Source organism: Streptomyces phaeochromogenes, assembly GCF_001418655.1.
Taxonomy (GTDB): Bacteria; Actinomycetota; Actinomycetes; order Streptomycetales; family Streptomycetaceae; genus Streptomyces; species Streptomyces phaeochromogenes.
In genome coordinates, this window is sequence record NZ_LIQZ01000406.1 from 1 (window position 1) to 49,005 (window position 49,005).

Annotated in this window: 42 protein-coding genes and 1 pseudogene; 15 read left to right on the top strand and 28 right to left on the bottom strand. The window is 68.9% G+C overall.

Annotated features, from left to right (window positions below; all coding sequences use genetic code 11):
- Positions 1-34 precede the first annotated feature (34 nt).
- From AOK17_RS40650 to AOK17_RS40660, 3 genes are all read left to right on the top strand, one after another.
- Entirely contained in the window at positions 35-760 is a 726-nt protein-coding gene (locus AOK17_RS40650) for a TetR/AcrR family transcriptional regulator (protein ID WP_055617665.1), read from the top strand.
- Positions 761-770: 10 nt separating this feature from the next.
- Positions 771-1,109 carry a hypothetical protein gene (locus AOK17_RS40655; RefSeq protein ID WP_055617666.1) on the top strand — a complete coding sequence of 113 codons (339 nt, stop codon included), beginning with the start codon at positions 771-773 and terminating at the stop codon, positions 1,107-1,109.
- Positions 1,110-1,217: 108 nt separating this feature from the next.
- On the top strand, positions 1,218-2,447 hold the full coding sequence (locus AOK17_RS40660) for a C40 family peptidase (RefSeq protein WP_055617667.1): 1,230 nt from the start codon (positions 1,218-1,220) through the stop codon (positions 2,445-2,447).
- Between the two features lie 4 nt (positions 2,448-2,451).
- Here AOK17_RS40660 and AOK17_RS40665 read toward each other — a convergent pair whose 3' ends face one another.
- Positions 2,452-3,075 carry a TetR/AcrR family transcriptional regulator gene (locus AOK17_RS40665; RefSeq protein WP_055617668.1) on the bottom strand — a complete coding sequence of 208 codons (624 nt, stop codon included), beginning with the start codon at positions 3,073-3,075 and terminating at the stop codon, positions 2,452-2,454.
- Between the two features lie 118 nt (positions 3,076-3,193).
- Here AOK17_RS40665 and AOK17_RS40670 point away from each other — a divergent pair, with 118 nt between their 5' ends.
- Together AOK17_RS40670 and AOK17_RS40675 are read left to right on the top strand one after the other, a co-directional pair.
- The gene (locus AOK17_RS40670; protein WP_055617669.1) at positions 3,194-3,586 is read left to right on the top strand and encodes an ester cyclase; all 393 of its coding nucleotides are present in this window, start codon (positions 3,194-3,196) and stop codon (positions 3,584-3,586) included.
- A 90-nt stretch (positions 3,587-3,676) separates the two neighbouring features.
- Positions 3,677-4,363 carry an SDR family NAD(P)-dependent oxidoreductase gene (locus AOK17_RS40675; protein WP_055617670.1) on the top strand — a complete coding sequence of 229 codons (687 nt, stop codon included), beginning with the start codon at positions 3,677-3,679 and terminating at the stop codon, positions 4,361-4,363.
- Positions 4,364-4,551: 188 nt separating this feature from the next.
- On the opposite strand, the gene AOK17_RS40680 is transcribed toward AOK17_RS40675, so the two are convergent.
- The 5 genes from AOK17_RS40680 to AOK17_RS40700 form a co-directional block, all read right to left on the bottom strand.
- A complete protein-coding gene (locus AOK17_RS40680) occupies positions 4,552-5,793 on the bottom strand; it encodes a tyrosine-type recombinase/integrase (protein ID WP_055617671.1) in 1,242 nt (413 codons plus the stop codon).
- A 79-nt stretch (positions 5,794-5,872) separates the two neighbouring features.
- Positions 5,873-6,115, bottom strand: coding sequence for a helix-turn-helix domain-containing protein (locus AOK17_RS40685; protein WP_055617672.1), 243 nt, complete (start codon positions 6,113-6,115; stop codon positions 5,873-5,875).
- A gap of 431 nt (positions 6,116-6,546) precedes the next feature.
- Complete coding sequence (locus tag AOK17_RS40690) at positions 6,547-8,019, bottom strand: hypothetical protein (protein WP_055617673.1); 1,473 nt, start codon at positions 8,017-8,019, stop codon at positions 6,547-6,549.
- Positions 8,020-8,021: 2 nt separating this feature from the next.
- Positions 8,022-8,870 (bottom strand): bifunctional DNA primase/polymerase, encoded by an 849-nt coding sequence (locus AOK17_RS40695; protein WP_055617674.1) that lies wholly within the window; start codon positions 8,868-8,870, stop codon positions 8,022-8,024.
- Positions 8,867-9,595, bottom strand: a complete 729-nt coding sequence (locus AOK17_RS40700) for a DNA cytosine methyltransferase (protein WP_055617675.1) — start codon at positions 9,593-9,595, stop codon at positions 8,867-8,869. The genes AOK17_RS40695 and AOK17_RS40700 overlap by 4 nt, the downstream gene beginning before the upstream one ends.
- A 488-nt stretch (positions 9,596-10,083) precedes the next feature.
- Here AOK17_RS40700 and AOK17_RS40705 point away from each other — a divergent pair, with 488 nt between their 5' ends.
- Positions 10,084-10,332: a hypothetical protein gene (locus AOK17_RS40705; protein ID WP_055617676.1), complete on the top strand. Its 249-nt coding sequence runs from the start codon at positions 10,084-10,086 to the stop codon at positions 10,330-10,332.
- Here AOK17_RS40705 and AOK17_RS40710 read toward each other — a convergent pair whose 3' ends face one another.
- The 8 genes from AOK17_RS40710 to AOK17_RS40745 all read right to left on the bottom strand — a co-directional run bounded on the left by AOK17_RS40710 (position 10,333) and on the right by AOK17_RS40745 (position 15,743).
- On the bottom strand, positions 10,333-10,791 hold the full coding sequence (locus AOK17_RS40710) for a hypothetical protein (RefSeq protein ID WP_055617677.1): 459 nt from the start codon (positions 10,789-10,791) through the stop codon (positions 10,333-10,335). It abuts the gene before it with no gap.
- 203 nt (positions 10,792-10,994) lie between these two features.
- Positions 10,995-13,112 carry a P-loop NTPase family protein gene (locus AOK17_RS40715; protein WP_055617678.1) on the bottom strand — a complete coding sequence of 706 codons (2,118 nt, stop codon included), beginning with the start codon at positions 13,110-13,112 and terminating at the stop codon, positions 10,995-10,997.
- Positions 13,113-13,264: 152 nt separating this feature from the next.
- Entirely contained in the window at positions 13,265-13,444 is a 180-nt protein-coding gene (locus AOK17_RS40720; protein WP_425424679.1) for a pRL2-8, read from the bottom strand.
- Positions 13,438-13,755 (bottom strand): hypothetical protein, encoded by a 318-nt coding sequence (locus AOK17_RS40725; protein ID WP_055617679.1) that lies wholly within the window; start codon positions 13,753-13,755, stop codon positions 13,438-13,440. Before AOK17_RS40725 ends, AOK17_RS40720 begins: the two co-directional genes overlap by 7 nt.
- Entirely contained in the window at positions 13,755-14,147 is a 393-nt protein-coding gene (locus tag AOK17_RS40730) for an RRQRL motif-containing zinc-binding protein (protein WP_055617680.1), read from the bottom strand. Before AOK17_RS40730 ends, AOK17_RS40725 begins: the two co-directional genes overlap by 1 nt.
- Complete coding sequence (locus AOK17_RS40735; RefSeq protein ID WP_055617681.1) at positions 14,144-15,040, bottom strand: DUF2637 domain-containing protein; 897 nt, start codon at positions 15,038-15,040, stop codon at positions 14,144-14,146. The genes AOK17_RS40730 and AOK17_RS40735 overlap by 4 nt, the downstream gene beginning before the upstream one ends.
- Positions 15,037-15,480 (bottom strand): Pycsar system effector family protein, encoded by a 444-nt coding sequence (locus tag AOK17_RS40740; protein ID WP_055617682.1) that lies wholly within the window; start codon positions 15,478-15,480, stop codon positions 15,037-15,039. Before AOK17_RS40740 ends, AOK17_RS40735 begins: the two co-directional genes overlap by 4 nt.
- Positions 15,477-15,743 carry a DUF6284 family protein gene (locus AOK17_RS40745; protein ID WP_055617683.1) on the bottom strand — a complete coding sequence of 89 codons (267 nt, stop codon included), beginning with the start codon at positions 15,741-15,743 and terminating at the stop codon, positions 15,477-15,479. The genes AOK17_RS40740 and AOK17_RS40745 overlap by 4 nt, the downstream gene beginning before the upstream one ends.
- A gap of 457 nt (positions 15,744-16,200) precedes the next feature.
- Here AOK17_RS40745 and AOK17_RS40750 point away from each other — a divergent pair, with 457 nt between their 5' ends.
- Both AOK17_RS40750 and AOK17_RS40755 read left to right on the top strand, forming a co-directional pair.
- Positions 16,201-16,995 carry a GntR family transcriptional regulator gene (locus AOK17_RS40750; protein WP_055617684.1) on the top strand — a complete coding sequence of 265 codons (795 nt, stop codon included), beginning with the start codon at positions 16,201-16,203 and terminating at the stop codon, positions 16,993-16,995.
- On the top strand, positions 16,992-17,657 hold the full coding sequence (locus tag AOK17_RS40755; RefSeq protein WP_055617685.1) for a YdcF family protein: 666 nt from the start codon (positions 16,992-16,994) through the stop codon (positions 17,655-17,657). The genes AOK17_RS40750 and AOK17_RS40755 overlap by 4 nt, the downstream gene beginning before the upstream one ends.
- Positions 17,658-17,744: 87 nt before the next feature.
- Here AOK17_RS40755 and AOK17_RS51040 read toward each other — a convergent pair whose 3' ends face one another.
- The 7 genes from AOK17_RS51040 to AOK17_RS40780 form a co-directional block, all read right to left on the bottom strand.
- Entirely contained in the window at positions 17,745-19,781 is a 2,037-nt protein-coding gene (locus AOK17_RS51040) for a hypothetical protein (RefSeq protein WP_157881497.1), read from the bottom strand.
- Positions 19,782-20,358: 577 nt separating this feature from the next.
- Positions 20,359-21,219, bottom strand: a complete 861-nt coding sequence (locus AOK17_RS51045; protein ID WP_157881498.1) for a hypothetical protein — start codon at positions 21,217-21,219, stop codon at positions 20,359-20,361.
- Between the two features lie 355 nt (positions 21,220-21,574).
- Positions 21,575-22,828, bottom strand: coding sequence for a styrene monooxygenase/indole monooxygenase family protein (locus tag AOK17_RS40760; protein WP_055617686.1), 1,254 nt, complete (start codon positions 22,826-22,828; stop codon positions 21,575-21,577).
- A 58-nt stretch (positions 22,829-22,886) separates the two neighbouring features.
- Complete coding sequence (locus AOK17_RS40765) at positions 22,887-23,549, bottom strand: GTP-binding protein (protein WP_055617687.1); 663 nt, start codon at positions 23,547-23,549, stop codon at positions 22,887-22,889.
- Complete coding sequence (locus AOK17_RS40770) at positions 23,530-23,931, bottom strand: DUF742 domain-containing protein (RefSeq protein WP_055617701.1); 402 nt, start codon at positions 23,929-23,931, stop codon at positions 23,530-23,532. The genes AOK17_RS40765 and AOK17_RS40770 overlap by 20 nt, the downstream gene beginning before the upstream one ends.
- 5 nt (positions 23,932-23,936) lie before the next feature.
- Positions 23,937-24,437 (bottom strand): roadblock/LC7 domain-containing protein, encoded by a 501-nt coding sequence (locus tag AOK17_RS40775; RefSeq protein ID WP_055617688.1) that lies wholly within the window; start codon positions 24,435-24,437, stop codon positions 23,937-23,939.
- Positions 24,434-27,364 (bottom strand): sensor histidine kinase, encoded by a 2,931-nt coding sequence (locus AOK17_RS40780; protein WP_079053571.1) that lies wholly within the window; start codon positions 27,362-27,364, stop codon positions 24,434-24,436. The genes AOK17_RS40775 and AOK17_RS40780 overlap by 4 nt, the downstream gene beginning before the upstream one ends.
- A 356-nt stretch (positions 27,365-27,720) precedes the next feature.
- Here AOK17_RS40780 and AOK17_RS40785 point away from each other — a divergent pair, with 356 nt between their 5' ends.
- Entirely contained in the window at positions 27,721-28,506 is a 786-nt protein-coding gene (locus tag AOK17_RS40785) for a protein phosphatase 2C domain-containing protein (RefSeq protein WP_055617689.1), read from the top strand.
- 276 nt (positions 28,507-28,782) lie between these two features.
- On the opposite strand, the gene AOK17_RS40790 is transcribed toward AOK17_RS40785, so the two are convergent.
- Positions 28,783-29,289 carry a MarR family winged helix-turn-helix transcriptional regulator gene (locus tag AOK17_RS40790; protein ID WP_055617703.1) on the bottom strand — a complete coding sequence of 169 codons (507 nt, stop codon included), beginning with the start codon at positions 29,287-29,289 and terminating at the stop codon, positions 28,783-28,785.
- A gap of 309 nt (positions 29,290-29,598) precedes the next feature.
- On the opposite strand from AOK17_RS40790, the gene AOK17_RS40795 reads away from it, so the two are divergent.
- Positions 29,599-30,408 (top strand): lysozyme, encoded by an 810-nt coding sequence (locus AOK17_RS40795; protein ID WP_055617690.1) that lies wholly within the window; start codon positions 29,599-29,601, stop codon positions 30,406-30,408.
- Between the two features lie 96 nt (positions 30,409-30,504).
- On the opposite strand, the gene lon is transcribed toward AOK17_RS40795, so the two are convergent.
- Positions 30,505-32,922 (bottom strand): endopeptidase La, encoded by a 2,418-nt coding sequence (gene lon / locus AOK17_RS40800; RefSeq protein WP_055617691.1) that lies wholly within the window; start codon positions 32,920-32,922, stop codon positions 30,505-30,507.
- Positions 32,923-33,111: 189 nt separating this feature from the next.
- Between lon and AOK17_RS40805 the strand changes: the two genes are divergently transcribed.
- Entirely contained in the window at positions 33,112-34,014 is a 903-nt protein-coding gene (locus tag AOK17_RS40805) for a hypothetical protein (protein ID WP_055617692.1), read from the top strand.
- Here AOK17_RS40805 and AOK17_RS40810 read toward each other — a convergent pair.
- The gene (locus AOK17_RS40810) at positions 33,953-34,873 is read right to left on the bottom strand and encodes a rhomboid-like protein (RefSeq protein ID WP_245697686.1); all 921 of its coding nucleotides are present in this window, start codon (positions 34,871-34,873) and stop codon (positions 33,953-33,955) included. The genes AOK17_RS40805 and AOK17_RS40810 overlap by 62 nt on opposite strands.
- A 160-nt stretch (positions 34,874-35,033) precedes the next feature.
- On the opposite strand from AOK17_RS40810, the gene AOK17_RS40815 reads away from it, so the two are divergent.
- The 4 genes from AOK17_RS40815 (at position 35,034) to AOK17_RS40835 (ending at position 42,176) form a co-directional block, all read left to right on the top strand.
- On the top strand, positions 35,034-35,747 hold the full coding sequence (locus AOK17_RS40815) for a spermine/spermidine synthase domain-containing protein (protein ID WP_055617693.1): 714 nt from the start codon (positions 35,034-35,036) through the stop codon (positions 35,745-35,747).
- Between the two features lie 112 nt (positions 35,748-35,859).
- A complete protein-coding gene (locus AOK17_RS40820; RefSeq protein ID WP_055617694.1) occupies positions 35,860-36,597 on the top strand; it encodes a response regulator transcription factor in 738 nt (245 codons plus the stop codon).
- A gap of 399 nt (positions 36,598-36,996) precedes the next feature.
- A complete protein-coding gene (locus tag AOK17_RS40830) occupies positions 36,997-38,061 on the top strand; it encodes a HAMP domain-containing sensor histidine kinase (RefSeq protein WP_055617705.1) in 1,065 nt (354 codons plus the stop codon).
- A 296-nt stretch (positions 38,062-38,357) separates the two neighbouring features.
- The gene (locus tag AOK17_RS40835; protein ID WP_055617706.1) at positions 38,358-42,176 is read left to right on the top strand and encodes a multifunctional oxoglutarate decarboxylase/oxoglutarate dehydrogenase thiamine pyrophosphate-binding subunit/dihydrolipoyllysine-residue succinyltransferase subunit; all 3,819 of its coding nucleotides are present in this window, start codon (positions 38,358-38,360) and stop codon (positions 42,174-42,176) included.
- Positions 42,177-42,253: 77 nt separating this feature from the next.
- Here the strand turns inward: AOK17_RS40835 and fxsT are convergent, their stop codons facing one another.
- The 4 genes and pseudogenes from fxsT to AOK17_RS40855 form a co-directional block, all read right to left on the bottom strand.
- Complete coding sequence (gene fxsT, locus AOK17_RS40840) at positions 42,254-45,256, bottom strand: FxSxx-COOH system tetratricopeptide repeat protein (protein ID WP_055617696.1); 3,003 nt, start codon at positions 45,254-45,256, stop codon at positions 42,254-42,256.
- 95 nt (positions 45,257-45,351) lie between these two features.
- Entirely contained in the window at positions 45,352-46,644 is a 1,293-nt protein-coding gene (locus AOK17_RS40845; RefSeq protein ID WP_055617697.1) for an aKG-HExxH-type peptide beta-hydroxylase, read from the bottom strand.
- Positions 46,641-46,835, bottom strand: coding sequence for a hypothetical protein (locus tag AOK17_RS40850; RefSeq protein ID WP_157881499.1), 195 nt, complete (start codon positions 46,833-46,835; stop codon positions 46,641-46,643). Before AOK17_RS40850 ends, AOK17_RS40845 begins: the two co-directional genes overlap by 4 nt.
- A 144-nt stretch (positions 46,836-46,979) precedes the next feature.
- Positions 46,980-49,005: pseudogene (locus tag AOK17_RS40855) on the bottom strand (SAV_2336 N-terminal domain-related protein); the annotation flags it as partial.

Genomic DNA, 49,005 nt, shown 5'->3' on the forward strand with positions numbered 1-49,005 from the left:
GGCGGCGGGGGCGAGAAAGGTTACGCTGCAGGACATGGCCTCGGAGGTTCCCACACGCGCGTACCGGCGACTCGGCGTCGAGGAGCGGCGGAGCCAATTGCTCGACGCGGCCCTGTCGTTGTTCGCGGCCCGGGCCCCCGAGGACGTCTCCCTGGACGACGTGGCGGAGGCGGCCGGCGTCTCACGCCCTCTGGTGTACCGGTACTTCCCCGGCGGCAAGCAGCAGCTGTACGAGGCCGCGCTCAGGTCCGCCGCGGAAGAGCTGACGCACTGCTTCGCCGAACCCCCGGAGGGCCCGCTCACCCGACGACTCTCCAACGCCCTCGACCGCTACCTCGCCTTCGTGGACGAACACGACGCCGGCTTCAGCGCGCTGCTCCAGGGCGGAAGCGTCGTCGAGACGTCCCGCACCACGGCCATCGTGGACGGCGTGCGACGGGCCGCCGCCGAGCACATCCTGGTTCATCTGGAGGTCGAGGAACCGGCACCCCGGCTGCGTATGACCGTCCGGATGTGGATCACGGCGGTCGAGGCCGCCTCCCTGATCTGGCTGGACGAGGAGAAGGAACCGCCGCTGGACGAGCTGCGGGACTGGCTCGTCGAGCAGTTCGTCGCGTGCCTCGTGGCGACGGCGGGGCGCGACGCCCAGACGGCCGGTGCCGTACGGGCCGCGCTGGCGATGGAGCCCGCGGACGGCCCGATGGGCACGTTCGCCCGGGCGGTGCTGCCCGTGGTGAGCGACGCGGGCCACCTGCTGTGACACTGGCTGCGTGAAGAGCGAAGACACCCCCTTCGAAGGCGGCCCCCTGGACGGCCGGGTGCTGCCGGTCCTGCTCGGTGCGACCGGACACCCGCCGAAGGTGTACCGGGTCCCGGTCCCGGACAACGCCGGTGGCCCGCCGACCGTGCTCGTCTACCGGCGCGTACAGGCGGGGACCAGCAGGCGGCTCGCGCTGCACCAGGGGTGGAAGTACCAGTACGACCCCGACGACACGAGCGGCGGCAGGCTCAGGTGGCCGTGGTCCAAGCCGGAGCCGAAGCCCGACATCGCGGCGCGCATCAAGCCAGACGCCACGCCGGACGGCAAGTCGGACGACACCGACGAGTGACCTCGTTGGGCCGGATCGCCCACGCTCGCCGCGCGGGGTTCGCGTGCGCGTCTGACGCTCGTGGTGCGGAGGAGCGGAAGGGCCGCGCCCCGCACCGGAGGTGATGACGTGTCAGGAAGGCTTCTGCGGCTGGTCTGTACGGCGGCGATCGCGGCCGGCGCCGTCCTCGCACCCGGCCCCGCGGCGGCGGTGCCCGAGCCCGGCGAGAGTCCGGTGGCCGAGCCCGGCGAGAGCTCGGCACCGGGTTCCGTACCGGAGGGCGAGCCGTCCGTCGCCGAGTTGCTGACCGACCTCCAGCGGCTGTACCGGGAGGCCGAGGAGGCGACCGAGACGTACAACGCGACCGAGGAGAAGCTGAAGCGGCAGCGGGCCGAGGTCGCCAGGCTCAACGGGCGCCTCTCCGCGGCCCGGCTCTCGCTCCAGGGCAGCCGCGGCGCGGCGGGACGGCTCGCCCGGCAGCAGTACCAGGGCACGAGCGAAATCTCCTCGTACGTACGGCTGTTGCTCGCCCGCGATCCTCAACACGCGCTCGACCAGGGCCAGGTGATCCGGCAGGTCTCGCTGGAGCGCGCCGGAACGGTCGACCGGCTGGCGGTGGACGAGCGGAGGTCCGACGGGCTGGCGCGGGAGGCCCGCCGCGCGCTCGACGAGCAACTCACCCTCGCCGAACGGCAGAAGAAGGACCGCGACCTCGTCGGCAAGCGGCTGAAGGACGTCGAGGAGCTGCTCGTCTCACTGAGCGCCGAACAGCTCGCCCGGGTGGCCGAGTTGGAGAAGTCGGGAGTGGCCGAGGCGCAGGACGAGTTGGTGACCTCGGGCGCGCTGAGCAGTGCGCGGCCTCCCTCCCGTGAGGGGGACCGGGCGCTGCGCCACGCCGTGGACCAGATCGGCAAGCCGTACGAGTGGGGTGCCGAGGGGCCGGACACGTACGACTGCTCCGGTCTCACCTCGGAGGCCTGGGGCAGCGCGGGCCGCGCCATCCCCCGTACCAGCCAGGAGCAGTGGGCCCAGTTGCCGCACGTCGAACTGAGCGAGCTGCGCCCGGGAGACCTGGTCGTCTACTTCCCCGAGGCCACTCATGTCGCCATGTACTTGGGTGATGGCATGGTCGTCCAGGCCCCGAGGCCGGGGGCGACGGTCAAGGTGTCCCCCATCGCCGCCAACCCGATCCTGGGCGCGGTCCGCCCGGACACCGACGAGGAGTCACTGCCGAGCTATACCCCGCCGGAGCTCCCCGAGGGCGCGACGGACGGTTCGGACGAGGGTTACAGCACCCCCGCCGACCCAGGGGCACGGGGGACCGAGGGGCCGGCCACGACCGACCCGCTTCCGAGGTAGGAGCTCAGGAGAGCGGCCAGTTGCGCAGCGCGGCGTCGGCCATCTCCTGGAGTTCGTCGCGGCCCACACCGCTCGCGGCCTGCACGGCGATGCCGTATCCCAGGGCGGTGAGGTAGCGGGCCAGTAGCCGCGGATCGGTCTCCGGAGGCAGGTCGCCGTCGTCGACGGCCCGCTGGAACCGCTCACGGATGAGGGAGTAGCCGTTGTCGCGCCAGGCGACGAGCAGGTCGCGGACCTCCTTGCCGGCGTCGCTGACGGTCAGGGCGCTCTGGACACCCAGGCAGCCGTTGGGCTGGGCCGGGCGGGTGGTGGTCCGAACGGTGCCGGCCAGGATCGCCGTGGCGACGCCGAGGGCGGTCGGCTCCTCCAGGGCCCGGGGCAGATAGGCGCTCGGGCCTTCGGTGTAGCGCTCCAGGGCCTTGCGGAACAGCGCCTCCTTGTTGCCGAAGGCGGCGTACATGCTGGTGGTGGAGATGCCCATCGCATTCGTCAGACGGGCCAGGCTGGCCCCCTCGTAGCCGTGCTCCCAGAAGACCAGCATGGCTCGTTCGAGTGCCTCGTCGGCATCGAACCCTCGCGGCCGGCCGATGAGGCCGCCCTGTCCGGGACCGCTCTGTTTCGTCTCCACCCCCGCAGTCTACCTCTTCCGCATCGATCGCTACGGAAGTGCTATCGTCGACTTCTGCGGCGATCGATACAGAAGTCGGGGGAGGTCGCGCGCCGCCGCCACACAGAGAGGCCATCCGATGTCCGACAGTGATCTGCGCGCGTTCTACATGCGCTATGTCGAGCAGCTCAACGCCCACAAGTTCGACGGCATGGACGAGTTCATCGACGACCGGACCACGCTGAACGGCGAGCCCGCCACCCGGGACGACCTTCTCGCGGTACAGAAGCGGGACGTGGACGCGGTTCCCGACCTCCACTGGGAGCTCAAGGAACTGCTCTTCGACGGCGACCGGCTGGCCGCGCGCCTGATCAACACGGGTACGCCGGTGAAGGAGTGGCTCGGCGTGGCCCCCACCGGCGCCTCGTTCGAGATCGTCGAGTACGCCATCTACCAGGTCCGCGACGGGCGGTTCGTGCATATGACCGCCCTGCACGACGCCGCCGAAATGCGCCGCCAGCTGACCGGCTGACCGGCCCGATCAGCACCAGCACCAGCACGCGAGGAACAGTCCGGACGTCGGCGACAGCCCACTCCGGCCACTTGATTCTGGAGGAAAGGCATGACCGTCACACTGATCACCGGGGCCAACAAGGGCATCGGCTTCGAGACAGCCAGACAGCTTCTGGAGTTGGGCCACGTCGTCTACATAGGCGCGCGTGACGTCGAGCGTGGGGAAAAGGCCGCGGCCACGCTCGGCGCGCGATTCGTGCAGCTCGACGTGACCGACGACGCGTCGGTGAGCAGCGCGCTGGCGACGATCGATTCGGCCGAGGGCAGGCTCGACGTCCTCGTGAACAACGCCGGCATCCTCGGGAGCGAAGTCACCAACGGCCCCGAGGCGGTGCGGGTGTTCGACACCAACACGGTGGGAGTCGTGCGCGTCACGGAGGCGGCACTTCCCCTGCTGCGCAAGTCCTCGAACCCCACCGTGGTCAACGTTTCGAGCAGCCTCGGGTCGTTCTGGGCGGTGAACAACCCCGACCGGCCGGAGTTCAACGTGCCGTTGGCGCTCTACTCCGCGTCCAAGTCGGCCGCGACCATGCTCACGGTCCAGTACGCCAAGTCCCAGCCGGGCATCAAGTTCAACGCCCTTGAGCCCGGCACCACCGCCACGGACATGACCGCGGCCCTCGGAATCGGAAGGCCGGTGGAAGAGAGCGCCAGAACCGTGGTGCGCCTGGCAACCCTCGACGCGGACGGTCCCACGGGAACTCTCCAGGACGAGAACGGGGAGTTGCGCTGGTAGCCGCCGTACACAGGGACGAGCGCGTCGAGGGGCGGTTCGACCGTCCCGTCAGGCTCCGGCGACCGAGGCCAGGTACGCGCCCGTCTTCTCCGGCTCAGAGAAGCCAACTCACGGCCCTACAGGCGTCCTAGCTGCGGATTCACCCCAACTGACGGTCCTGTAGGGGGCCGTGGGCCGTCTGTGGGCCGTCAGACCGGGCGTTGCGCCTTGTCGTAGACGGTTGCGATCGCCGTGCGCGTACGTTCCTGGCTGCTCGGCATGAGATGAGCGTAGATGCGAAGCGTCAGCGCCGCATTGCTGTGCCCCAGGTACTCGCTGACGGCCTTGATGTTCTCCCCTCCGTCCAGCAACGCCGACGCGTAGAAGTGCCTCAGGGCGTGCATACCGTGCTCGCGTGCTGCGGCGTACCCCTCTCCCTCTGTCTCCGGCTCGGGAATGACTCCGGCCGCGACAAGCGCGGGCTTCCACGCTTCCTCATTCAGGGAGGTGCGCCACACATGATTGCCGCGCGGTGCCAGGAAGATGAGCCGCTGGGTCACCTTCGGTCCGTCGGCCGTCCTCCAGGGCAGAGTGATCTCAACGGGCGGGAACTGCTTCATGTGGGCCCTGAGCGCATCGGCTACGGGCCCGGGAAGCGGTACGTGCCGCGTCTTGCCACCCTTGGGCAGGGCGAACACGGGCTTGCTCCGGCTGAGCTTGAGTTGCTGCACCACGTGCAGGGTGTCGGAGTCGAAGTCGAGCGCGTCCGCGGCTACTCCGAGGATCTCACCTTGTCGCATTCCGCAACCGGCCCCCAGATCGACCATCGCCCGGTATCGCTCCGGCATCGCAGCCTGTACGGCGAACACGCGCTCAGCCGACCACGGCACCACGCGCTTGGGGTCAAGCGCCGGCGGTTTGACGGAACCTGCGGAGCACGGGTTGCGGCTCAGGTGACCGTCGTCGACAGCGGCACTCAGAGCGGCACGCACGTTCGCATAGATGGCCCTGCCGTACGAGCCTGGCAGACCGTTCTGTTCGAGCATCGCCACCCACTCACGGATGTGCCCCGGCTGAAACGATCCGAGAGGGCGAGAGCCGATGTACGGGAAAGCGTGGAGCCTGAGTTGGGAGTTCATGGATTCGAGAGTGTTCGGGTCTGACCCGAGTGTCTTGAGCCACTTCTCGGTGAACTGCTGGAACGTGGTTTTTGCTGCGCGCGGGTCGACGTACTGACCGCGCGACATATCGGCCTCGATGTGGACAAGCCACTGTTCGGCTTGACGCTTCTGACGGTCGGGAAAGCTCTTGGACTTCTCGGTGCCGTCGGGGCCGACGTACCGGGCCCGGTAGCGCATGCCCGCTCCGTGGCGGTCGGTCTTGACCTTGACGGTCTTGCCGTCGGGGGTGGTTTCGGTCTTGTACCAGCGGTCTTGGATGTGGCCTGCCATGTGGCGGCGGTCCTCTCGACACGTAGCAGGGAGAGCCGCTGAATGGCGGCTCTCCCTGCTGTCTGTGGTGGGTGTTGGGTCAGGCGGCGTCTTGGTCGGTGCTCTTGCGTTCGGCTACGTGGGCGAGCACGTCGGCGGGGTCGTAGCGGATGTACTTGCCGATGCGGAATCCGGGCGGACCAATGCGCTTCTTGCGCCACTGGTAGACGGTCTCTTTGGGTACCTCGAAGATCTCGGCGATGTCGTCGGCGGTGAGGTACCGGTCCGGCAACCCGGCGCGGAGCGTGGCGCGCGGGTCCGGCTGTTCACCTGCGGTGCTCATGGCGGTCCTCCGTGCGCGGGCGGGTCCGTGTGTGTCCGAGGTGGGGATTTCTGCGTCACCCGCGTCATCTGCGTCATACACGCTTCTGACCTGCGGGTTTGAGGTGACGCAGAAGGCTGGGCGTGCGTCACCGGTGACGCAGACTGTCCGTCATCGGTGACGCAGGTGACGCACGATGACGCAGACAAAGGCCGTCTGCGTCACCCGTGTCTGCGCAGGTCACCGGCCGTTTTCCGGGGTCGGGTGACGCAGGTGACGCAGCCTCCCCCTACTTAGGAAAAAAGAGGGGCTGTCTGTGGTGCTTTGGTGCATCTCAGAGAGTGAAGAAGGGGCCGCTTCGCGGCACGTCCTTGGGGCGCCGCGCGGCGGCGAACAGCAAGAGGAGCACGCCGCGCCCGGGGTGCTCCTCTTGCTTGTTCGCGGTGGCGCGGTCAGAACGCCCGTTCCTGCTCGTGTGAGGGCGGGGCGAGTCGGGTGATTTCGATGTAGCGGCCCTCTTTGGTGCGGCCGGAGTCGATGATCACGCCCCGGGCGGCGAGGGTGGGCTGAAGACGCTTGAGACGGTCGGAGAGGACTTTGCCCGTGGTCGGCCACCCCTTGGGCAGGGCCCGCAGTTCCTCGCCCGCGTAGAGGCGGCTGAGGCAGTGCAGCCACTGCGTGGACGTCATCCGCTCTTCCGCGCCCGCCTCCATGCCCGCCGCGTACTCAATGACGGTCTGCGCCAACAGGTCGCCCTCGATCACGTCGTCGTTGAGGTCATCGAGACTGGCCCGGTAGGCGTTGAGCGCTCCCAGACCGGTGGCCGCGTCAAGTTGCGCACACAGGTGGGCAAAGTCCGCCATCCGCAGATCCGTGGGCGTCACCGTATCCACGGCCCGCACCTTGACCGTGAGGTCCAGCAGCGAGCCGAGCACCACGGGCAGCACTTCCGCGTAGTCCGTCCACAGCTCATCCTCGGTGCGCCGTACCCGGGGCCGCTCCAACCGCAGCGGCAGGAGCCGTTCGGCGAGGTCGGGCCGGATGACGCCCACGTCGATACCGGTCAGGAGTAGCGGCCGGCGGTAGCTGACGCGGAACACGTCCCCGTCGGTGAACAGGGCCCGCTTCACATCCTCGGCGCCGGTGACGATGCGGCACATGGCGTCGGACAGGTCCGGCGTCATGTGGGACAGGTTGTCCAGCGCGGTCACCCATCCCGCCGCCACGGCCGCGATCAGGTTCTCTTCGTCCTTGGGTGCCCGGCGTAGGTCGCCGGTCATGCCTTCGACGATCCGCACGAGCATCCGCCCGCCGGTGGACTTGCCCGCGCCCTGCGGGCCGGTGAGGAACGGGGCAGGGACGGGCACGGACGGTCCGAGGCAGCCGATCAGCCACGCGATGGCCAGGCACTCGGTCTCGGCGGTGGCGAAGTTGCACAGCCTCAGCAGCAGGTCGATGCCCTTGCCGTCGGTGTCCTTGGCGGGCAGGGGGAGTTCGCCGGTGAGCTGGGTGCGTCGCCAGCACACTTCCTGCGGGTCGGGGGTGAGGATGTCCCAGCCGGTGGGGTGGATGCGGACGGACTGTCCGTCGTCGCGGCCCAGGTCCAGCCACGTGGCCCCGTCGAATCCGGGGGCTACGCGGATGTGGACGGGCTGTACGTCCTCGGTCAGGGCGAGTGCTTCGATCAGGTCCAACGCCTCCTTGAGCGCGGTCCCGTTGAACACGCCGATCCCGTCGCGGAAGAGGCCGACCATGAGTTCCTGGCGGTGGCTGCCCGTGGTGCCCTGGGAGCGGATGGGGCGGGCGACGGGGTGGGCGTTCTTCTGTGCGTAGACGGTTCCGTCGGCGGTGCGGAAGTACCGGAAGTGTGCTTGTGCGTAGTCGGTGATGACCTTGCGAGCCGGGTCCTTCTCGTCCTCAGACATGGCTACAGCCCCAATGCGGTGCGGGCGTTGGTCCACGCGTCGGTGCAGTGCCGGACGGTTTCGCCCTTGGTCTGCGCGGCGGTGAACAGCCGGGCGGTGTGGGTGTCGGTGAGGCAGCCGCACCGGCCGTGCGTGGACAGCACCGCCAGGAACGTCCGGTAGACGGTCGCGTGCACCGTGCTGGAAGCGTCGGTGATGCGCTGTTCCGCCATGGCGATGCCACGTTCAAGATAGGTGGGCGTGCGGTGCGGGCATGCTCCGCTTTGCCCCCTTATGGGCACTGCGGGGGCCTGTGGCACCCTGTGGGGGGTCGACGGCTCCTTTACTGCCAGTGCGCGGACAACGGCCGGGAGAGCGGCCGTGGTGCCCGTGCCGGGTCCGAGCCAACGGGCGTACGCCATAAGGGACTTGATGTCGACGCCGGGCCTTACCGCGTTCACGGACTGCATGACGCCGTGGTAGATCCAGTGCTCTCCCCGCGTCGTCGCCACCGTGCGCGTTGCGGGCAGGGTGGCGCGGGCCCATGCGATGGCCGCCGCGTTGTCCAGGTCGACCACGGTCACCCCTGCCCCGCCGGGGTGGTAGGCGACCGCAGCGGCCGTACGCCACGCGGTCGCCCACTGCGGGGAGTTGAGGGTCTGCGGGTCGGTGGTGGCGGCGGCCCACGCGTGGCACGGGTGCGGGCAGGCGCAGGGACCGGGGGTCCTCATGTTCGGCCGGCCGCCGCACGCGTTCCGGGCGCAGGTACGGCAGTTGCCGAAGGGTCCTTTCCCCGCCCGGAGAGGCAGCGGCGGGACGCCGGCCGTCGCGAGGCTCAGCGCGGTCCGCAGGTGATCGGGCAGCGCGGTCATGCGGCCACCCCCAGCGCCGTACGGGCGAGGAACGCGCGGCCGATGAACTCGCCGTAGGCGGGCGGGATGGCCTCGGTCAGTTCCTCGCGGACGTCGGTCCACGTGATGCCCATGGCCGCTTGCAGCTCCGGGACGGTCGGCTTGCCGCCGCCGCTGCCGTACGCGGCGACGTACGGGCCGTCGAAGTACTCGCCGTGCCGCCACCCGCGTACGCGGCCTCGGTGCGGGACGTGCGCCGGCCGGGCGACGGTCCAGCCGCCCAACTCGAAGTTGCGGTGGCGGATGACCCCGAGACCGAACATCTCGCCGCACAGGGTGAGGTCTTTGCGGATCTCCGCGCGGCCGTTGGGCTGCTCGATGATGTACGGCAGACCGGTCCTGTCGAGCAGGTCCCGGGTCGGTGCCACGAGGTCCTCGTGGGTGCCGCCCCATCCCTGGGACTGGTTCGTGCCCACGGTCAACGTGCACTTGTCCTGGCAGGGCGGGGAGGCGTGGACGAACGAGTACCGGCGGATCTCACCCGTGACGATGAGGCGGTCGAGGTAGGCGAGGGCGTCGCCCCGGTGGTACGGAAACGGGTAGTTGGGTCGGTCGGCGATGTCGACGCCGTCCACGGCGAAACCGGCCCGGTGGTAGCCGGTACCGGCACCGCCGGCGCACGAGAACACGTCCAGCACACGCGGCCGTAGGGCGCGTACTCGCTGGATGTCGGTGGGTTGGCTCATGCTGGATGTCTCCAGTTCCTTGGATGGGTCTGGTTGGCCAGGGCGGCCCCGGTCTTTGGCGAGAGGGGGCCGCCCTTGGCATAGCTGAATCCTCGGGCTGCACAGTGCGGAATTCCGTGAGACATTGGCCTTATCGCCCGGATTGACGGTCCGGCCTCCCGTAAGCAGCCCAAGAGAGTGAGAGGCGATAAAAGTGGCCACTGTTAATTGCTTCAATTACACATTCGTCTCCACGGTCCAGCCAGCAAACCAGAAGATCTTTGGATGGGGCCCCCCGGTCCGGGACAGAGTTCTCGCGGCCACTGCGGTGGTTTTGACTGGAGGGGGCCACAATCCCGGGTTTGTTTTTGAGTACGCCCGGACGATTCTGGACGAAAGCAGCGGCAACTACAATTACTACCTCTACGCGCTCAACGATGGCACCAAACCGATCACGTCATTTTCCGCCACTCTCGCAGTCATTAACGCGTGAGCGAAAGGAGCGAGAAATGCGTCTCTTCGTCGTGTACGACGGCCAAGGGGAAATTACCACCGTGGCTACACAACCCGATGGCGCGCCGGAACTAACGATGAAGCTGGAGGACGGGGAGCGCTCGGGATTCGTCGACGCGCCGGAAGTGTCATTCGATGCCAGCGGTGAAGAGCTAGTGGAGCAGTTGCGCGAGGTGCAACGACGCAATCGAATTGCGGACGACTCCGGAGAGATCCGCCTTGCTGTTCGCGGCGAAGCCGGGTAACTAGCCGTTGAAGTGGTTGCGCTTGATCACGGCCTTGCGGATGTGGAAGATGTTGCCGCCGCTGTGGCCGCTCGCGCCGAAGATCTGCACGGCGACCCATCCGCCGAAGATGACGGCGGCCAGGGTGATCAGTTGGGTGATGAGCGCGGTCAGGGCTGCGATGAACGACGTGAGCAACAGCAACCCGCCGCACACGGCGAGGAACCCGACGCCCCCGAGGGCGACGTTCACCGCCGTACGGGACACGGGCGGTTTGGCCGTGAGGGGCTCGGGCTGCACGGGGCTGATCGCGTAGCCGGTGACGACCCGCCCGTCGGGCAGGACGACGCTCGCCACCGCCGGGACGCTGCCCGGCTGCACGGGCACGAGCGGCGCGGCCTGCGGGTGGGTGATGGGGGTGGGCTGGTGGACGGTCACGGCCCGTTCGGCGGGCAGGTAATCGGAGTGTTCGGGGTACATGCGGAATCCCTTCCGGCAGTGGGTCAGGGAGGCTCAGGCACCCCCTTGGGGGTGCACTGTGGAGGGGTTTCAGGGGGCTGACCTGCGGCGCCTCCCTGCCTCCCTGAACGATCATTTGTGCAGGTCAGGGCGAGGGAGGCGGGGCAGGGAGGGGGTCAGGGAGTTCTCCCTGCCTCCCTGCCCCGCCACCGGTCGGCTCCCTGTCACTCAGCAGCGGAAGCGGAACCCGTGTCGTCACGGTTGGCGAGCGCACGAGTGAGCCGGTCACGGCCGACGACCATGACCCCGTCGGACTTGTACGGCTCGGACCCGGTGCCGTCCAGGACGCGCTTGAGGTCGATGAACGACCAGCCGCCGTAGGCGTCGGCGTTGAGCGTGCCGAGCCGGGACAGCACGTCCTTCGTGCGGACCCGCTCCGCCGTGCCGACCACGGACGCGATGTCCGCGAGCGGGTCACGGTCGGAGTCGCGGTCGACGGCATGCAGGGTGGTGACGCCGTCGCGCAGGGCCTTGGCCCGCTCGATGATGGCCTTGGCCGCGTCGTCGTCGATGTAGTGCGTGCGCACCGTGATGGCCGCCTGCCCGGCGGGAATGTCGATGCCGGAAGACGCCACGACCAAAGTTCCCTGGTCAAGGCCGGGGCGCAGCATGTTGGGCGCGGCGCCCCCGTCGACGGCCTTGTCGCCCAGCGCCATGCGTGCCTGCGACTCGGTACCGAGGGCGAGGGAGGCGCGGGTGTGTGCGCCCTCGCGGACCAGCTTGGGGAGATTCTGGTCGGTGGGGTCCTGGGTGCCCTGCCACATCAGGACGTTGACCGCACGCCCCTGGTTGTGGATCTTGCGGACCGCCATGAAGTAGCGGGAGTTGGCCTTGGAGCCGCCGTAGGGCCGCTTGTCCTCGTCCTTGGCCGGGCACATGAACGCCATCTGCGCTTCGTCGACCAGCACGATCAGCGCGGGGAAGACGGTGCCGGGCGGGGCCTGGATCCGGCGGTTCATCTCTTCCACCGCGCCCTCGACCATCTCGGTCACCTGGATCACGTGCTCATCCGTGGGTCCCTGGATCAGCACTCGTGCGCGGCCGTCGAACATGGCCCAGTCGCCCACGCCCTTGAGGTCGCCCATCAGGAACTCGACCGAGCGGTCCAGCGCGAGCCACAGGGCGAGCGAGCGCAGGGCGACGGTCTTGCCCTGGTTCGACAGACCGGTGATCAGGAGGTGGCGCTGGTAGAGACTGAGCGCGGCGGCATCCCCGCGCAGGTCCTGCCCCCAGGGGGCGCGGCCCTTGGCGTAGTCGGCGGTCATCGTCTCGTCGGTGACCAGCGGAGACGGGCCGATCGGCTCATCGAGCGCGCCGGAGTCGGCCACCCACAGTCGCACCGTGCGGGCGGCGGTCGGGATGGTGATGAACACCTCGTGCTCGTGCCTTGTGAGGTTCTCGGCGAGTTTGCGGCGCCGCTGCTGAACCTCGTTCGTCGACACCCCCGAGGGCAGCGTCACGTCGACTTCCACGCCGCATCCGGCGATCCGGATCGGCCCGAGCATCGAGGCGCCGGCGTCGCCCATGTCCTTGATGGCGTTGCGCAGGGCGGGTACCCCGAGGTCACGCAGGGCCTTGACGACGATCGAGGGAGTGATCGGCTCGCCCTCGCCCGATCGGACGTGGTCAGGCATCGACCATGCCGGAGCCGCCTGCTGCTTGCTGCCGACCGCCCACAGCGCGAGCAGCGCGAGGAACGGGCCGATCGTGAGCGCCGGACCCCACACCACCTGAACGATCCGGATCAGAGCGGCAATGAAGCTGATCGTGGCCGCGAGCGGCGTGATGACATCGGCGATGTCACCGTTGTTGATCGCCATCACGACCCCGAGCGCGACCAGCGCACCGATCCCCATCCCGGTCCCGACCGCGACGCCCTTGGCGGCCTCTACCGGCGAGTGGAGGAGGTCCATGCGGCGGTGGTGGCGGGCGGCGCGGAAGCGCTGCAACCGCTCCTCCCACTCCTCCGCAACTTCCAGGTTCCCGGCGGCCTCAGCCGCCCGGATCATCCGCTCGTAGCGGGCCCCGGTCTTGCCGTCCCACGTACGACGGGCCACGATCCGCCCGCCGTTGAACGTGTAGAGGCTGTGCCGGGCGATGGCCCGTGCGGCGGTCTTGGTGGTCTCGTGGGTGGCCGCGTTCTTCACCGCGCGGCCGGAGCGCACCCACAACGGCACGATCGGCGCCGCCGGGGCGTCCGGCACCACGGTCAGCACCGTGGGCGCCACCTCGTCGGCGGGCGGGTCGGTGTGCTTGTGGAGGTGAACGACGTTCTCAGACATGCTGGAACTGCTCCTGACTGCCCCCGCGGGGGCGGACGTTCATGGGAGAGCCGGGGTGGCCGTGTCCGTGGAAAGAGGCGGCCACCCCGGTCAGATCAGGTGTGCGGGTGCCGCGCGGTTCAGGCGGCGGGACGTGCGCGTGCAGGGGGCGCTCACCACCAGCTCGACTGCCTCTTGGGCACGACGTACGGGTGGCCGTTGCGCAGGTGGTCGACGCACTGCGGGCAGTCCTGCCGGGGGCGCAGGTGGCGGTGTGCGCGCTTGTCGTGGGCGTGCTGCCAGCACTGCGGGCACTCACCCGCAGGCGTGTCCTCGCCGGGCACGGTCACCACCACCCGGACTTCTTCTTGGCGGCCTTGGCGCGGGCGGCCTCGGTGACCAGGCGCTGACGCTCGCCGTGCAGCGCGGTCAGCTCCGCGTTCAGCCGCATCTCCGCAGCCGTGCCGGCCGTCTCCAACCGCTGATCCGCACGGCCCGTGCTCCGGCCCCGGGCAACCTGGTACGAGCCTCCGACCAGGGCCCCGGCGATGGCACGGCGCTCACGGCCGTTCAGCGGCCACCACTCACCCCGCCGGACCGCTTCCAGCTTCTTGCTCGTCTTCTCGATCTCACGTTCCAAGCGGCGCATCTCGGAGTTACCCATCAGGAGTTCCCTTCTGGTTCGGGCTGGTCGGGGTAGGCGCACGGCACGCACGTGCCGAGCGAGAGCGGGATCACGTATCCGGCATCGCGCCGGCAGGACGGGCACGTACGGCGTGCGGCGTTCGCCTTGGCCAGGGCCGCCCACCGGGCCGGGGTCATCGGGCGTACGGGCTTGGCGCAGTCGAGGCGGTAGAGATAGGCGACCAGCGGCCCCCGCCGGTAGCGAGGGCGCAGCACCTGCGCGGCCACCGGTTGCCCGCCGGGGCGCAGACCGCGCGCCCGGAGTTGCCGGAAGGTGGCATAGCCGTCGGGGGCGTAGTGCCACGGGAAGGTGGGGATGCCGTGGCGGGCGCCGTTCGGGTCGAAGCACTTGCCGAACGCCCCGCCGCTCACTGGGTGGTGGTGGCGCGTTCGGCAAGCAGCGTGTCGCGCAGCATCCGGGCGTTGGCCGGCGAGGTGTGGACCTCCCGGCGGATGCCCTCAGCCGTCACCTTCGCGTCCGGCCAACCGGCGGACACCTTCCGTGCCTCATCGAGCAGTTGGGCCGGAGTGCGCTTCGGGCGGGTCGATCGGGCGGCTGCGGGGAGTCGACCGGTGGCCCGACGGGGGCGGGTCGACTCTGCCGGTACCGGGCGCGGTGGGATCGGGGTGACCGGAGCCGAGGCAACGACCCGGACGGGCTTGAGCGGCAGGGCCGACTTCACGAACCCGATCTCGACCGGATCGGGCATCCGTACTGGTGTCACGGTGATCGGTGCGAGGGTCGATTCTCCGAGGTCAGCCGTAGACCGAATCCTCATGGTCTTGGTGGATTCCTCCGCATTCGCGACCGGGGCCGGAATCGGGGTGGCGCGGTGGTGCAGGACCTTGGCGACCAGGTCGGAACCGAAGTAGATCGAGCCGACCGGAAGCGACGTAGCGAGCAGCACAAGCGCCCAGTTCGCCGGGTCCCAGTCGGCGAGGCGCGTCCAGTCGACCGTCCCGCCGTCCGCGTGCAGTCCGGGCACGAGGCCGTGAACGTAGTTGAGGACCAGAGAGGCGAGGGTGTAGGTGCCCAGCACCCGCAGCGCGAACTTCCGCGCATCGTCGGTGAGCACGAGCGTGGCGATCAGGGCGAGCGCCATCAGGCCGTCGACCACGAACGGGTACAGCGTCGCGGCCGTCTCATCCGCCCCGACCGCACCCGCGATGTCCCGCAGCGCGTTCCAGGACACCCGGAACGCCATGCCGACCACGACGACCAGGGCCAGCACGAGGGCGGCCCTGCCTTTGCGGTTGAGGTTCATGCCGCACCCCCAAGGGCGAGCAGCGCGGCGAGGATGAGAAGCGCCCCGCCGGCACACGTGAGGTCGACCGCGCGGCGCAGGCCGGTGAACTTGGCCAGCGCGATACGGGACAGATTCGCGACGTCCGCGCTCAGATCCTCCGACAGCGTCGCGGTGATCTGCTCGGCGGTGAGCGTGGCCCACAGCGGGAAGCCGTGCCCGCCCCGCAGGTTCGGGCGCACCGACCGCAGCAGCAGACCCGCCGCCGCAACCAGCAGCCCCATCCCGAGACCACCCGCGACGTACGCGGGAGCGGCGAGGGGGACGTCCTTGGCGACCGTCCACGATCCGGCGAGCACCGCACCGACGAACGCCAGCAACAGACCGGTCTTGGTGTCGGTCCGCGAGATTTCCGCCTTCACCTCCGCATGAGCGGCGGCGAGAGTCTGGGGAGTGCTCATGCGCCCACCCCCGCCGTGTGCGTCGCGGCGGTGTTCGCCAGCGTGCGGCGGGCGGCCAGCACCTTGCGGTGGGCCCGGCGGATACGCCGCGCGTCCAGCTCCGTCGGGACGCGGTCCAGCGTGATGATCTGCGCGTCCAGCAGCTCGATGCTCGCCTCAATGACGGGCATCTCGCACTCGATCGCGTCCAGCTCCGCAGCCGTCGGCTCGCGGTCGAAAACGTCGGCGGTAACAACCGTCTGAACAGTGACGATGTGCACCATGGGTCGTAGTTCCCTTCACAGGTGGAACGGCCCGAACAGCGGCCCCGGGTTGCCCCCCGGGGCCGCGCGCCGTTGAAGTCGGAAGTCCGGCTCCCCTCAGCGCTGCTCGTACGAGACGAGCAGCGGAGGCAACCGGCCGCAGCCACTGAGCCGCGGAAAGGTCAGTCGCGCTGTATCGCACACGGGACAAAACCCGTGCGCGCCCGCCCTCTTGCTTTCAGAGGTGGGACGGATTCACCTCAAGCACGCTGTTGAGTTCTCAAAGAACGACCAGCTCAGGCCCCATGTGGAAGCGAGCTATTCCGAACTGACACGGCTAAGAAGCAGCCCAAAGCAGACTCTTCCAGTTCACTGTCCTAGGACTGTGACCGCCTGAAACGAAGATGGCATGCAGTCCCAGGACTGTCAACAGTCCTGGGACTGTGATTCACTGGGACGCATCGGAGGGAGATCGGCTGTGGCAGCCAAATGGCGCGAGCTAGCGGATCGGCTCGCGGAACAGATCAGAAGCGGCGAATACGCGCCGGGGGCCCAGTTGCCCCAGATCAGAGACCTTGTCGAGGCTGGGGAAGGCTCCAAGTCCACGGTCCATCAGGCGTACAGAGCGCTTGAGACCGAGGGACTGGTGACGTCGTCACGGGGGCACGGCACGGTCGTACGCCCGCGCACTCCACTCAAGCGGCTCGGTATCGCCCGGTACGACAAGGCGAAGTGGCGTGACGGCGATGAGGTCGCGTTCATCGCGGACCGGGTGGCGTCAGGGCGTGAGTACAAGCGCAACGAGCAGACACAGACCGTGAGCCGTGTGGAAGCGAGTGCTGTCGTTGCCGAGGGGCTCGGTGTCCCGGTCGGCTCCGAGGTGTACGCGCGCGCCCGCTTGGTGAAGGAGGGCACTCAGCCCACCCACACACTGACCAGCTACTACCGACCCGAACACGTCGAGGGGACGCGCATCGTCGACCCCACGCCCGGACCCGCCGGCCGTGGCGGCGGATACAGGGTGCTGTACGACGCGGGGTACGAGATCGACCACATGAGAGAGGCCCTGTTCGCTCGCGTCCCCACGTCGGACGAAGTGAAGCTCTTGCAGTTGCCGTCGGGAGAGCCCGTCGTGGAGCTGCACCGCACGACCTACACCGCTGACGGCACGGTCGTTGAGTACGCCATCGGCCTCCACGCGGCATCGCGCTTCGCGTGGGAGTACGACTTCAAGGTTCCGGACTCGGCACAGGACGGGAAGGGGCAGAAATGATCTCGGCACAGGCGTGGGCGGATGCCCGACTTCTGTGGGACTACCACCGCATGCACCACGACCCACGGCCCTGTTCAGTGGCGGTCGGCCTGGGCAGCCACGACCTCGGTGTAGCTGACGTGACGGCGGAGCTGTATCACCAGGGCATGGCGCCGGTCGTTGTGTTCACCGGGGCCACCAGCCCCACTACCCGAACGCGCATGCCGCGGGGAGAAGCGGTCCACTACCGCGAGCGAGCATTGCAGCTCGGGGTACCCGATTCCGCCGTGTTGCTGGAATCGCGCGCTACGAGCACCGCGGAGAACATCGAGTTCACGAAAGCAGTGCTGGCCGAGGCCCGAATCCAGACCTCGTCCGTCCTGCTCGTGAGTAAACCGTACGAAGAGCGGCGGTCGTACGCCATGATGCGGAAGCTCTGGGCCGAGGTCGAGGTGGTGTGCGCATCCTCGCCGATGGGCTTGGAGGAGTACGCCGACTCCATCGGGGACGCTCGTATGGTGATCGACATGACCGTGGGCGCCCTGCAACGCGTGCTCTTGCTCCCCGGCTGGGGTCTGGCCATCGAGCAAGATGTCCCGGACGTCGTCGAGGCTGCCTACGAGCGACTGTGCGCCGAGGGCTTCACGAGCCGACTCGTGCCAGAAGCAGCGGAACGGGCCTGAGCTACCGCGCCTCGGAAAGGCCCCGTCGGAGGACGGGGCCTTTCGTGCGTTGTGAACTCCTCATGCGATGATGCCCGCGCTTTGGCCCTATTCGATCGGCATGAGCAGATGCTGACCCTGCGTCGGAAGGATATTGCAGGGAATTCCTGTGAGAACCTCCCCGAGTTCGCGAGGGTCTTCGCTGGTGGCATAGATAACTTGACAACCGGCTGCAGCGCCAACGCTTAGGCGTCGCACGAATGCTGCCAAGCTTCCGCGGTCGGTTTCATGCTGCCGAGGCTCATCAAAAACCAAGAGGTCGGCATGGTGTCCGTTCTTGGCCTCCTTGGAAGCTTCGAATAGCGATACATAATAGGCCCATTTTGTTCGAATCATATCGCTGGCACTGATGGCCATGGTTAGATCGAATGCTAGCTCCATGCCATCATTCACAGGAACTAGCGACTCAGGATCGATTGACAGCTCTGTTGGTGGAATGCTGCGCAAGCCGTAATCCGTGACTTGCTGCCGAAAGCTGCGCTGCCAGTTTTTGAGCGTCTCTTGGTCATCAGGATTCATTGACCCTGTTCCAAGATCGCGTAGGCGGTCTCGAACGTCTTGCCATTTTTCGGAGAGGTCATCAAAGACTTCGCCCAGTTGATCTAGGAAGTCTAGGAGACGCTGACTGTGCTCTGCTGTGTTACTCAGGCGGATCTGTTCGTGCAGTTGCGCCTTGCTTGGGATGCTCGATGGACCAGAGAGTTCGTCTCGGAGAACCCTAACTTGCCCTCGTGCATCATCCAGTAGCGCTTGGAGTGCACGCTTTTCACTTTCCAGCATTTCAACGCGTTGCGAAGCTGCCCTCTGTACAGAAAGAACCGTCTCTTTCTCTGCTTCCACCTCTGCTAGGGAGGTCTCCAAGTTCGCGGCGACACCAGTAGCAACTTCGCGGCCATCCAATTCCTGGCCGCAAGTAGGGCATGAATCACGGGAAACTACGCCGATTCCGAGTTCACTGCCCAACGTGCGAAGCTTCCGCATATCTGCCAAGCGTTGGCGTTCCGCTTCCAGGGTCGCCAGTCGTGCCGCCAGGATGTCCACATCATTGCGAGTGAGGCCTAAGCGCTCGTTGATTAGCCGAAGGCTAGCGCCACGTGCGCGAACCTGATCTTCAGCTGATTCGAGTTCGTCACGAGATTGCGTTGTCCTCGCACCTGCCGTAATCACGTTGCTTGCTTCAAGTTCGTTGAGTCTCTCACGCCAGGACCTGAGGACAGTTTCTAGAGGGAGCCATTGTTCATCCGCTAGCGTTTCGATCACCATGGGTTGGCGACGAGCCGGTGTGACTGGATTCTCTGGGAGAAACGAAATCCGGCCGCGTACTGTTGCGGCAGACTCGACTGCTCGCTCGTACGCATTGGTCCACGACGTTTTGATCTGTTCTTCTTCGGCCTTCAGTGCGGCTTGCGCTCGTAGCCGCTGCAATGTGGAAAGCCCCAGTGTGAACTCAACTGATCGTCGGAGCACATCGCGAATTCGCAGGTAAGTCGGCATCCTGGGGGCGACGCCCGACCATCCAGATTTCTGTTCGACATAGAATAGGGGAAAGATTGCTTCAAGATAGAGTGGCACTTCTGCGGAATTAAATCCAGGGACCTTGGGTAGATCCCATTTCATAAAGTTGGCCAGCTCATGGTGGAATCCGAGTTCTCTTGCAGCTGCGCCTGGTTGCCTGACGAACATATCAACCTGGCGCGCTCGGGCCAGGTCCTCGTATGAACGGGCTTGCCATGTCTGCACAAGCGAAGTGTCAACCTGGTCGCCGAGAATGAATCTCTTTGACCGGAGGTGCCGATCTTCCTCGTTCCTGACAGTGACCGTAACCCACGACTCTCTGACTCGTGCCCGCCTTCCATCGGGGAAGTCCGCAACGGATAGTAGAGCTGGACCAAACGGCGCCTTGCGGGAAGCAGAAAACATCCCCTCAAGTCCTAGGCCATAGACGATGGCTTGCAGCAGAGTGGACTTCCCGAAGCTGTTTGGGGCGGCGAGTACGTTCAGCCCTTCTTGGAAGTTGGCAAAATATCTGAGGGTGCCCAGCTCAGTTCGCGAGCAGATTTCCAGATCTGCGATTTTCAGCGTCACGTTGCGTTCCCTGAATCTGGGCGAGGAGGGGTTGATGTCTTGGTCAATCCAAGATTGTCCCACATGCGGGCGGCGGTAATTGGGCGGATTTGAGTTAGGAAAACTTTCTCGTCACGCATCAAACTATCGTCTGCGGTTACGAGGCGAAGATATTCCTTACCCTTGACCGTCAGGGTGTGCCGACTATTCGGCTTCTCTTCGAAGAGTGTCTCTGCTCTGCCAATGTTCAACGTGTCGTCTAGCTCGGGACTGAACCGCCTTAGTGGAGCGCTTAGGCGGCTGCGAGTATGCCAAGCTTGCAAGAAATCGCTGCGATTTTTCACGTCAGATACTGCCCAAAGCAGAGCGTGTAGCTGTTCGATAGTTGCCGATTTCCCATGGCAGGAGCCCAGGATTAACACAATTAGAGTCACGCGCCAGGCAGCTTTTCGCTGCACTGGAACTGGCATGGCTGTAGGAGTGAGTTCGACAGGAGTGCGCGGGACTCGCTGAGGAATCCCTTTCAGTCCCACTAAGTCGCTCGGGAAATCTGAGAATTCTTCGGGTGGATAGAATCCATTGAAACTGCCGAGGATTGTCATGCGGCCACCCTTCGAAAGCGAAGCGGGCACTTTATGAGCCACTCGGCAACGGCGTACCAGGCCAGTTGTTCGCATAGCACGCTTGAGATGCCCGGGGCGTCCTTCTGAAGTCCTTCTGCGATTCTGCGAACTAGTGAGGCCATGACCTCGGGACCGGGTTCTCGCATACCAGATACTGTCATCGTTAGCGTACCGAGGACATTGCTTAGCCTGCGGTTCACCGCCTGATAAATTGCCGAGTACTCGCGCTCCAGGTGAGACATTTGCGCCTGGCCTCTAAAGAAAGCGTTGAGCATTTCGTTTCGATACTCATTCAGCCATTCTGGATCACCCGCCAGGCTAGGATCTACGATCAACTTTTCATCGATGCGTGCGCTAAGAGCCGTTGTGGCGGGCGTTGTAAATTCATCGTCGCCTACCGGAGGGACGTCGATGTTGAGCTTGGCGTCAACTTCTCCGTAGAGGCGAGAGCGCTCAGCGGCAAATTCTTCGTCTGTGTAAATTAGGATTTCGAATGTGTCTGCGCACCATCTTGGCCGAGGATCCATGGTGAGGATCTTGCGGCTTTTCTTGCGCGCATATTCCACCAATGAGCGGCTGTCGAACTCAGGTGTCAAGAGAATCCAGGTGTGAAGGCGGATATCTCCCAAGAGTCGACATGTGCCATCGACGTCGTCGCAGAGTCGTTTGATGTCCTTATAGATCTTCTTCTTTTGCCCCTGCGTAAGAGACTCAATAGAATAGGCTTCTGCCGGCGCGTAGCACTGGTAGCCAACCCCTTCGAGACGAAAGGCTTCAAGCCCTCCGTCTCCACCATCTCTGGCAGGAATGAACTGGATCCGAGAGTCATAGCGCATCGCTAGTAGTCGACGGCAGTGCGACTCCCACTCTCCACCGTCCCATTGCTCTCTGATCACACCAGAACTCTAACGATCGATGAGCACGATAGGAACTGATCCTGCGGAATTGTCCCTTCACGATCATGAGAGGGGTGGGCGGTTCGCACTTGTGTGCGACGTTCGTCGTTGTTTCTCTTTCACGCCCCACCAACGAGAAGCCCCCCAGCCAATCAAGGCTGGGGGGCTTTGCCATAAGGACTCACATCATCGGCGGCAGTCACTCACAGCGGGGCCGTCTGTGGGCCGTCCGAGGCCAGCCGACAACGGCCAACAACGACCAATGACGACTGCCGGACCGCTGGTCAGAACCCCGTCAGGCTCCGGCGACCGAGGCCAGGTAGGCGCCGGTCTTCTCCGGCTCATAGAAGAAGTTCTCGAAGTCCGACGGGTCGTTGAAGCCGTTCGCGAAGCGGTTGGCGACCGGGGGGAGTTGGCCCGCCGCGCCGATCAGGTTCAGGATGTGCTCCGGCGGGGGGCCGAGCATCGCGTTCGTCCACTTGGTGACGTGCTGGGCCGTGTCCCAGTACCGCTCGAAGGTGTCCCGCATCCACGTCTCGTCGAACTCCTTCTCGCCGTGCGAGAGGATCGAGTCGAGGTACGAAGCGGCGCACTTCGAGGCCGAGTTGGAGCCCTGGCCGGTGATCGGGTCGTTGGCGACGACCACGTCTCCGACGCCGAGGACCAGGCCGCCGCCGGGCAGCCGGCCGACGGGGTTGCGGACCGTGGGCGCGTAGCGGCCGGACAACGTGCCGCCGGCGTCGGTGAGTTCGACCTTGGTGGCCCGCGCGTACTCCCACGGCGTGAACCGCTCCATGAGTTCCAGGGTCAGGGAGAGGTGTTCCGCCGGGTCCTTGACGCCCTGGAAGGCGTCCAGCGGGCCGCCGGGTATGCCCTCCCAGAAGAGGATGTCCGCCCGGCCGGAGGTGGTGAGGGTGGGCATGACGAAGAGTTCGCCCACGCCCGGGACGAGGTTGCAGCGGACCGCGTCGTAGTCCGGGTGCTCCGGGCGCGGGCCCAGGCCGTGGACGTACGCGACGGCCAGCGCGCGCTGCGGCTCCGTGTACGGGGAGCGGGAGGCGTCGCGGCCGAACATCGACACCAGCTCGCCCTTACCGGCCGAGACGAGGACCAGGTCGTACGTACGCGAGAAGTAGTCGAGGTCGCCGACCGCCGCGCCGTGGATGACCAGTTGGCCGCCGCGCTGGGCGAACGTCTCCATCCAGCCGGCCATCTTGACGCGCTGGTCGACGGACTGCGCGTACCCGTCGAGCTTGCCGACCCAGTCGATCACGCGCTGGGTCGGGCCGGGGTCGTGCGAGCCGGGGGCGGCGACCGAGACGCCGAGTCCTTCGATCTTCGGGGCCTGGGACTCCCAGAAGTTCACCTGGAGATCGCGCTCGTGCTGCAACGCCGTGTGGAACATGCACTGCGTCGACATGACGCGACCGGTACGGATCTCGTCCGCCGTCCGGTTGGACATCAGGGTGACCTCGTACCCGTTCGACTGGAGTCCGAGGGCGAGCTGGAGTCCGGACTGGCCGGCTCCGACGACGAGTATCTTCCGCATGCCTGTCCTTCTCTGCGTACGTCTTGTTCCGGTGTCTTGATCCGGTTGTTCCGGCGTCTTATTCCGGGCTGACTTCGAGTGCGTGGCCGACGAGGGCCAGCAGGGTCTCGATCGCCGAGAACCTGCTGCGCGCGTCCATGATCATGACAGGTATGTGCGGAGGGATCGTGAGTGCCTCGCGTACGTCCTCCGGCTCGTACTTCTCGCTGCCGTCGAAGTGGTTGACGGCGACGACGTACGGCAGGCCGCAGCTCTCGAAGTAGTCGAGCGCCGGGAAGCAGTCCCTCAGGCGGCGCGTGTCGGCGAGGACCACCGCGCCGATCGCCCCGCGCACCAGGTCGTCCCACATGAACCAGAACCGCTGCTGCCCCGGCGTGCCGAACAGGTACAGGACCAGGTCGTCGTCGAGCGTGATGCGGCCGAAGTCCATGGCCACGGTGGTGGTCAGCTTCTCCGGGGTCGAGCTGAGGTCGTCGGTGTCCTCGCTCGCCTCGGTCATCAGCGCCTCCGTCTGGAGAGGCGTGATCTCCGAGACGGCGGTGACGAGGGTGGTCTTGCCGACGCCGAAGCCGCCGGCCACCACTATCTTCGTGGCGATCGGGGCGCGCGTACGGTCCTTCTGCCAGGCCTTCAACTCATCGTCGGACTCTATGAGTTGGGGAGGCCCGGGGTATCGCGAGGCATCTGCGACGCGTGAGGCGTCAGAGACGACGGAGTCCACTCAGCACCCTTTCCAGCAGAGCGCGGTCCGGCTGTCCCGGGCCGTGACCTGTTCCGTACACACGGATCTTTCCCTGGTCCGCCAGGTCGCTGAGGAGCACCCGGACCACACCGAGCGGCATCTTCAGCAGGGCGGCGACCTCGGCCACCGTGCGCATCCGGCGGCAGAGTTCGACGATGGCCCGCATCTCGGGCATCACCCGGGTGGAGAGTGAACCATTCTCCAGTTCCGGGCGCTCCGGCGATCCTTCGAGGGCCGCCACGAACGTCTCGACGAGCAGGACGTGCCCGAAGCGCGTACGGCCGCCGGTCAGCGAGTACGGGCGTACGCGGGCGGGTTTGCGGTCGCCGCCGCGGACCGGGAGTCGGGGCGTGCCGCTCACGTCGTTCACTTGGCCGCCTCCATCGTCGTGGCCTCGATCGACTGCCGCAGTTCGCTGCGGAGTTCGGGGGTCATGACGTGTCCGGCGCGGCCCACGAAGAGCGCCATGTGGTACGCGACGACGCTCATGTCGCAGTCCGGGGCTCCGTGCACACCGAGCAGCGAGCCGTCGCTGATCGACATGACGAACAGGCCGCCGTCGTCCATCGCGACCATGGTCTGCTTGACGCCTCCACCGTCCATCAGCTTGGCGGCGCCGATGGCGAGGCTGCCGATGCCGGACACGATGGTGGCCAGGTCCGCCGCCGAGCCCTTGGGGCTCGTGCGCCTCTCCGTGGTGCGACGCGCCTCGGCGTTTCTCCCGGGGTCGGAGGAGAGCAGCAACAGGCCGTCGGAGGAGACCACCGCGACCGACAGGAGCCCCGGCACCTCCTCGACGAGGTTCGTCAGCAGCCAGTGCAGATTGCGGGCTTCACTGCTCAGTCCGAAGGTACTGGGCGCGATCAACTGCTTGCCTCCTCGACTGTGTCCCCCTTGGTTTCTACGGCATGTGCGGCGGGCTGCTGCAGCCCCGACGTCTGTTCGGCGATCTCCGCTTCGACGTCACGGCGGCCGTGGTTCGCGCCCCGGTGGAATCCGCCGAGCCTGCGGCGCAGGGCCTCGGCGTCCACGGACGCGTTGCGCGGCCTCGCCGCCGGGGCGGGCGCGGAGATCCTGGGGGTCCGCTTGGGCAGCCCCTTGTCGGTGACCGGCTCGTCCGGTTCCTGCGGTCCGTACGATTCCTGCGGTGCCTGCGCTGTCTGCGGTTCGTACGCCGGCTGCGGCTGGTTCGGCGCGTCCGGGACGCGCTCGTGGGCGTCCGGGCCGATGGCGTACGGGTCGGCGCTCGTCTGGGCCGGGAGCGTGATGGGCGGAGTGGCGGCCTCGGGTTCGCGCGCCTCGGCTTCGGCGGGCTCGGAGGTTTCAGCGGGCTCGGAGAGGTCCTCGGCCGGGGGGACCGGTGCCATGAGCACCATGGTCGTCTCGGGGCCGGTGGCGACGGGCTCGGTCGTGTCCGCGGACCGGGCGGGCGGGGAGGACTGCTCGTCCTCGGCGCCGCCCTGCGGGCTCGCGTCCTCGTGGGCTTCGTCGCCTGTGTCGCCGGCGTCCCGCAGCGACTCCTCCGCCGCCGCGATCAGCGGGTCACGGTCCGAACGGGCGTACAGGACATTGGAGTTGACCTCGGCGTCCGCGCCCGGGAGGGAGAGCGCGGGGGCGCCGCCGGCCGTGCGGGCGGTGGTCGCCGAGGGGACGGCGACGGCGGGCGCGGCGGCGAGCAGGGACTTGGGCAGGACGACGACCGCCGTGATGCCGCCCTGCTTCTGCTCGCGCAACTGCACCCGTACGCCGTGCCGGTGGGCGAGCCGGGCCACCACGTACAGGCCGAGCCCGAGTCCTTCGCCGCTCTCCTGGTCGTACGCGTCCTCGGGGTCGAAGTCCGCGAGGCGGGCGTTGAGCTGGGTGAGCCGGTCACCGGTCATGCCGATGCCCTCGTCCTGGACGGAGAGCATGACCTCGCCGCTCTCCAGGAGCCAGCCGGAGACCTCGACGGGCACGTCGGGCGGCGAGAACGACGAGGCGTTCTCCAGGAGTTCGGCCACCAGGTGGCTGATGTCGTCCGCGGCGAACCCGGCGAGGTGCGCATGCGGCGGCAGCGCGGCGATCCGCACCCGCTCGTAGCGCTCGATCTCGCTGACGGCGGCGCGTACGACGTCGACGAGCGGGACCGGGCCGGGGTGCTGGTGGCCGTGGTCGGCGCCCGCGAGGACCAGCAGGTTCTCGCTGTGGCGGCGCATGACGGTGGCGAAGTGGTCGAGCCTGAAGAGGGTGGCGAGGCGGTCGGGGTCCTGCTCGCGCTCCTCCAGGCCCTCGATGACACCGAGTTGGCGCTCGACGAGCCCGAGGGTGCGCAGGGCGAGGTTGACGAAGGTGCCGTGGATGCTGCTGCGGACCTGCTCCAAGTGGGCCACGGAGTCCGCGAGTTCGGAGCGGAGCCGGTCGCGCTCGTCGGCCATCTTCTGGCGCTTGCCGATGAGGTGCTTGCGGTCGTCCTCCAGGGTCGACATCCGCTCGTGCGCCGCGAGGGCGTGCGCGTGGAGCGCGTTGACGGAGCGTACGACCTGGGCGAACTCGTCGTTGCGGCCGGTGAACCTGACCGGTTCCTCGGCGGCCGGTTCGGCGGCGAGGCGGGCCGAGCCGCGGCGCAGGACGGAGAGCGGCCGGGTGAGCGAGCGGGCCATGCCCGTGGCGACGCCGACGGCGAGCAGCATCAGGGCACCCAGGATCGCGATCCGGATCTCCAGCGCGGTGACGTCGTCGTCCCTCAACTGGGCGAGTTCCTTGGCCCGTTGGGTGTTGAGGGATGCCTCGACGCCGCGCATCTGCTCGACGCGGGCGGAGAGCGCGGCGTCCAGCTTCTTGGTGTCGGTGCCGAGTTGGGAGTCGGAGAGGGTGGGCCGGGTCGCCAGGCTCGCGAGGTACTTGTCGGCGGTGTTGACCTCGGCGCCGGTCACCGTGGAGTCGTACGAGGCGCGGTCGGTCTTCGGCGCGGTCTCGCGGAAGCCGGCGATCGCCGCCTGCTCACGGACGTTGGCCTGCATGGCGGCGGCCGTGAGCGCGTTGCGCTGCTTGGTGTCCGCGGCCGTCGACGTGGTGCTCGTCGTGGGCAGGCCCGTGATCGGGTCGGTGCCGGTCTGTGTGGAGGTGGGGACGTTCAGGGCCGCGAGGAGGAGGCCGCGGGTCGCGGCGGCCTGCTGGACCGCGGTGTCGAGGTCGGCGAGGGAGTGCGCGCCGGCGCCCGCGCGGGGCGGGAGCTGCTCGGCCAGTTCCTCGGCGAGGCCGTGGAGTTCGGTGAGGGCGGCGGAGTACGCCTGATGCGCTTCGAGAGCGGTGTTCTTGCCGGTGAGCGCGGCTCGGCGCACGGTGGCGATGTCGTCGAGCGTCTCGCGGAACGCCGCGGGGGCGTCGGCCTCGACGGCTGCCGCGCGGAGTTCGTCGACCTGCCGGTCGACGCGGGCGCTGCGGCTCTCGGAGGGGCCCTTGCCGTCGGGGCGGCCGGCCGCGATGTAGGAGGTGACCTCGTCGCGCTCGTCGGAGAGCGAGTGGGCGAGGGCCAGCGCGTCCTGGGTGCGCCCGGCGAGCGTCACCAGGTTCTGCGAGTCGTTCAGCTCGCTCGACGCGGCGATCACGGACGGGGTACCGGCTCCGGCGATCGCGGCGGCCACGACGGCGACGGCGATGATCAGCCGACTGCGTACGTGCGCGGGGCGACCGCGCCCCGCGGGGTCCGGGATGTTCTGTGCGGTAGGCGAGTTCGGCGTGTGCCCGGAGGCTTCACCCGAGGCCGACTGCCTGCCTTTGCGCCGAGGCCGCATTTTCTGCACCGGTGCTCGCATTCTTGACTCGTGTCCCCATGGGCCCGGGTGACTGCCCGTCAACTCGCGTGTCGTCCCGGTACGGCTCCCGACCCTCCCAGTGCCGGTGGGCAGTGGTCGCGCATCGCCTGACCCGCCACACGAAGGAGTGAACATCCCCGAGGAGCGGACCGGCAAGTTCCCGTGGCGCGTGCGACACCCTTGCGCGGCGGGCCGGTTGGACGTCCACAGCGACCGATGGCAGGATGCGCCACCACGCTTCATCGGAGTCGGTGATTCCACCTCAAAACAGGCGCCTGACCTGCCCGTCAGGGGCAGTTCGATGACGGTTGCCAGCCTTTGGCGAAGCTTGTGAAGGCCTCGTGCAGACTGGCCGAATGCGCTCGGAACTGATCTCGGTCGCCGGTGACCCGGCCCGCCCCGACGAGGACTACGCGTCGCTCGGACTTCCCGCCTCCGGACAGGGCGGTTCGCTCGTCGTCCTGGACGGTGTGACGCCACCGGCCACCGACTACGCCTGTCTGCATTCCGTCCCTTGGTTCACGGCCCGTCTCGGCGGATCCCTGCACGAACTGTCCGTTTCACGGCGAGATCTGACGCTGCCTGAGGTACTCGCGCAAGCCATCCTGCGTACCGCCGACGCCCATCGAGCCACCTGTGACCTTTCTCACCCACGCACCCCACAGGCAACCGTCGTCCTGGCCCGCTGGTCCCCGGAATCCGTCGAGTACCTGGTCCTCTCGGACTCGGCCCTCCTCGTGGAATCCCCCGCCGGCGAGGTCACCCCGCTCCTCGACGACCGCCTCTCCCGGGTCCCCCGCGCCACCCTGACCTCCCACACCGCCACGGACGCCACCCTCCGCAACAAGGAGGGCGGCTTCTTCACGGCAGCGGCGGATCCCTCGGTCGCGGCCCGAGCGGTGACGGGCACGCTCCCGCGCTCCGACGTCCGAGCCCTGGCCGCCCTCACGGACGGCGCGACCCGCTGGACGGACAAGTTCCACGAGGGCGACTGGACGGACCTGTTCGCCCTGATCCGCAAGGAGGGCGGCCAGTCCCTGATCGACCGCGTACGGGCACTGGAGGTGGCGGATACGGAGCGCGTATTCCTGCGCCGCTCGAAGCGGCACGACGACGCGACGGTGGCGTACGTGGAGTTGTAGACCGACCGAGGGTGGGCCGCGCGGGGTGCCGGTCGATCGGCAGTGGTCTGCGCGGGGTGCCGGTCGATCGGCAGTGGTCTGCGCGAGGTGCCGGCCGATCGGCAGTGGTCTGCGCGAGGTGCCGGCCGATCGGCAGTGGTCTGCGCGAGGTGCCGGCCGATCGGGGCTGCCCCTTCAGGCTCACGGCGACCAGGGCACGCCCCTTTAGGGGCGCGGGGAACTGCGCACAGCCACAGCAGGCCCGCAGCCAGCGAACACCCCCGGGAGGAACCCCATTCAGCCCTCGACCCCCCGGTTCAGCCTGTGCAACAACCGCGCCAGCTCAGCCACTTCCCTCCGGTCCCAGCTGGCAAGCTCCCGTACGTACCGCGCCCGCCGCGCATCCCGCACGGCACGGAACCGGACCCGGCCCTCCTCCGTGAGGTGAACGAGCCAGGCCCGCCCGTCCGCGGGATCCGGCTCCCGGGCGACAACGCCCATCTCCTCCAGTGCCCGCAACTGCCGCGACATCGTGGCCTTGCCGACACCGATGTACGCGGCAAGCTCCGTCGCCCGCTGCCGGCCGAGTTCCTCCAGCCGTACGAGCAGGCCGTACGCGGAGGACTCCAGGTCGGGATGGACCTCGCGGACCATCTCGCCGGAGGAGGCGCGGGCACGCCGCAGCAGAACGGTCAGCTCGCGTTCCAGCGCAAGGAACTCCTGGTCCACCCCGCCCTGGTCCACACCACTCGCCGGGTCACCGGATTTCGTCCGGTGCCCCTCGCCGTTTCCGCCCTCGTGCACGTCAGCACCCATGACCCGGTTTCCCGATCGTGAAAGTTTCCGCCAAAGACCGCCATTGCCGCAGCTGGGCCAGTATTTCGCAGGAATAGACCAACGGCAGCCTCCGGCCCCTCTTTCCGCCCGGTCGTCGCGGCGCGTAGCGTCACTGAGAGGCACCCCATGGCATGCCCACGCCACTACCCACATCGAGCGCTCTTCGAGCCCGCGCCTCGAAACACGTTCTCGCACGTTCCCGCACGCTCCCGAACCTTCGAGCACGTTCCCGCACCCTCGCACCCTCGAAGCACTTCGAGCCTTCGGAGGCACGCAATGCCCGTGCACAGATCCCGATTACTGCTCGCAGCCCTCTTCTCCCTCGCCTCTCTCCTCCTCGCCTTCGCCCTCCCGCTCCCGGCCCAGGCGGCCGACGTCCCGCCCCGGGGCTCCGCCCACATGGGGATGGGCGTCATCCCCCACGACGGCCAGGGCGGTCTGCCGACCCCCGGTGACGCCACGCAGACGGAGGGCGTGGACGTCAGCAGCCACCAGGGCAACGTCGCCTGGTCGACCCTGTGGACCAGCGGGGTCAAGTGGGCCTACGTGAAGGCCACCGAGGGGACGTACTACACGAACCCCTACTTCGCCCAGCAGTACAACGGCTCGTACAACGTCGGCATGATCCGTGGCGCGTACCACTTCGCGACCCCCGACACGACGGGCGGAGCCGCCCAGGCCAACTACTTCGTCGACCACGGCGGCGGCTGGTCCAAGGACGGCAGGACCCTGCCGGGCGCCCTCGACATCGAGTGGAACCCGTACGGCGCGGCCTGCTTCGGCAAGACGCAGAGCGCGATGGTCACCTGGATCCGCGACTTCCTCAACCAGTACAAGGCGCGTACCGGCCGCGACGCCGTCATCTACACGGCCACCAGCTGGTGGACCGAGTGCACGGGCAACTACGCCGGCTTCGCCTCCGCCAACCCGCTCTGGATCGCCCGCTACGCCTCGGCCGTGGGCACGCTCCCGGCGGGCTGGAGCTACTACACGATGTGGCAGTACACCTCGTCCGGCCCGACGGTCGGCGACCACAACAAGTTCAACGGAGCTCTGGACCGGGTGGTGGCCCTGGCCAACGGCTGACCCGCACCCACAGACGACCGCGTCAGCGCACACGTACGCGGAAGGCCCGAGCCCCTCTAAGAGGGACCCGGGCCTTGCGTTACCGGTGGACGCCCGTCACGCCGCCACCGGAACCTCCGTCGCCGCGCTGTTCGTCGCCGGGGCGAGGGCCAGTTCGAGGACCTGGCGGACGTCCGTGACCGCGTGGACGTCGAGCTTCTCCAGGACCTCGGCCGGGACGTCGTCCAGGTCGGCCTCGTTGCGCTTCGGGATGATCACGGTCGTGACCCCGGCCCGGTGCGCGGCGAGCAGCTTCTGCTTCACGCCGCCGATCGGGAGGACCCGGCCGGTGAGCGAGACCTCACCGGTCATGGCCACGTCCGTACGGACCAGCCGCCCCGACAGGAGCGAGGCGAGAGCCGTCGTCATGGTGACGCCGGCGCTCGGGCCGTCCTTGGGGACCGCGCCGGCCGGGAAGTGGATGTGCGCACCCCGGTCCTTCAGGTCACCCACGGGCAGTTCGAGTTCGGCTCCGTGACTCCTCAGGAAGGAGAGCGCGATCTGCGCCGACTCCTTCATGACGTCACCGAGCTGACCGGTGAGGGTCAGACCCGACGCGCCCGTCTCCGGGTCGGCCAGCGACGCCTCCACGAAGAGGACGTCACCGCCCGCGCCCGTGACCGCGAGGCCCGTCGCCACGCCCGGCACCGCGGTGCGGCGGTCGGCCGGGTCCGTGGCGGACTCGGGCACGTGGTGCGGCCGTCCGATCAGCGCGCGCAGATCGTCGGCGCCGACCGTGAACGGCAGTTCCCGCTCGCCGAGTTCGTGCTGCGCGGCAACCTTGCGGAGCAGCCGTGCGACGGACCGCTCCAGGTTGCGTACGCCCGCTTCCCGCGTGTACTCGCCGGCCAGCTTGCGCAACGCGCTCTCGTCCAGGGTGACTTCGGCCTTCTCCAGACCGGCCCGCTCCAGCTGACGCGGCAGCAGGTGGTCCCGGGCGATGACGACCTTCTCGTCCTCGGTGTAGCCGTCCAGCCGCACCAGTTCCATACGGTCGAGCAGTGCCTCCGGGATGGCTTCGAGCACGTTGGCCGTGGCGAGGAACACCACGTCGCTCAGGTCGAGTTCGACCTCCAGGTAGTGGTCCCGGAAGGTGTGGTTCTGCGCCGGGTCGAGGACTTCGAGCAGGGCCGCGGCCGGGTCGCCGCGGAAGTCGGAGCCCACCTTGTCGATCTCGTCCAGCAGGACCACCGGGTTCATGGACCCGGCCTCCTTGATGGCCCGCACGACCCGGCCGGGCAGCGCGCCGACGTACGTACGCCGGTGGCCGCGGATCTCCGCCTCGTCCCGTACGCCGCCCAGGGCGACCCGGACGAACTTGCGGCCCATGGCGTGCGCGACGGACTCGCCGAGGCTGGTCTTGCCGACGCCGGGAGGTCCGACGAGCGCGAGCACGGCACCGCCGCGCCGCCCGCCGACGACACCCAGACCCCGGTCGTTACGCCGCTTGCGCACCGCCAGGTACTCGGTGATCCGCTCCTTCACGTCCTCCAGACCGGCGTGCTCGGCGTCCAGGATCGCCTTGGCGCCCTGGATGTCGTACTCGTCCTCGGTGCGCTCGTTCCAGGGGAGCTCCAGGACGGTGTCGAGCCAGGTGCGGATCCAGGAGCCCTCGGGCGACTGGTCGCTGGAGCGCTCCAGCTTCTCGACCTCCTTGAGCGCGGCCTCGCGGACCTTCTCGGGGAGGTCGGCGGCCTCGACGCGGGTCCGGTAGTCGTCGGACTCCTCGCCCTCCGCCTCGCCGTTCAGCTCGCGCAGCTCCTTGCGGACGGCCTCCAGCTGGCGCCGCAGCAGGAACTCCCGCTGCTGCTTGTCCACACCTTCCTGTACGTCCTTGGCGATGGACTCGGCGACATCCTGCTCGGCGAGGTGCTCGCGCAGCTGCTCGGTGGCGAGCTTCAGCCGGGCCACCGGGTCGGCGGTCTCAAGGAGCTCGACCTTCTGGGCGGTCGTGAGGAACGGCGAGTAGCCGGAGTTGTCGGCGAGCGCGGACACGTCGTCAATGGCCTGGACGCGGTCCACGACCTGCCAGGCGGCGCGCTTCTTCAGCCAGTTGGTGGCCAGCGCCTTGTACTCCGTGACCAGCTCGGTCACGGCGCCGGGCAGCGGGTCGGGCACGGTCTCCTCGACCTGGACGCCCTCCACCCACAGAGCGGCTCCGGGGCCGGTCGTACCGGCGCCCACGCGCACCCGGCCGCGCCCGCGGATCAGGGCGCCGGGGTCGCCGTCGGCGAGGCGTCCGACCTGCTCGACCGTGCCGAGCACGCCCGTGTTCGCGTACGTCCCGTCGATCCGCGGAACAAGCAGCACCCTCGGCTTGCTTCCTCCACTGGAGCGCGCGGCGGCCTGTGCGGCCTCCACCGCGGCGCGTACGTCGGCGTCGTTGAGGTCCAGGGGCACCACCATGCCGGGCAGCACGACCTCGTCGTCGAGCGGCAGCACGGGCAGAGTGAGCGGTTCGGACGTCAAAGTCATGATCTCCCCTTCGGCATTCAAGTTGAGCTATGCCGACTCAATGCATGTGAGCCTTCAATTGTTCCCCAGGCGCTGTTCGCTGTGAGCGATCGGGTCGGTGAACCCCGGTGAACGTCTCGCCCGGCCGGTGCGTCACAGGTGCAGCGTCGGATTCCTCAGTCCGTTCCAGTCGTCTGTCACGGGGGCATCATGTGGAGCGCACAACTGCGTCGGTTTCTCGTCGGCCTGGGCCTGTTCGTCACGGTCGCCGTCGGAGTCACCTCCTGCGGAGACAAGTACGGCGAGGCCGGTGCGCACGACCCGGCCCGTGCCGCGGAACGCGCGCGTCAGGTCTCCGACGCCTGGGAGGGTTCGGAGGCCGCGCGGGTGTGGCGTGAGGGCTACTTCCCGCTCGGGGACCCGGTCCGGCTGCCCGAGGGGGCCTTCCACAGCGACACCGACAAGCAGGCGTACCAGCGTCAGAACTTCGAGCTCCGCGGTTCCCTTCCCGGCGCCCCACCGAAGAAGGGGGAGGTCCGCTGGCGCGGCGGCGGCTCACTGGCCGTTCCGGTCGCCTCCGCGCGGGCGGCGTACGAGAAGGTCGGCGGGGATTCCGGTCCCGGGCCCCGGCTCATCGTGACCGGTGCACGGCTCGGGGACATGGCGATCCAGACCAGCCGGGGGCCGGCGACGGTCCCCGCCTGGCACTTCACGATCAAGGGCTACGACACCCCGCTCAAGCGCGTCGCGGTCGTCGCCTCGAAGCTTCCGAAGCCCCCGGTCAAGCCCCTACCGGACCTGACGGACGACCTGTGGAAGCTCGCCGGACTGAAGACGGTGTCGCGGGACGGCCGGACCGTCGTCCTGCGCGCCCACCACGGGTCCTGCGACGACGGCCCCGGCGTCGACGTGCTGGAGAGCGCGGACAACGTGGTGTTCTCCGCCTGGATCCGCAACCCCTCCGACGGTCCCTGCACGAAGGAGCTGCGCGCGAAGAACGTGACGGTGAAGCTGGACCGGCCGGTGGGCGACCGCATGCTCCTCGACGCGTTCACGGGCAGGCCCGTGCCATACGAGGGGTCTCCGTGGTCCCGGTCGTCGTCCTGGAGCTGACCCGGCGCAGCAGCGGCCAGGTGGCCACCCCTATGGCCAGTGCCATCGTGTGCCCCCAGTTCGTCATCGGATCCGTGAACGCGATCAGGTCGCCGATGACCATCCAGCCGAACACCGCGAGCACGGTCCAGCGCAGCCAGGGCCTCAGCAGCCCGGCCAGCGCGCCGACGCTCGCGGCGACGCCGAAGCTGATGCCGTAGTCGTAGCGGTGCAGCGAGCTCTCGGGCAGGTGCCCGGCGAGGACGGAGAGGCCGACGGGTATCTCGGTCGCCAGCGTCGCCAGGCCGTGCCCCAGCAGGAAGACGCCCGCCGTACGCCACCCGCCGATCCGCCGCTCCAACGCGGTGAGCACCAGCAGAAAGGCGATCACGTACGCCGACGTGAGGCCGCCCGCGATCCACAGCGCGCTGGCGACCAGCACCCGCACCGGCGACTGCGCCAAGTGGGCCACATCGGTACTGGACGCCTGGAGCACCCGGTCCACCAGGTTCGGGTCCGCGTACTCGGCGACGACAGAGGTCACCGCGAGGACGACCGCGTACCCGAAGGTGAAGGGGGTTCCGGTGGGCGTCGGGAACAGCCGCCAGGGCCGGACGCGGCGAAGACGGGCGGGCAGGGGCCGGGCGCTCCCGGTGGTGGAGGGCGCGCGTTCGGCAGCCGCGGGCACGCTCTCGGCGGCGGCGAGGTGCGCGCCCTCGGCAGAGACGGTGAGGGGCCGCTGTCGCGGGATGCCGTCGAGCCCGGGGGCGGGAGCGGCGGCCGGATCGGCGGCGGAGCCGGTGGCGGAAAAGAGGGTGGAAGGGGCAGCCGGGGCGGCGGGGTTCGTCGTCTCCGCGCCGCTCGTCACAGGCCTTTTCACCGTGGAGGCTCCTTCCGTCACCCCCAACACTCAGCTTCGCACGGCCGGGCTGTCTGTGACGGGGACCACGGAAGGGCCGATTCACAGCCTTCTCTCATGCTCGGGTGCGGCCCGGCGCAATTCAGCTGCTCATGCTGGGGGAACTTGCCAGGATGACCGCATGACCACCTCGCACGACACCTCCTACGACGCTTCCCATGACGCTTCCTACGGCGCTCCCGAGGTGATCGACCGTCGCGAGGGGCCGTACGGCGAGGTCGTACTCCGTCGCCACGGCGGGCTGCTGCAGATCATCGCCAACGGGTGTTTCCTCATGGACACCTCCGACGGACGCTCGGAGAGACGGCTGGTCGAGGCCGCGCTCGGCGCGCTGGACGGGCGGCCGGGGCCCGACGTCCTGATCGGCGGCCTGGGCGTCGGCTTCTCGCTCGCACACGCGGCCGACGAACCGCGCTGGGGCCGGATCGCCGTCGTCGAACGGGAACGGGCCATCATCGACTGGCACCGGTCCGGTCCGCTCGCCGCCCTGTCGGCGCCCGCGCTCGCGGATCCGCGTACGGAGATCATCGCGGCGGATCTCGTCGCATACGTCAATGAGACGTCCGACACGTACGACGCGCTGTGCCTCGACATCGACAACGGACCCGAGTGGACCGTCACAGAGGGCAACGAAAACCTCTACTCGGCCGCCGGACTCGCCGCGTGCGCAAGGGTGTTGAGGCCCGGTGGGGTACTGGCCGTGTGGTCGGCCCAACCCTCGCCTGATTTCGCAAGAACCTTGGGGAATGCCGGGTTCCGACAGGTGCGTACCGAAGAGATCCCGGTTGCCCGGGGCGTTCCGGACGTCGTACATCTCGCGGTCGGGCCTGGATAGCCGAGCGGCGGTCACTGCCCGTACCCTGCTGACCTGACGCCGATCATTCAAGCGTCAAGCGCAGTCATGGAATCACCCCACTGGTTCCGGAAAGCACACTCAGGGGCGGGCGATGGAGCAGACACACACCTCCCAGAACGGCACGGCGGCCACGCCGGGCGCTCAGCGCCGCGTGCTGGTGATCGAGGACGACCCCACGATCGTGGACGCCATCGCCGCCCGCCTGCGTGCCGAGGGATTCCTCGTGCAAACGGCGGGTGACGGGCCGGCCGCCGTGGACACGGCCGAGGCGTGGCAGCCCGACCTGCTGATCCTCGACATCATGCTGCCGGGCTTCGACGGCCTGGAGGTCTGTCGTCGGGTACAGGCGGCGCGTCCGGTGCCGGTGCTGATGCTCACCGCGCGCGACGACGAGACGGACATGCTGGTCGGCCTCGGCGTGGGCGCCGACGACTACATGACGAAGCCGTTCTCGATGCGCGAGCTGGCCGCGCGCGTGCACGTACTGCTACGACGCGTGGAGCGCGCCGCGCTGGCCGCGTCGACGCCGCGCTCGGGCATCCTGCGGCTCGGCGAGCTGGAGATCGACCACGCGCAGCGCCGGGTCCGGGTGCGCTCCGAGGACGTGCATCTCACGCCCACGGAGTTCGACCTGCTGGTCTGCCTGGCGAACACGCCGCGCGCGGTGCTCTCGCGCGAGCAGCTGCTGGCCGAGGTGTGGGACTGGGCCGACGCGTCCGGCACCCGCACCGTGGACAGCCACATCAAGGCGCTGCGCCGGAAGATCGGTGCCGAGCGCATCCGTACGGTTCATGGCGTGGGCTACGCGCTGGAGACCCCGACGCCCTAGAGTCGGGCACCCTGGTTCGAGGGGGCGGAAGTGATGAGCGGTATCGGTGCGTGGCGCAGGAGTGTGCTGGCGGGTGCGGGATCCCGTTCGCCGTTCGGCAGGCGCCCGGGCTCGGGCAGGCACTCCGGTGCGGGGCCGCATTCCGGCTCGGACGCGGGGTCGCACACCGGCTTGGACGCGGGGCCGCTCGTCGGCTCGGGTACGGGTGCGTTTGTCGGCCCCGGCTCGGATTCACCGCCCCATCCCGGTGGTGGTACCGGTATCAACGCCGGTACCGGTACCGGCTCGGTGTCCGGGTTGAGCCCGGTGCCCGATTCGAGTGCGGCGTCCGGAGCGGCGTCGGCCTCCGGGACGGGCCCCGCCTCCGCGGCGCTGTCGACGACGGACACCTGGGGCGAGATGCGGCCCTTCTCGATCAAGACGAAGCTCGGCGCTCTGGTCGTCGTCTCGGTCTTCATCACCACCGGTCTGCTGATGATCGCGGTGCGCACCGAGACGGAACTGCGCTTCATCACGGTCTTCTCGGTGATCGCGACGCTGCTGATCACCCAGTTCGTGGCGCACTCGCTGACATCGCCGCTGGACGAGATGAACACCGTGGCGCGGGGCATCTCGCACGGCGACTACACCCGCCGGGTCAGGGGCGCCGACCGCCGCGACGAGCTGGGCGATCTGGCCCAGACGATCAACCGCATGGCCGACGACCTGGAGGCCCAGGAGCGCCAGCGCAAGGAACTCGTGGCGAACGTCTCCCACGAGCTGCGCACCCCCATCGCGGGACTGCGCGCGGTCCTGGAGAACGTGGTGGACGGTGTCTCCGCCGCCGACCCCGAGACGATGCGTACGGCCCTGAAGCAGACGGAGCGGCTGGGGCGGCTCGTGGAGACGCTTCTCGACCTCTCCCGCCTGGACAACGGCGTCGTACCGCTGCGCAAGCGCCGCTTCGAGGTGTGGCCGTACCTGTCCGGCGTGCTGAAGGAGGCCAACATGGTCGCCTCGGCGCGCGCGGGCATCGCTTCCGGCTCCGGCAGTCACACGCGTACGGACGTCCATCTGCACCTGGACGTCTCGCCGCCCGAGCTGACCGCGCACGCGGACCCGGAGCGGATACACCAGGTCGTCGCCAACCTCATCGACAACGCGGTCAAGCACAGCCCGCCGCACGGCCGCGTCACCGTGAAGGCGCGGCGCGGCGAGGGACACGAGTCGCTGGACCTGGAGGTCCTGGACGAGGGTCCGGGCATCCCGCGCTCGGAGTGGCACCGGGTCTTCGAGCGGTTCAACCGCGGCGGCGTGGTCGCCCCGCACGGTCCCGGCAGCGACGGCGGTACGGGCCTCGGGCTCGCGATCGCCCGCTGGGCGGTGGATCTGCACGGCGGCCGGATCGGTGTGGCCGAATCCCCGCGTGGCTGCCGGATCCAGGTCACTCTTCCGGGCGTGCCTTCGCTTGACAGATTGACGTAGGGTTCAAATCTAGAGCCCAAGATCCATGAGTGAATCGTGTGATCGGGCAGCAGGACACGTGTCATCGCGCGGTCCTCGTACGGAGGCTCGGCCTTTCGGGGTCGCAGTCCTGACCCGACGTGTCGGTTCCGCATCGGAACCTCGCTTGTTTCCCGCCATTTCCACCACCGAAACACGCTTTTCGATGTGACTTACGCGACGATGACCAGGCCCGGCCTGACCTACGCGGTCCGGGAGGCGTAGCCTTTATTCCCGCTGTCCATCACCTTGTGAAGCGGAAGAGGGCGGTTGCCGCCGTGTCGCCACAGTCCCCCAGTAACTCGAGCACCTCGACAGAGGACCAAGCCGGGAAGAAGAACCCCGCTGCTGCGTTCGGTCCCAATGAGTGGCTCGTCGACGAGATCTATCAGCAGTACCTCCAGGACCCGAATTCGGTAGACCGAGCCTGGTGGGACTTCTTCGCCGACTACAAGCCGGGCGGCGTCGCCGCCTCGGCCCCGTCGGGTACCGCGGCCTCGGGTACCGCGGCCGCGGGGGCCGCGGGGACCACCACGGTCGCTCCGGCCGCCCCTGCGGCGCCCGCGGCTCCGGCTCAGGCCGCTCCGGCCCCGGCCGCACCCGCGGCGCCGAAGCCGGCAGCCGCCGCGCCGGCGAAGCCCGCCGCCGCTGCTCCTGCCGCTGCTCCGGCGAAGCCCGCCGCGGCCAAGCCGGCCGCAGCGAAGGCGGCGCCCGCGTCGGAGTCCCCGGAGGGTCCGGAGTACGTGACGCTGCGCGGCCCGAGTGCCGCGGTCGCGAAGAACATGAACGCCTCCATCGAGGTGCCCACGGCCACGTCCGTGCGCGCGGTCCCGGTGAAGCTGCTCTTCGACAACCGCATCGTCATCAACAACCACCTGAAGCGTGCCCGGGGCGGGAAGATCTCCTTCACCCACCTCATCGGCTACGCGATGGTGCAGGCCATCAAGGCCATGCCGTCGATGAACTACTCCTTCGTGGAGAAGGACGGCAAGCCGACGCTGGTCAAGCCGGAGCACATCAACTTCGGCCTCGCCATCGACCTGGTGAAGCCCAACGGCGACCGCCAGCTGGTCGTCGCGGGCATCAAGAAGGCCGAGACGCTGAACTTCTTCGAGTTCTGGCAGGCCTACGAGGACATCGTCCGCCGCGCCCGTGACGGCAAGCTGACGATGGACGACTTCACGGGCGTGACCGTGTCGTTGACCAACCCCGGCGGCCTCGGCACCGTCCACTCGGTCCCGCGTCTGATGCCCGGTCAGTCGGTCATCATGGGCGTCGGCTCGATGGACTACCCGGCGGAGTTCCAGGGCACGTCCCAGGACACCCTGAACAAGCTCGGCATCTCGAAGGTCATGACGCTCACGTCGACCTACGACCACCGGGTGATCCAGGGCGCCGCGTCGGGCGAGTTCCTCCGCATCGTCGCGAACTACCTCCTCGGCGAGAACGGCTTCTACGACGAGATCTTCGAGGCCCTGCGCATTCCGTACGAGCCGGTCCGCTGGCTCAAGGACATCGACGCCTCGCACGACGACGACGTCACGAAGGCCGCCCGTGTCTTCGAGCTGATCCACTCCTACCGGGTCCGCGGCCACGTCATGGCCGACACCGACCCGCTGGAGTACAAGCAGCGCAAGCACCCCGACCTGGACATCACCGAGCACGGGCTCACGCTGTGGGACCTGGAGCGCGAGTTCGCGGTCGGCGGCTTCGCCGGCAAGTCGATGATGAAGCTGCGCGACATCCTCGGCGTCCTGCGCGACTCGTACTGCCGCACCACCGGCGTCGAGTTCATGCACATCCAGGACCCGAAGCAGCGCAAGTGGATCCAGGACCGCATCGAGCGCTCGAACACCAAGCCGGAGCGCGAGGAGCAGCTGCGCATCCTGCGGCGGCTGAACGCGGCGGAGGCCTTCGAGACCTTCCTGCAGACGAAGTACGTCGGCCAGAAGCGGTTCTCCCTGGAGGGCGGCGAGTCCGTCATCCCGCTGCTCGACGCGGTTCTCGACAGCGCTGCGGAGTCCCGTCTCGACGAGGTCGTCATCGGCATGGCCCACCGCGGCCGGCTGAACGTCCTGGCGAACATCGTCGGCAAGTCGTACGCGCAGATCTTCCGCGAGTTCGAGGGCAACCTCGACCCGAAGTCGATGCACGGCTCCGGTGACGTGAAGTACCACCTGGGCGCCGAGGGCGTGTTCACCGGTCTGGACGGCGAGCAGATCAAGGTCTCGCTGGCCGCCAACCCCTCGCACCTGGAGGCGGTCGACCCGGTCCTGGAGGGTGTCGTCCGCGCCAAGCAGGACGTCATCAACAAGGGCGGCACGGACTTCACGGTCCTGCCGGTCGCCCTGCACGGCGACGCGGCCTTCGCGGGCCAGGGCGTGGTTGCGGAGACCCTGAACATGTCGCAGCTGCGCGGCTACCGCACCGGCGGCACGGTCCACGTGGTCATCAACAACCAGGTCGGTTTCACGGCGGCGCCCGAGTCCTCGCGCTCCTCCATGTACTCGACCGACGTGGCCCGCATGATCGAGGCCCCGATCTTCCACGTGAACGGCGACGACCCGGAGGCCGTGGTCCGCGTCGCGCGGCTGGCCTTCGAGTTCCGTCAGGCGTTCAACAAGGACGTGGTGATCGACCTCATCTGCTACCGCCGCCGCGGTCACAACGAGTCGGACAACCCGGCCTTCACCCAGCCGCTGATGTACGACCTGATCGACAAGAAGCGCTCGGTGCGCAAGCTCTACACCGAGTCCCTCATCGGTCGCGGCGACATCACCCTGGAAGAGGCCGAGCAGGCCCTGCAGGACTACCAGGGCCAGCTGGAGAAGGTCTTCACGGAGGTCCGCGAGGCGGCGAACGCGCCGGCCGAGGCCCATGTCCCGGACGCGCAGCCCGAGTTCCCGGTGACCGTCACCACGGCGGTCTCCCAGGAGGTCGTCAAGCGCATCGCCGAGTCCCAGGTCAACATCCCCGACCGCGTCACCGTCCACCCGCGTCTGCTGCCGCAGCTGCAGCGCCGCGCGGCCATGGTCGAGGACGGCACGATCGACTGGGGCATGGGCGAGACGCTGGCCATCGGCTCCCTGCTCCTTGAGGGCACCCCGGTGCGCCTCTCGGGCCAGGACACCCGCCGCGGCACGTTCGGCCAGCGCCACGCGGTGCTGATCGACCGGGAGACGGGCGAGGACTTCACCCCGCTCCAGCACATGGCCGAGGACCAGGCCCGTTACAACATCTACGACTCGCTGCTCAGCGAGTACGCGGCGATGGGCTTCGAGTACGGCTACTCGCTCGCGAGGCCCGAGTCCCTGGTCATGTGGGAGGCCCAGTTCGGCGACTTCGTCAACGGCGCCCAGACGGTCGTGGACGAGTTCATCTCGTCGGCGGAGCAGAAGTGGGGCCAGACGTCAGGCGTCACGCTCCTGCTCCCCCACGGCTACGAGGGCCAGGGCCCGGACCACTCGTCCGCGCGTCCCGAGCGCTTCCTCCAGATCTGCGCGCAGAACAACATGACGGTCGCGATGCCGACCCTCCCGTCGAACTACTTCCACCTCCTGCGGTGGCAGGTGCACAACCCGCACCACAAGCCGCTGGTGGTCTTCACCCCGAAGTCGATGCTCCGCCTCAAGGCGGCGGCGTCGAAGGCGGAGGAGTTCACGACGGGCGGCTTCCGCCCGGTCATCGGCGACGCGTCCGTGGACCCGTCCGCCGTCCGCAAGGTCGTCTTCACCGCGGGCAAGGTCTACTACGACCTCGACGGGGAGCGCACCAAGCGCGGCTCGACGGACACGGCCATCATCCGCATCGAGCGCCTGTACCCGCTGCCGGGTGCCGAGCTCCAGGCGGAGATCGCCAAGTACCCGAACGCCGAGAAGTACCTGTGGGCCCAGGAGGAGCCGGCGAACCAGGGTGCCTGGCCGTTCATCGCCCTCAACCTGATCGACCACCTGGACCTGGCGGTCGGCGCGGACGTTCCTCACGGGGAGCGGCTGCGACGGATCTCCCGCCCGGCGTCCTCGTCGCCGGCGGTGGGTTCGGCGAAGCGGCATCAGGCTGAGCAGGAGCAGTTGGTGCGGGAGGTGTTCGAGGCCTAGGCCTCGTCCCACCGCATGCGAAAGGGGTCGGCCCCGAGTCCTGAGGACTCGGGGCCGACCCCTTTCGTATGTCCCGTCTAGCCCAGGTAGGCCTCGAAGTCCCAGTAGGGCCGGGTGCGCTGGCGGGCCGAGATGGTGTGCGGGTGCTGGGCGCCCAGGGTGCGGGTGAGGGAGAGCAGGCCGTCCTCCTCCAGCTTCCCCGCCTCCTCCTGCTCCCGGGCCGCACGCAGGTCCGCGGAGAGGGCCACCTGGCAGGAGAGGGTGAGCGGGTGCTCCTCACCGAGCGAGTGCCGGACCCGGCGCAGGGTGTCGCGGCTCAGGTCGACGGCGTCGGCGATGCGGCCGTTGAAGTTGCGCGCGCTCGCGGCGTTCAGCGCGCAGCCCAGCACCCAGGGGTGGTCGGGGCCGAGCGTGGCGGTGAGTCCGGCGAGCGCGGACTCGAACATCGACATGGCCTCGGCACGTTCACCCGCGGCCTGCATGACCAGGCCGGTGTTGGAGAGCATGCCGGTCGCGACAGGGTGTGCGGGCCCGAGGAGGGCCCGGTAGCCGGCCTCCGCCTCCGCGATCAGATCGCGTGACTGGCTCAGGTCACCGTGCTCCCGCAGGAAGTTGCCGTAGTTCGTCAGGAAGGACAGCGTGCGGTAGTGCTCCCGGCCGTGCAGCTGGACCAGCTGTTCCAGGAGACTTGCCATTGAGGGCCCCACGTCCTGTGTGTGACCGCCCTCGCGACGGCGGCACATGGCCAGTTGGGCGCGTGCCTCCAGGGTCTGCGGATGCAGTGGTCCGAGCACCTGAACATGGAGTCGGACGATGGGCTCCTGGCGGGACAGCGCGTCGCGGTAGCGGCCGAGGAGGCGCAGATCGTGGCCTACCGCGCTGCCGGAATTGAGCGTGCTGATGTGCCGGGCGCGCAGCAGGCTCTCCCGCAGGGCGAGGGTCTCCAGGTCGAGTTCGTACGCCTCCGCGTACTTGCCGAGGAGCCGCAGGCCGACGCCCAGATTGTGCCGGGCGATCAGGGTGGGAGCCTCGTCCGGGCCGAGCAGACGGTTGTTGCCGTCGTGGACCTCTCGCTGCAGGGTGTGCGCCTCCTCGTATCGCCCGAGGTGGCGCAAGCTGTTGGCCATGGCGCTCTTGGTGCTCAGCTCTCCGAGTTCGCTGCGTTCCGGAGCTGCCTGCAACCTCGTGAGAACACCGTCGTCGAGTTCGTACGCGTCCCGGAACCGGCCGCTGGCCCGCAGGATGTTGCTCTCCTGGGTGGTCAGGTCGAGCATCGGCTGGGCCAGCGGTTCCACCGTCCGGGACCAGCGGTCACGGATCTGCTGCGCCAACTTGAGGCCGCCGTTGTACTCCCCGCTGCGGAAGCAGTACCGCAGGCAGTTCAGTACGGCCTCCTGGACCCGTGGCCGGGTGCTGTCCAGCGCGCCGGAGGGTTCCAGGTGCGGGAGCAGCTCGGCGTACCGGGGCCAGTTCCTGCTGTCCAAGGGGTTACCGGGGTCGGCCTCCGCGAGGAGGCTGCGGACGGCCTTGCGATGAGTGGCGCGGCTGTCCTCGCTGGTCAGCTTGGAGACGATGTCGTGGACGAGCCGGTGCATGTGGACGGACTCCTGGTGCGGGCCCATCTCGGCGCCGGCGGGACCGCGGGTCTCACGCGTGAGCACCGAGTAGTTGACCAGCGTGTCAAGGGCGCGGGTCCAGGCGGGCAGGTCGGTGGCCATCCACCGCAGCTCCTCGGGGAGTTCGGCCTGCGGATAGGCGCGGATCAGGCCGAGCGGGATGCGTCCGGGCGCGAAGGACGTGCTCAGGCTGAGGACGTCGATGGCCTGCGGCTGCGAGCGGCGGAGCCTGTTGAGCAGTATCGACCAGGAGGTCATGGAGGACTGCGGGAAGCCCTCGCCGGTGGCGGGTTCGTCGACGGTGGTGAGCTTGCGCTCGCGGACCATCCGCAGGTACTCGGGCACTTCCATGCCGGACTCGCCGAGCCAGGAAGCCGCCTGCACGAGCGGCAGCGGTACGTCGCCGAACTCGACGGCGACCTCGTCGGCCTGGTCCGAGGTGATGTGGGGTGCTCGGCGCATCAGGTATCCGGTGGACTCCGCACGCAGGAAGGCGGGGATCTCCAGGATGTCCGTGTGCTCGCTCCAGCCGCGGTTGCGGGAGGTGACCAGGACATGCCCGGAGCCCTGCGGGAGCAGCGTGTTGATGCCTTCGGTGTCGTCCCAGCCGTCGAAGATCAGCAGCCAGCGGGAGTGCGGCTCCCCACGCCGCAGGGCGTCACGCACGGCGCGGATGCGCTCACCCGGCTCGCTGCCGCTCCGCAGACCGAGTTCCACGGCGAGTTCACCGAAGCGGTCACGCTGGATGTTGCGGTCGTCGGAGTTGATCCACCACACCATGTCGTAGTCGGGGCTGAAGCGGTGCGCGTACTCGGCGGCGAGCTGGGTCTTGCCGATGCCGGACATACCGAGCAGCGTGCACGCGGAGGCTCCGCGCTCGGCGTCGGAAAGGCGCTGGTGAAGGTCGGTGAGCAGGTCGTCCCGGCCGGTGAACCGCGGGTTGCGGCGCGGGACCTCCCCCCAGACCTCGGCCCGTGTCTCCGGGTAGCGGAGCCGGGTGGGGACGGACCTCGGGGTACGGCGGCGCTCCAGGCCGAGTCGGCTCAGCAGACGCTCCTCGGCCGCCTCCTCGCTCAGCCCCCACAGGCTGGCCGGTTCGAGGACCGCGGTGGCCGGAAGCAGCGGCCGGTTGGTGAGGTTGACCGCGGCGAAGCGGTCGGCGTGCGCGGCGACGAAACCGCGCAGGGCGTCGTTCCACTCACCCGCAGGGCGCGGACCGAGCTCGAAGAACCAGTCGTTGAGGACGAGGAGTACCCGCCCGCTGGACAGCAGGAGGTCGCCCAGCGAGTCCTCGAGCGGCACCTCACGGGGTGGGTCCCAGCGCTGCTGGGTGGCGCGGTGACCGTGACGCTCCAGGCACTGTGCGATCCATGCCGCCCACGAGCGGTGGTATCCCGGGAAGACCACGAGGAAGTGCTCGGGTGCCGCCGCGCTGTCCCGGCCCGTCCCCCGCTGTTCCGCCATCACACGCTCCCTGCTTCCCACGTCCGTCGCGCCTGTCCGCCGGGTGCGTCCCATTCATGCGTCCGCACACGACGCAACTGATCTTGCACCCAGTGTCACCCAGGATTTCGGGTCGCCACGCCGAGACTCGCGTGATGCCTGCTCATCTCCTGGACGAACTCCCTTCCCGCAAAGGTCAGTTCATCGGATTCGAGGAGAATGGACAAGGCTTCCCCGACCTGTTCCCGGTAGGTCTCGAACTGCTGCGTGGCCTTGCGTCGCCATGCGTCGGGAGTGACCGGCCCGGTCCGTGCCCGCCACCAGAGATCGGTGAGCGCGAGATGTGCGTACGCCCCCTGGAGTACGGCCGGAACGGGGCGCGGGTCGAGTCGCCATGCCACCCGGTGGAGGGTCCCGCCGCCCGGACGGTACAGGGGCACGAATTCGTGCAGGGCGGCCAGTTTGGTGTGGTGGGACTCGTGTACCAGGGACTCCGCCAGCTCACTTGCGTCGGCAGGCAGTTGAGTCAGTACGGCGCCCGGGGAGGACCGGAGCGTGGCGCTCATCGGGATGCCTGCGCCCCCCACCGGAGACACGAGCGGTACCACGGCGCGCAACACCGCGCTCGTCTCAGCGGCGCGCCCCGGGTCGGTCGCCGACAGGAGCGTGTGCGCCTCGTGCCAGCGCCGGGCCCACGGCCGGTGGTCGGAGTGCGGGCGATCGGCCGCCGGCAGGGCCGCGGGGCCGATCCCGCGCCGCGGCACTCGGTAGGGATCGAGGTCGTCAAGGACAACGGTGCTGCCGGGCAGTGTCCGTAGTGCGGACCAGCCGCGTTCGCTGCCGACCGGGCGCCGGGTGCCCGGCTCGCCTCGTGCCGTGGGGCGGGGCAGGATCACCTCGCTCCCGCCCGCGCCGTCCGTGATCCGCAGCAGCCCACCCCGGCCGCTCAGCCGGGCGCTGCCCGACGGGCAGTGCAGCACGCCGAGACCGGGCAGCACCAGGCTGCCCGACGGCTGTGTGAGCGTGCCGCCGACCTGGCAGCCCGCACGGACGGCGGCGGCGACCGCCACGCCGCCCAGGTACGCCAGGTGCCTCTCGAAGGCGGGACCCTCGGGCGCGGCAAGCGTCTCGGTCAGCCAGGCGCCGATCATCGGGTAGTCGACGACATCACGGACGGCGGCGGGGTCGCTGCGCTCAGCGCGCTCCAGCAGTGCCCAGTCCTGCTCGAAGCGCCGACCCACCTCGGGCGCCAGCAGGGCACGCCGCTGTTCGAACCGGACGAGGAGGGATTTGACGAGCAGCATGCGACGCGCGTGGAGTGCGGCACGCAGTGCCGCGGTGGCCTCCGGGAGAGGCCGGGTCCGCGCGAGTTCTGTGAAGACCTCCAAAGGGACGGCTGCCAGGGTCATCCCTGGCCTTCCTCACCCTCGAGGGCACCAGTGACCGGAAACGTACGCTGGCCGCCCTCGCCACCGACATACCAGACCTGCCCGAACTCGCGGGAACTCTTCAGTACTTGATCGACGGCCGCGATGAGCCCCGGATCATCCATGGCACGCAATGTCCGCAGGTCGACGTCGGTGAGGTCGGGCAGGGCCACCGTCCGTCCGGTGTCCCGGCCAGGGTCGGCCGCCCGATTCCTCTGCTCCCCCACCCTCGGCTCCTCCCTGCCGACGCCCGCCCCGCACGGCCGCAACGGCTGCCCAGTTCTTCCCGACGCGTGGGAATCAGAAACCCTTACCGATCAACTCCGGTCATGGGCCGCACGGTTGAGCCGCTCCTCGGACCAGGGGTACCAGGGCGGCGAGGCGCGGCTCCACTCGTCGTCCGGCAGTGGCCGCCGCCCGGTCGGCGGAGCCGTTCGCGCGGCGAGTTCCTCCGCCGCTCCGCGGGTCGACTCGACGTCGTCCCAGTCGACTTCGGTGAGTACTCCGACGAGCCGCTGCCACTGGTCGCGGGCCGCCCGGTAGGCCTCGCCGGCCGCGGCGGGGCGTCCCATGAGGGCGAGGACCGCGGCGCGGCCGTGCAGCGCGCGGGCGGCCGTCACCGAGCCGGGGTCCTCGCCGTGGGCCCGCCGGGCCTCGCGTTCCGCGGCCTCGTACGCCTGGAGCGCGTCGGCCAGGACGGGCGCCCCGGCGCGGTGCCACAGTTCCAGGCGCACCCGCCCCAACTGGAGCCAGGACTCGGCCTGTACGTCGTCGGAGGTCGCAGCCCGAACTGCCTGCCCCAGCAGATGCCGGCTCTCGTACAGGTCCGGCAGGAAGCCCAGATGCCGGAACCGCTGTGCCAGCGCGCTCCCGATGAGGCCCTGGAGTCTGCCGCGCTGGTCGGACCGGGCGGGCAGGGCCTTGAGTGCCTCGCGCAGGACGTTCTCGGTCCGGTCGACGATGCCGGCGCCGTCCGGCCGGGAGGCGCGCCGGAGCAGTGACTCGCCCCAGGCGGTGAGGAGTTCGCAGCGCCGGACACTGTCCGGCGGGGCGAGCATGGCTGCCGTCTCGTACGCCTCGTCGGCCGCCGGGTGGTCGCCCGCGGCGTCGTGGAAGGCGGCCCGGGCGGCCAGGCAGGACAGGCGCAGGGCCGGGTCGTCGGCCGCGGCGCGTTCGGCGCGTACGAGGGCGTCGTGCGCCTCTGATCCGTCGGCCCCGGAGGCGTGCAGGGCCCGGGCGAGATCCAGCAGGGCCGGGCCGCGTACGGCGTCGGGGGCGCCCTCGCTGTCCAACAGGGCGCATCCTTCGCGGAGTTCGGGGACCGCCTCGCCGGGCCGGTCCAGGTCGAGCAGCAGTCGGCCGCGACGCAGCAGCCGCTGCCTGCGCAGGGGTTCGGGCCAGGTGCCGTCCGGGTCCGACGGGCTGCCGAGGACGTCCAGTGCGGCGGTGAGGTGTGCGGTGTCCGCGGTGAGGCGCCACAACTCGTGCCGGGACGCGGCGAGTTCCAGTGCGGCCTCGCTGCGGTGGGTGCTGCCGGCCGGTGCCGTGCGGTGGGCGCGGGCGAACTCGGCGACTGCGGCGTTCAGGAGCTGCGCGCGACGGTCGCCGGTGCGCGCGGCCGCGGTGCCGGCCTCCGCCCGCAGGACGCGGCCGAGGAGCACATGGGCGCGTACGGCGTCGGGGAGGGCGGCGCCGCCCTGGCGTACGGCTGCTTCGGCCTGTTCCTTCGCGCGGCGCAGGACGGTCGGGTCGGCCAGGGCCTGCCACTGGCCGAGGAGCCGCTCGGCCTCGGCGAGGGGTACGGGCGTCTCCAGGTCGGGGAGGTAGAAGCGCAGGACGCGGGCGGGGATGCGGGCGAACAGTTCGGCCTCGACATCGCCGCGGTCGTCCGGCCGGCCCTCGCCGTCGGTGACGCCGGTCGCGGTGACGGTGGTGCCGTGGTCGGCGAGGCGGGCGGCGGCGAACGCGGCGAAGTTGCGGGTGCCCTTGCCGAAGTGGCGTTCCACGTAGGCGGAGCAGTGTTTGAGGACCAGTCCTGCGGTGTCCTGGTCGAGCGAGCCGAGCAGCAGGTCCTGGACGCGGCCGGGGTAGACGAAGCAGGGCTGCCGTTCGGTGCCGGGCAGTTGCCTGAGCAGGCCGCCCAGGAGGACTTCGGCCAGTTCCATGGGTCCGGTGTCCGGGAGCATGGCCCGCTGGACGAGTTGCATGACGGGCAGGGTGAGCGGGGCCGCGGCGAGGTACACGGCCAGGCGGACCGCGCCGGGCGAGGCGCCGGCCCGGAAGGCGCGCAGGAGTTCGTCGTCGCCGCGTGGGGCGGGGGACTGCGCGGGCACGTTCTCCGCC

Coding starts and splice junctions, on each gene's coding strand:
- AOK17_RS40780 (WP_079053571.1), bottom strand. CDS start 27,364: ATGCGAGCACCGGTGCAGAAAATGCGGCCTCGGCGCAAAGGCAGGCAG.
- lon (WP_055617691.1), bottom strand. CDS start 32,922: ATGACTTTGACGTCCGAACCGCTCACTCTGCCCGTGCTGCCGCTCGAC.
- AOK17_RS40845 (WP_055617697.1), bottom strand. CDS start 46,644: ATGACCCTGGCAGCCGTCCCTTTGGAGGTCTTCACAGAACTCGCGCGG.
- AOK17_RS40735 (WP_055617681.1), bottom strand. CDS start 15,040: ATGAACCTCAACCGCAAAGGCAGGGCCGCCCTCGTGCTGGCCCTGGTC.
- AOK17_RS40805 (WP_055617692.1), top strand. CDS start 33,112: ATGTGGAGCGCACAACTGCGTCGGTTTCTCGTCGGCCTGGGCCTGTTC.
- AOK17_RS40760 (WP_055617686.1), bottom strand. CDS start 22,828: ATGCGGAAGATACTCGTCGTCGGAGCCGGCCAGTCCGGACTCCAGCTC.
- AOK17_RS40650 (WP_055617665.1), top strand. CDS start 35: ATGGCCTCGGAGGTTCCCACACGCGCGTACCGGCGACTCGGCGTCGAG.
- AOK17_RS40670 (WP_055617669.1), top strand. CDS start 3,194: ATGTCCGACAGTGATCTGCGCGCGTTCTACATGCGCTATGTCGAGCAG.
- AOK17_RS40685 (WP_055617672.1), bottom strand. CDS start 6,115: ATGAGCACCGCAGGTGAACAGCCGGACCCGCGCGCCACGCTCCGCGCC.
- AOK17_RS51045 (WP_157881498.1), bottom strand. CDS start 21,219: ATGCGCTATGACTCTCGGATCCAGTTCATTCCTGCCAGAGATGGTGGA.
- AOK17_RS40690 (WP_055617673.1), bottom strand. CDS start 8,019: ATGTCTGAGGACGAGAAGGACCCGGCTCGCAAGGTCATCACCGACTAC.
- AOK17_RS40820 (WP_055617694.1), top strand. CDS start 35,860: ATGGAGCAGACACACACCTCCCAGAACGGCACGGCGGCCACGCCGGGC.
- AOK17_RS40740 (WP_055617682.1), bottom strand. CDS start 15,480: ATGAGCACTCCCCAGACTCTCGCCGCCGCTCATGCGGAGGTGAAGGCG.
- AOK17_RS40710 (WP_055617677.1), bottom strand. CDS start 10,791: ATGTACCCCGAACACTCCGATTACCTGCCCGCCGAACGGGCCGTGACC.
- AOK17_RS40755 (WP_055617685.1), top strand. CDS start 16,992: ATGATCTCGGCACAGGCGTGGGCGGATGCCCGACTTCTGTGGGACTAC.
- AOK17_RS40680 (WP_055617671.1), bottom strand. CDS start 5,793: ATGGCAGGCCACATCCAAGACCGCTGGTACAAGACCGAAACCACCCCC.
- AOK17_RS40695 (WP_055617674.1), bottom strand. CDS start 8,870: ATGACCGCGCTGCCCGATCACCTGCGGACCGCGCTGAGCCTCGCGACG.
- fxsT (WP_055617696.1), bottom strand. CDS start 45,256: ATGGCGGAACAGCGGGGGACGGGCCGGGACAGCGCGGCGGCACCCGAG.
- AOK17_RS40675 (WP_055617670.1), top strand. CDS start 3,677: ATGACCGTCACACTGATCACCGGGGCCAACAAGGGCATCGGCTTCGAG.
- AOK17_RS40715 (WP_055617678.1), bottom strand. CDS start 13,112: ATGTCTGAGAACGTCGTTCACCTCCACAAGCACACCGACCCGCCCGCC.
- AOK17_RS40705 (WP_055617676.1), top strand. CDS start 10,084: ATGCGTCTCTTCGTCGTGTACGACGGCCAAGGGGAAATTACCACCGTG.
- AOK17_RS40700 (WP_055617675.1), bottom strand. CDS start 9,595: ATGAGCCAACCCACCGACATCCAGCGAGTACGCGCCCTACGGCCGCGT.
- AOK17_RS40815 (WP_055617693.1), top strand. CDS start 35,034: ATGACCACCTCGCACGACACCTCCTACGACGCTTCCCATGACGCTTCC.
- AOK17_RS40785 (WP_055617689.1), top strand. CDS start 27,721: ATGCGCTCGGAACTGATCTCGGTCGCCGGTGACCCGGCCCGCCCCGAC.
- AOK17_RS40830 (WP_055617705.1), top strand. CDS start 36,997: ATGCGGCCCTTCTCGATCAAGACGAAGCTCGGCGCTCTGGTCGTCGTC.
- AOK17_RS40725 (WP_055617679.1), bottom strand. CDS start 13,755: ATGGGTAACTCCGAGATGCGCCGCTTGGAACGTGAGATCGAGAAGACG.
- AOK17_RS40795 (WP_055617690.1), top strand. CDS start 29,599: ATGCCCGTGCACAGATCCCGATTACTGCTCGCAGCCCTCTTCTCCCTC.
- AOK17_RS40745 (WP_055617683.1), bottom strand. CDS start 15,743: ATGGTGCACATCGTCACTGTTCAGACGGTTGTTACCGCCGACGTTTTC.